This is a genomic window from Yersinia sp. IP36721 (assembly GCF_003634395.1).
Taxonomy (GTDB): Bacteria; Pseudomonadota; Gammaproteobacteria; order Enterobacterales; family Enterobacteriaceae; genus Yersinia; species Yersinia entomophaga.
Genome location: NZ_QCZL01000009.1, coordinates 1 through 57,671, shown reverse-complemented (window position 1 = coordinate 57,671; position 57,671 = coordinate 1). Strand labels below are relative to the sequence as shown.

The following is a 57,671-nucleotide window of genomic DNA, read 5'->3' as shown; positions in this document are numbered from 1 at the left end:
TGCGGGCCCCGCTGAAAATTACGCCTTTTGCTGTGCAGCGTCAGGTACTGGAACAGGTACTAAGCTGGCAGTTCCGCCAGGCGCTTGAAGAGGGCGATCTGAAGTTTCTTGCTGGTCGTTGGCTGAAGATTGAAGTGCGGGATCTCGCATTACAATGGTTTATGACAGTGGAAAACGGTAGGCTGGTGGTGAGCCAACAGGCGGACGCTGATGTCAGCTTCAGTGGTGATGCCAACGATCTTGTATTGATCGCTGCCCGTAAAGAAGATCCGGACACGCTGTTTTTCCAGCGTCGACTGCGTATTGAAGGGGATACCGAATTGGGCCTGTATGTAAAAAATTTGATGGATGCCATCGAGTTGGAATCCATGCCAACATTGCTACGAGTGGGTCTGCAACAACTGGCCGATTTTATTGAAGCAGGGCAACAAGAGGGCGCGGAGCAGACTTCCCGTGCCGTGGTATCGTGTTGATCCGTACCGAGATCCCAGTAGACGCACCGGGGATCGATAAACTGCTGCGTGAGTCTTTTCCCAGCGATGGGGAAGCAAAGCTGGTGCAACAACTGCGTGAAGACGGTTTACTGACGCTAGGTATCGTCGCGACCGATGATGAAGGTGGCGTGGTGGGCTATGCAGCATTCAGCCCGGTAGATATTGAAGGGGAAGATCGTCAGTGGGTCGGTTTGGGTCCTCTGGCCGTGAAAGAAGATTTACGCCGTCAGGGGTTGGGCGAAAAACTGGTATATGAAGGTTTGGACGCGCTGAATGAATTCGGCTATTCCGCCGTGGTGGTACTGGGCGATCCGGCATACTATCAGCGTTTTGGTTTCAAACCTGCGGCTGACGCTCAGCTATATTGCCGTTGGCCAGGTTGCGAAGCGGCATTTCAGGTTTACTCACTGGCTCCCGATGCTTTGGATGGAGTCACTGGCCAGGTAAATTACGCCGAAGCCTTTAATCAGCTGTAATTATTGCTGATTTTTCAGGTAACAGTAAATCTGCTACACAAGAAGGCTGGTCGCGTACCAGCCTTTCTTTTTGCTTTTTTGTCAGCTGTTTCAGGCGATATTCCAGTTTTAGCGCGGTGGAGCGATCGCCCGCCACGCAGTGAAAAACCAGGTTCAATTCTCCTTTTCCTCGCAAAGATTTAGCGCCTTTACCCGACTGATGCTGTGCCAGACGGCGTGAAACATCGGTAGTTATACCGGTATATAAACTGCCTGCGGCGGTACGAATCAGATAAATAGACCAGATGCTTTCCGACATAACGCTCTCTGTTGAATGAGGGGCGGGAATATTATCGTCGGAATCAGGACTGAAGCACGGTTTTTTTATCCGGTATGAAAAACCGGAGGAAACAACGCGGACGGCAAAGGGCTTGCCGCCCGTGAAGCTGCTGCTTATTTGGTTTTATCTGCCAGAGCAAAGCGAGGTGAAACCAGGCCGTAGAGCGTCCAGCCCAGGAAGGTCACAATCGCGCCCCACATCATGGCTTCCTGACCTGAGCTATACAGGGCGTAGAAGCTATACATGGCACCGATAAAGGCAATGATATTGGCTCGACGAGCCTTAGCTGCCGGTACGTTAGCGGCTTTTTGAATGATAACCAAAGCAGCCATAGACAAAATATATGGAATGATGTTGGTTACGACCGCCAGATTGACCAGCACATTGAACTGTTTATTCAGCGATGGGCTGATAGTCATCAGAGACAGGACGCTCTGAATAATGACGATGGTCAACATGCCTTTGATCGGCGCATTGGCTTTACTCACTTTAGAGAAGATTTTCGGGAAGAAACCTTCGTCCGCAGAGGATTTGAATACCTGTGCGATGGTGAACTGCCAGCCGAGTAGGGAACCTACGCAGGACATAATCATTAGCGCCATAATTATTTTACCCACGGCAGGGGTAAACATATAGGCAAATGCCAGACCGAAAGGCGCAGTGGAATTAGCCAGATCCATGTTTGGTACGATACCGGCAATCACGTTGGTCGAAATAATGTAGATAAAGGCCGCGCCTAAAGTACCGCCCAGCACGGCGATAGGAACATTACGCTCAGGATTTTCTACCGCATCGGTATTGGCACAGGCGGATTCCAGACCCAGGAAGGCCCATAGAGTCATGGAGATGGATGAACCGATAGCTTCAAAGGTTGGGAAACCGTGTGGGTTCCAGGAGGCGACATAGGCATCGGCGCTAAACCACCACCAACCGATAACTGAAATACCCAGCACAGGAATGATAACGCCCCAAATGGTTACACTACTGATTTGGCCGGTAATGCGTGCGCCGCCAAAGTTAGCGACTGTTGCTAACCAGAGGACGCCAATGGTCGCCAGACAGATCCCCAGCGGGCTGAGAGTGCTGCCCAGCAATTCAGTACCATAGCCAACGGCAGAAATAGCGATGGCGATATTGGCGATCAGCAACGATGCACCGTAGGTATAGTTCGCCATAAAGTTGCCGGATTTACCAAAGGCATATTCGGCGTAGCCGCCCATACCGCCAGATTTACGGCTGAACATGCCGCATTGGGCGAAAGCATAGGCCAGCGCCATGGAACCTACGGCGGTGACAAGCCAAGATACGATAGAAATGGTGCCGACTTCGGCGAGTTTAGTTGGTAGCATAATTATGCCAGAACCCATCATGTTAACCGCCGTCAGAATGGTTAACTGTACTACGCCCATCTTATTATTAGATTTACTCATATTATTTTCTCTTTTTATCTTTCAGAGACTGCGGAGATAAATATCCCCGCAGGTTTGAGTGTCATTTTTGGTGTTGTATAAATAAAATATTTATTATTTTTTCATCATGTAGCCGTAGGCGCGATTCCAGCCGTCTTCGTCTACTTGTAAATACACGCCTTGTAATTCTGGTGCAAAGCCAGGCAATAAATTGATGCTTTCTTCTAATGCCAGGAAATAACGTTGCGCTGCGCCACCCCAAACTTCCCCAGGAACGACACACAATACTCCCGGTGGGTAAGGAAGCGCGCCTTCTGCGGCAATACGACCTTCTGCTTTACATAATGGAACCAGCTCTACGTTGCCACGAACAAATTCAATATTGGCATCTTGCGGATTCATCATAACTTTCGGGAAATATTGTTTACGGAACATTTCTTTCTGCAATTGTTTTACGTCGTAGCTGACGTAAAGGTCGTGCATTTCCTGACACAGGCGGCCAATGGTGTAACCTTTATAACGGGCTTCATTATTGCGATAGACCGTTGGTAATACGTCGCACAACAAAGCATCTTCTTCAATGAAACGCTCGAATCGGGCGATTTGCGCAACCAGATGCTGCATTTTTGCCAGGTCTTCTGCAGGTGTTAATAAGAACAGAATTGAATTGAGGTCACATTTTTCTGGCACAATGCCATTTTCCCGCAGGAAATTAGCCAAAATAGTAGCTGGAATACCTGATTGAGTATATTCACCAGTATTGGTATCAATTCCTGGCGTGGTTAATAATAGCTTGCAAGGGTCAACAAAATATTGGGAAGCTTCATACCCTTCGAAAGCATGCCATTTCTCACCGGGAATAAAGTTAAAGAAACGCAAGTCTTGCGCCATGGTTTCAGTGTCATATTCTTGCCACGGTTTTCCGTCTACACTAACCGGAACGAAAGGCTTAATCATAGAACAGGTATTTAACAGCATTTTACGGGCTTCAATCCCGTTTTTAACACATTCCAACCACATACGGCGGCCGCTTTCCCCTTCATGCATTTTCGCATTGACATCCAGAGCGGCGAATAATGGATAGAATGGGCTGGTGGATGCATGAAGCATAAAGGCGTTATTAAAGCGTTTATGATTACAGTAACGATCCTGACCTTTAATATGTTTATCTTTTTTATGAATTTGCGACGTTTGAGAGAAGCCAGCCTGTTGTTTATGTACTGACTGGGTCACAATAATACCCGGATCGTTTTCGTTCAGCTCCAGTAATAATGGTGAACAATCCTTCATCATTGGAATAAATTGTTCGTAGCCAACCCAGGCGGAGTCGAACAGAATGTAATCGCATAAATGACCAATTTTATCGACAACCTGACGAGCGTTATAAATGGTGCCGTCGTAAGTTCCCAATTGAATAATTGCCAATCGGAAAGGACGAGGTGCATCAGCACGGTCAGGCGATACGCTACGTATTTGTTCACGCAGGTATTTTTCTTCAAAACAGTGGGCATCGATACCGCCGATAAAGCCAAACGGGTTACGAGCCGTTTCCAGATAAACTGGCGTTGCGCCAGCTTGAATTAAGGCACCGTGATGGTTAGATTTATGGTTATTACGGTCAAACAGAACCAGATCGCCACGGGCCAGAATCGCATTGGTTGCGACTTTATTAGAGGCTGAAGTCCCGTTAAGAACGAAATAGGTTTTATCGGCATTAAATACTTTTGCCGCGTGTTTCTGTGCATCGCAAGGCGCGCCTTCATGAATCAGCAAATCACCTAATTTGACATCAGCGTTACACATATCTGAACGGAAAATTGTTTCGCCATAAAAATCGAAGAATTGGCGACCTACCGGATGTTTGCGGAAGAATTGGCCGCCCTGATGACCCGGACAGGCGAAAGTAGAATTACCCATTTCAACGTATTTTGTTAGTGTGTTGAAAAATGGTGGTAATAGCTCATTTTCGTATTTTTCGGCAGCAGATTCTAATTGTTTACCGTAGAATCCGGTGTTGTCACCGCACAATTCAAATACGCCATTGAGGGAAGGCAATACATCATTATTTAGCTCTTCTTCGCAGCATACGGCAGCGAAAATAGGAATGTTAAACCCTAATTTATGAATGGAATCAATAACGCCATTATTTATATCTTGAACTGATAAAACCACCGCTGAAACATCGGTAAAATCAGTATGTAAAACATCAACAATTTCCCGCTGGGTTTCAAAACAAGAGATTGCTGAAGCACTTGCCGCAATATTTAATTTTTTCATTTTTGCTCTCTTTTATTTAGGGTGTATCAACCCGTCCAACTTGTAGGTGCGTTGGATTTCGTTTCATTAATTTTTTTGTATAGCAATCCACATCAATGACGTTGAGACATTAATTATTTGAAATGCTAATTTTCGCCTGCACTGTTTCTCACCTAAAAAATAGGCAAAGAATTTCTTAAGCCATTAAATCACGGCAAAAGTTCACATCACGAATTAATTGGATAAGTTAACGAACGATTTATTCCGACAGATGAAAAATGTAAATCTGTAGGTTAAGTAAATCGATAATTAAGCATCATTTTTGAAACAGACAATAGTTAACCGACGCCAAATGCATTCGCAATTTTCGCACAAGCTAAATATTGTGTTTATGACAATGACGATCCAATAAGTACGGATGTCATCGCAGGAGGGATATTATCTGTAATGGAAATAAGAGAAGTTAAAATAGCTACGATGAGCCGGCATCATAAGATGAGTTGTCCGCCTTATATGCGCCATCTTCTTGTTGTTATTTTCCATTTTCGTAACGTCTCTTTGTTTTTGAACAATGGGTTGATGCGGGCTATTCTAGCGATAACACTCATTCATTCCGTGATGTGCGTCACATTTTGTTCGGATTTTAAAATGTGTTTTGACTAAATCATGAATATATTTACTTCTTTATTCATCTATTTCGGTTTTTATGCGTTTTTATGATTATTTTCACGAGAGCGCAGTAAGTTATATTTAACATACCTGACACATAGAAATATCCTAATAGGTTTATTAATAGAATTGAGAGCGCACTCACCCGTAAATTGTTTTCTATTTGTTAATTCTGATTAATTAAATCTTAATCGAGATTTATCCCGTTTTTATGCATATAAATGCAAAATGGGTTTATATAAGAAATGATAGCTAAATCACTATTAGATACAATTTAGTTATGTCTTTCTGCTATTTCATCCACCGGATAACAGAACAATTAGTCCTGCCTGAAGGGAAATCTTGTCTGGCTCATTTCGCGTTTTGTGATCGGGTTCGGTTACACTGCAATGATAATACAGAGGAGCTCGCAGTGAATAATCCAGATGATTTACAGGTGATTAGCCAGTTTTTACTGAAGCAGCATGTGTTGACGCTGTGCGCAAGCCACGCGGGCGATATGTGGTGTGCCAACTGTTTTTATGTTTTTGAACCGCAGCAAATGGCGTTATTTCTAATGACGGAAGGCCATACTCGCCACGGTGAACTGATGCAGAAAAACCCTCAGGTGGTCGGCACTATTGCTACGCAGCCTCGCAGTGTAGCCTTGATTAAGGGAGTGCAGTACCGAGGAGAGATTAGTTTGCTAAGCGGTGATGACGATAAGTTGGCGCGTCAGCGTTACTGTCGGCGCTTTCCTATCGCAAAAGTAGCCTCTGCGCCGATCTGGCGGCTAAGTTTGCAAGATATCAAAATGACGAATAATACCTTGGGATTTGGCAAAAAGTTGTACTGGGTACGCGACTCCGCGTGAACCACCAAACATCTTGCTGGCTTTTGCCATAGTGCCATTTATTTCATTCGCGTATTGTCTTCACGGGAGCGTTGTCTCCATCCAAATATTATCTTTATCCGAATCGTGTTTTCATTTGGGTATTGTGGTGGAAAAGTATCCCCGTTGTTCTGGCACGATGTTTTCCCTGCGCGGTTTCTTCGATCCGGCTATTCTTATCTTATTCATGGGGTTAAGGAGATTTAATCGTGAAGGTTTTATTATTGGGCGCGAGCGGTCTGGTCGGTGGGGAACTATTAAGATTATTGCGGCTAGATGCCAGAATTAGCCACATCATTGCTCCTACGCGTAAGCCTTTGTCGGTAATGAATAAATTGACTAATCCACAGGCTGACGATATGAGTACTTTGCTGAAAACCTTAAGCGCTCCGGTAGATGCAGTTTTTTGCTGTCTGGGTACTACCCGTAAGCAGGCGGGGACTCAGGCGGCGTTTCGCGCAATAGATTATCGTTTAGTGGTAGAAACGGGGGAAACCGGCCTGCGACTGGGTGCGCGCCATTTGTTGGTGGTAAGCGCCATGGGGGCCAATCCGCATTCCTGGCTGCTTTACAGCAGAACCAAAGGTGAAGCGGAACGAGCGTTGAGTCAGCAAGGCTGGCCGCAACTCAGCATATTCCGGCCTTCTATGCTGACCGGTAAACGCCCGGTACCGCGTCTGACCGAACGTTTGACCGCGCCGCTGTTTGCAGTGCTACCGAAGAAATGGCGTTCAATTTCCGCAAAAAATGTGGCGCAGGCGATGTTGCAGCAGGCTTTTACGGTTGCTCACAGCGGCACCGTGATTATCGAATCGGATGCCATGCAGCCGGCGGGAAAAATTTCGGATAACCGATCTGCTTCCTAGAGTATGATCACCTGATTATCGTAGGCTGCGGCAACGCCGGCGGGCAGCAAGTTATTCATCAGCCAGCAATCCAACTGGTGGCTGACATGGGTGAGCAGGGTGTTTACCGGGCGTAATTGCCGGTGGATCTCCAAGGCCATGCTCACATCATTATGGTTGCGTGGAGCATTGGTTTGCGGCGGATGACTGCAATCCATCACCAGAAGATCTAACGGCAGCCGAGCCAGAAAAGCGGTGGTAGACTCTGGCAGACCGGCGGTATCGGTCAGATAGGCCAGCGTTCGGCGCGGACTTTGGTAGAGATAACCAAAGGTTGGTTTTGAGTGGTTGAGCGGCAGGGGCGTTATCTGTAAACCGGCGATGTCCAGCGGTTGAAAAGGAGTTAACGGCGGTTGGAAATCCAGTATTCCAGAGTGTTTGAACAGGTCGTCGCAGCCGTCGGCATCCGGCGGGCCGTAGACGGGAATTGGGCTGGAATAGCCCCAACGTAACGGAAATAACCCCTGAACGTGATCCATGTGATAATGTGTAAGCCAAAAACGCTGAATTTCGTCCGCAGAAAAACGCTCTCCTAACGTCGGTAAACCGGCATCAATAAAATGCGATTCTCCCTGATAACGCAGCATGGCGCTGCATGGACCACGCCGAAATCTGGGCTGCTGACAGGCGCGCTGGCAGGCTGGGCAATCGCAGCCGAATGCCGGAACCTGCTGTGCTCCGCCGGTTCCCAGAAGGGTTAGCTGCATTTTATTTTCCACTCATAAGCTCCTGCGAATGCGTATTTACCACCAGTTGAATCAGATTTTTCAGCCGGTGTAAGGTATCGGTTAGCGAACCATCATTATCTAGCCGTACACAATGGGCGGGTAAACGTTGCTGATAATGCGCAGCTCTTGCCAGACGTTGAGCGATTTGAGCCTCATCTTCGCGCCCACGCTGTAGTAAACGCTGCCGCAGAATTGCCGGAGACACCGCCAGGCAGACCGGCAGCAGTCGGTGCCCATAGCGTCGCTGAGCGTGGGAAAGATGCGCCCTTGAGCCATTGGCTACCACATCCAGCCCTTTTTCCAGCCACAGGTCTATTTCCGCGCCTAAGGCATAATGATGCTGATGTGCCTGCCAGCTTAAAGCAAACAGCCCCTGCGCCTGGCGCTGCAAGAATTCCTCCTCGCTCAGTGCAATATGATTTTCAGCACCGGCATCTGCTGGGCGAGTGATATAGCGGTGCGCTACCAGAATTTTATGTTGCTGGTCTTTGCGTAGCGCGGAAAGCAGGCAATCCTTGCCAGCGCCGGATGGCCCCATCAGATAGATTAAGTGCGCCATCAGAACACCCGAATGCCTTGACGCCAGACGTTTTGCACGTAGACGTGTTCGCCCTGATTTCTCGCCAAAACCAGATCCGCTCGCTTACCTTCTTCAATGACGCCGCGATCGGTTAATCCTAATGCGCGAGCCGGATTGCAGGTCACCAACGCTACCGCCTGTGGCAGAGAGAAATCGTTGCTTGCATCCTGAGCAATACGGAAAGCGGCATCCAGCAAACTGGCCGGATAGTAATCGGAAGAGAGTATATCCAACACGCCTAATGAGGCCAGCTTATGGGCGGCAACATTGCCGGAATGCGAGCCGCCGCGCACGATATTGGGCGCGCCCATCAGAACTTGCATACCGTGCTGATGAGAGGCTCGCGCCGCCGCTTCCGTTGTGGGAAATTCGGCAATAACGCTGCCTAGCGCCTGAGATTCAGCAACGTGCTCGGCGGTGGCATCATCGTGGCTGGCGAGAGAAATATTGCGCTGGCGGCAATGGGCTGCAATGGCACTGCGGTTTGGCGCCGCCCAGCGAGCAGATAGATTGATTTGTTCTTCTTCAAACTGCGCCATTTTTTCATCATTAAGATGATATTTGCCCTGATAGTATTCCCGATATTTTTCACGGGAGGCGAATTGACGCTGACCCGGCGAATGATTCATCAGGGAAACTAAAGATAGCTCGGGTTGATCCATCAGTTTTTCAAATAATGGCAGCGTGGTGTGGTGAGGCAATTCACAGCGTAAATGAATGCGATGTTCTGCCCGATTTAAACCAGCACGCTGACTATTCACCACCGCATTAATCATTTTCTGTAAATTCTCCAGCCGATGACCGCCGTCGCGCACATCGCCCACGGCCACCGCATCCAGCACCGTGGTCATACCGCTGGCAACCATGAGCGCATCGTGGCTGCTCATGGCAGAATGTGCGGGCCAGTCTACGTTGGGGCGCGGGGTGAAGAATTTGTCCAGATTATCGGTATGTAGCTCGATCAACCCAGGTAATAGCCAGCCATTGTCACCGTCAATGGCTTGAGGCAGTTGGCTGGGGCGATCGGTAAAACTGCGAATCATTCCGTCCTGGATCTCCAGCGATCCGGCTATCGTGCGATCTTGCAGAACCAGTTTCACATTATTGAGGATCATGCTGGGATCTCCTGAAGGGTGTCGAACTGGGGCGGCGTCATGATCTGCAAGCGATCGCTGACGTGCTGGCGTACGGCCTCATCATGGAAAATACCAACGATAGCCGCGCCTCGCTGTTTGGCTTCATCGATCAGGCTGACCACCGCAGCGCTGTTGACGTTATCCAGTGAAGCCGTTGGTTCATCCAGCAGCAAAATGGGGTAATCGACGATAAAACCGCGGGCAATATTCACACGCTGTTGTTCACCGCCGGAAAAGGTCGAAGGAGCCAGATGCCACAGACGTTCCGGCACATTTAAGCGAGTAAGTAATGATGCCGCCCGTTCCTGACAAATGTGGCGTTCAACGCCTAATTCCAGCAGCGGCTGCATCACGACATTCAGCGCACTGATACGCGGAATCACACGTAAAAACTGGCTGACCCAGCCCAGGGTGTGACGGCGAACCGCTAAAATCTGACGGGCTTCGGCATGCACCATATCGATCCATTCGCCCTGGTGTTTTATCCAAATATGGCCGCTGTCTGGCAAATAGTTGGCGTAAAGAGAGCGAAGCAACGTTGATTTTCCGCTGCCTGAATGGCCGTGCAGTACGACGCATTCACCGCTGTTTACCGCCAGTTCTGCCCGATGGAGTACCGGTAAGCGAATGCCCTGTTGCTGATGTAATACAAAGGTTTTACTGAGGTTTTCAACCCGTAATTGCTGATTCATTTTCTATTCCCGCAAAGGCCGAAGGGTGTCGCGTCAAGGTGTGCATCAGTTTTGCAGCACCGATGACACTAACAGTTGGGTATAGGCGTGATGCGGGTCGTCCAGCACCCGATCGGTTAAGCCACTCTCAATGACTTTCCCTTCTTTCATCACCAGCAGACGATGTGCCAGCAGGCGCGCGACGCCCAAATCATGGGTCACAATAACCACCGCCAACTGCATTTCCACGACCAGACTGCGCAGTAAATCCAGCAATCGCGCCTGAACTGAAACGTCCAACCCGCCAGTCGGTTCATCCATAAACACCAATTTTGGATGAGTCACTAAATTTCGGGCGATTTGCAGCCGTTGTTGCATGCCACCGGAAAACGTCGTCGGTAGATCGTCGAGGCGAGAAATCGGAATTTCGACGTCTTCCAGCCAGCGTCCGGCCTGTTGGCGAATCTCGCCGTAATGACGCTGGCCAATAGCCATTAAACGCTCGCCAATGTTGCCGCCCGCGGATACCTGCGGGCGCAGACCGTCGAGAGGATGCTGGTGAACCACGCCCCAATCGGTACGTAACAGGCGGCGACGCTGGCTTTCTGCCATCGCGTACAGATCTTGTTCTTGCTGCCCGTCGGGTCGATAAATGATTTGTCCCTGTTGGGGAGCCAGTCGCGCGGAAATGGATTTTAGCAGCGTGGTTTTCCCCGATCCGGATTCACCGACAATCCCCAGAACCTCACCGGGATAGAGCTGAAAAGACACATCGCTAAAACCTTTGCCCGGCGCATATAAATGGGTCAGATTTTCCACTGAAAGTAACGGAGTCGCGGCCAGTTGTGCAGGTTTCATCAGGCATTCACCTCGGATTGGCTGGCCGCAGCGGTATCGCTAAGCTGTTGTTGGCAATAATCGGTATCGGAACATACAAACATACGATTGCCGAGATCATCCAACACCACTTCATCCAGATAACTGTGGTGAGAGCCGCATAGGGCACAGGGTTCGTCCCATTGCTGAACGGTAAAGGGATGATCGTCAAAATCGAGGCTTTCCACTTTGGTAAACGGCGGAAGGGCATAAATACGCTTTTCCCTGCCTGCGCCAAATAGCTGTAATGCTGGCATCATATGCATCTTCGGATTATCAAATTTGGGAATAGGAGATGGGTCCATAACGTAGCGATCGTTCACCTTCACCGGATAGGCGTAGGTAGTGGCAATATGGCCGTAACGGGCGATATCTTCATACAATTTCACCTGCATCACGCCGTATTCTTCCAGCGCATGCATTTTGCGGGTTTCGGTTTCCCGCGGCTCGATAAAGCGCAGTGGTTCAGGAATGGGAACCTGAAAGATCAGAATTTGATCCTCCGCCAGCAAGGTTTCCGGAATGCGGTGGCGAGTCTGGATCAAAGTGGCATCGGTAGTTTTTTCCGTGGTGGCTACGCCGCTGACCCGCTGGAAGAAGTGGCGGATAGAAACCGCGTTTGTGGTGTCATCGGCTCCCTGATCGATCACTTTCAGGACGTCGCAGCGGCCAATCACGCTGGCGGTGAGCTGAATACCGCCGGTGCCCCAGCCATAAGGCATCGGCATTTCTCTGCCGCCGAACGGCACTTGATAACCGGGAATGGCTACGGCTTTCAGAATGGCTCTGCGAATCATGCGCTTGGTTTGTTCGTCCAGATAACCCAGATTGTAACCGGTGAGAACCTCAGTCATGGTGCGGCTCCTGATGTTCGGCCCGATACTCGCTGCGCAGGCGTTTCAGCAGTTCAAGTTCGGCCTGAAAATCAACGTAATGAGGTAATTTAAGATGGGAAACAAAGCCAGCGGCTTCGACGTTATCAGCGTGAGACAGTACAAATTCTTCGTCCTGCGCCGGGCTGGCGATGCTTTCCCCGTATTGCTGGGTTTGCAGGGCGCGATCCACCAAGGCCATCGACATGGCTTTCCGCTCCGCTCGACCAAACACCAGGCCGTAACCGCGGGTAAAATGCGGTGGACGATCTTCGGGATCGACAAACCCGTTAACCATTTCGCACTCGGTCAGCAGGATTTCGCCAATATCAATGGTAAACCCCAGCTCCTCTGGCGCGATCGACACCGTCAAATAACCGCTGCGGATCTCGCCGGCAAAGGGATGCGTACGGCCATAGCCGCGCTGGGTGGAATAGCTCAGCGCCAGCAAAAAACCTTCGTCGCCGCGTACCAATTGCTGCAAACGCGCAGAGCGATTGCAAGGGAAAACCGGCGGATTGCGGGTGATATCGTCGGGCTGTTGCCCGTCGTCTTGTTCCATTAATGCAAGCTGTTCCTGTACTAATAAATCAGACACATGGGCGCAGTTCTCCGGTAGCGCTTCTCCACCTTTGGGCGCAGCAGGCACATCGCCTGAGGCCAGCAGGGCGAAATCCAGCAGGCGATGGGTGTAATCGTAAGTCGGGCCAAGAACTTGTCCGCCGGGCAGATCTTTGTAAATTGCCGAGATCCGCCGCTCCAGACGCATATTGGCAGTATTCAGCGGCTGGCTGACGGCAAGGCGAGGCAACGTCGTACGGTAGGCGCGCAGCAGGAAGATCGCTTCCACCAGATCGCCTCCGGCCTGTTTGATCGCCAGCGCGGCCAGTTCAGGATCGTAAATTCCGCCTTCTGTCATTACCCGATCCACCGCCAGACCCAGTTGTTGCTCGATCTGCTCGCAGTCGATCGCCGGGATTTTTGGATCACCGCGTCGCTGGTGAGCCAAGAGTTGATGGGCGGCCTCGATGGCTTTTTCGCCCCCTTTTACGGCTACGTACATCAGCGCACCTCTACTTGGGTTGTTCGGGGAATGGCCATCAGATCTTCTCCACAGGCCAATAGGACATCCATTCCGGTGGGGAAAGTATTTGGCCGATTAATCAGATAGTTCAGTATCGCCGCAGGTAGGTGAGGAGCGATTTGACGCTGTTCTTCAATGCCGGGCCCACGCAGGTGTAATGGCGTGCCTTGTTGCAGGTTATCGACCTGAATAATCAGCGTAACGGAAAGCTCCGGCGACACTTCATCGCCCGTCGGGCAGATCTCCAACTGCTCAGCGGCTATGTGGTGACGAAATACCGCGAAAACCGCCTGCTGAGTGGCGATAGCTTCCGGCGCGCCGGTATGAAAACGTAGGTTTTGCCGAATCAAATCGTTATTTAAATCGCCATCCAGATAAACGGCGGTTTCCTGATCTGCCAGCGTCAGCAACACGCTGGTTGCCGCTGGGTTAAGTTCTTTCCAGCCCTGACGATGCGGCAGAGTGACCTGTATACCCGGTTCGCTGAGCGCTTTGAGGATTTGGCGAAAGGCGCGTTGGGAATCGTCAATGGGTTGATCAAAATGATTAAGCAGTGTCATCAGTCTTCTCCTCGCACTAAAGTGAAGAAGTCCACCCGGCTGGTGGCAATGGCGCGAGCCCGCTGCTGGTGGCGCTCTTGCTGCAATGCTGCCAGTGGGGTAATCACCGTTTTTTGCAGCAATTCGTGCAGCGCAGTTTGCTGTAGCAGGGCATCCAACAGCGCGCAGCGTTCGGCATGGGGTTTATTGCGTCCGGCAATGTAGCTATAACCATAAATTTCATCGTTTTCTTCCAGCCTGACTACCGCGCGAGTGATGGTCATGTCTCCGAGAATAAAGCGTTTCCCGGTAGCGCCCATTCTGGCCTGTAGCTGGTTTAGGCCGATTTCTGGCGCGCGGATAACCTGATAGCGCGGGCTGAGATTCAGCGTCTGCCAGTGAGCGAGCAGATCTTCCGGTTGGCTGTGAGCCAATACTGACATCCAGCCCTGCCGGGTAGAGTTACTTTCCATTTAATGCTCCATGGTCAGTTCGATCATGTCGGCACGGGTCAGGCTGACGGAGTACTCCGCAACCTTATTGCTACCGGCATGAATATTCAGAGTACGCACACACAGCAGAGGCGCGTGGGTGGCTATTTCCAGCAGACGGCTTTCTTTCGCCTGCGCGCGACGAGCGCTGATACGGGTCTGACTTCGGTTGAGGGATTGGCCCAATTGCTGGCTAATGAACTGATGCAAAGAGCCGGAGGAAAACTGCTGTAGCACTGGCCACCAGGTGAGATCGGGCAGATAGTGATCGATTACGCACACCGGCACGCCGTTAACCCGACGCAAAGTGCGTAGGTGAATCACATGTTCCCCTTCGAGCAGCGACAGCGCTTTGGCGATGTGATCGGTGCAAGGACGTAGCACCGCCAGCAACCGCTCGCTGGTGGGATCGCTGCCCTGTTGTAGCAGGTTTTGGCTGAATCTGGCCTGAGCGTGCAGCGGGTAATCGTAAGGGCGCATGAGCACCAAAATGCCAATACCCTGACGGCGCTGTAGCCAGCCGCGCTGCACCAGCTCATCTACCGCCCGACGCAGAGTATGGCGGTTAACCTGATAGCGATCCGCTAACTGTTGCTCAGAGGGCAGATAATCGCCGCAGCGATAGTTACCGCGCAGTTCTTGCTCCAACTGGGCGGCAATTTGCTGATAGCGGGTGGGAAAACTGGTCGGTTGTCTAGATAACTGCATGGCGGGTATAACCTCCATCAATGTAATAAGCCCAATCCCCTTTGCTGAACAATGTAGTGGAAGATGGGTAAGCGAAATCATGGGTTGGCTTCATGGAATTTACTCATCAACGATCTGCCAACTATGCTGGCAAGCTTTAATGACAGTTCGGTTATGCTCAGATGGCATAACGATGAATCTTTTTAGTTACGGGAAGAAGGAAGGAGACAAAAGAGGAAGTTTGTCAACGCTGAGAGGAAGATGAGTGATTTCATACGCATACTTTTTCTGTATGAAAAAACATCAAATAGATTAAAAATAAACACTCTGTTAACTGGAATGAAATATAAGTGCCTCTTACAATTAATTAGCGCCGCCTTGGCGTTATCAACGTAGGGGGTTGCATTATGTGCCCTAAAAATCTCGGCCGTTTGAGCAAAATAAGCCTGGCGATCCTCCTGGCTTGCTCATTGGCGGCATGTAGTGGGAGCGGTGGTGGCTCCAGCAACACCGCGAAAGGTAGTAGTGGTCAGACAACGGGTAGTACCGCCAGCGGTACGGCAACTAACGGCGGATTACTCGGCGGCGTCACTAATACGCTAACGGGTAACGCAGGGGCAAGCACTAACACCGCCACAAACGGTGGGTTATTAGGAACAACAATACTTAATAAATAACAGAACCTATTACGCTCCCCTGAAGCATTGGGGAGCGCTTCTTTTGCTCCATAATAAATTTATGCGCAAATGCAAATAAGGAAATGGACGATGAAGAACAGAATTTGGCTGTTTTTTTTATTCATTGCCGTGGCAGAAAATACCTTAGCAAATACCGTCCCGATGTTAATCGATCAAAATAACCCTTCAAGACTCGCGCGTGAAATACCCAAACCCCAACCGGCCAGACCGCAGCCTCCCGCGTTAAACACGCCAGCCCCTTCTCATGCGTTAACGCTAGATACACTCATAGACGTTCGCCATTTGGATTTCATTGGCGGCACTCGCTACGATGCTAAAACATTGCTGGCCCCTTTTGCTCCTTATATTGGGAAGAAGGTGCCGCTAAAGAATTTGATGGTTGCTACTCAGGCTATTACCAAATTATATCAACAGGATGGTTATGTATTATCCTACGCCTATTTACCGGCAGATAATTTTAATAACGGTACATTAAAAATAGGATTGGTTGAGGGATATATTGGCAATACGCTAATTAAAAGTGATAACGCCGCATTGGGGCGTTGGCTAACCAAATTATCCAAGCGCATTATGGCTGATAAGCCTCTCACCAAAGAGGTTTTCGAACGCTATACCATTTTAATGAGCAGAACGCCGGACGCGAAGGTTACCGCCACGGCGAAAAATCCTAACAATATCTACGGCGCTACGGTTTTGGAAGTTAAGGCCGATCATCCGCGTAGCTGGAATGTCAGCACCGCGCTGGATAGTCGTAAAGGCGTATATACCGGTGTACTCAATGCCACTTTTAGCGGTTTTACCGGTTATGGCGAACAGTTGGGCGTCGCGACACTATTGCCTATCAATAATAAAGATAACGATCGTTATCTAGGGCTGAACTACCAACAATATTTGGGTGATAACGGCCTGCTGATGCAGTTGAAAGGCAGTTACTATAAACAGAATCCTAAAGACTACACCGATGTTCTGACTTTGCAGCCGGACAATATTACCCTGTCAGCGCGCGCGGAGCAGACCCAATATAACGGCGGGGTAGTTTTCAGTTATCCACTGTATCTAACGCAGAAGAAACAATGGACGGTTAGCGGCGGTCTGGATTATGTGGATAAAAGCTACGATCTGAAATCCCGCGCCCGATTCAATAACTTCAATAATCAATTACGGGATTTGCCGGATCAAAATCAGAGTATGCATTACCCGGCGGCAGAAGTGGCGTTGTTGGGCTATCGGGAATATACCCAGGCTTATTGGAGTACCCGCTTTAGCGTTCGACAAGGGATTAACGGCGCGCTGGCAAGCAGCTCTACGCCTTGGGGGGATTTAGGATTCACTCGCTGGAAAGTGAATGGAGATACCGCCTATTTGTTCGCGGAGAAATGGCGTTTAAGCGCGTCGGCAGAAGGGGATTGGTCGGATAATGTGTTACCGGAAGCGGAACAGGCAACTTTTGGCGGGCTGCGTTATGGCCGCGGTTATCCTGATAGTGAGGCCACCGGTGACTATGGCTACGGCGGGCAGGTGGAAATGCGCTATATCCATAATCGGGAGGGGCAATGGCTGAAAACCATTCAGCCTTATATGCTGGTGGATACGGCCAGAACCTTCTTCAATACGCCGCAGCTACCGGCGAAGAAATTGGCGTCTTATGCCGTGGGCGTCACTTTTGGCGATAACAAACATTATTCTTTCTCACTGGAAGGCGCGCGGCCAATCGGCGATGTCCCAAGCGATAGTACTCGCCGTGACTGGCGTTTTAACGCCACCTTCACCTATAACTTTGCTAACTGATTTTTACATTATGATGGTGTGAGGAATGCTTCCGCGTAGTGTCAGCGGAGGCACAGTTTTATCGAGGTTTAACGCAGTTTATGCACGATTTGATTACTGCTGCCACGCCAAATTAGCGAGGGATCTTTGAGACCCTGCACAAATTTCCCGTCGATCAATACATTTATCAAATCCACCACTTCGCGCTGTTCATTGCTTAACTCAGCCAATTCGTAGCCAGTCCATAACCAGATATCTTTATTATCGCATTCGGCATGCACACGCTTAACCAGTGACAAAATAGCGGAGAGATTTTCTGGATGCAGCGGATCGCCTCCGGACAGGGATAACCCTTGGCGGCGGATGCGGGTGTCATTCAGATCCGCAATGATCTGGTCTTCCATCTGTATTGTGAATGGCTTGCCGGAATTGAGCCGCCAGGTGCTCTTGTTATAGCAGCCGGGGCATTGGTGTACACAGCCGGAAACAAACAGCGTACAGCGGGTTCCGGGGCCATTAATCACATCGACAGGATAGTATTGATGATAATTGATGATCTTTGTCCGACGTTAGTTGGTTAGATTTTCAGGGCGACCTATTGGCCGCCCGAATACTCTTAAATACTGACTGGATTAACCCAACTGGCCATTGGCCAGATGTTTAACCCGGCGCTTCACTTCTTCCTGCTTCCCGGCGTTGAACGGACGCGCATCCGGACTTCCCAAATAGCCACACACCCGGCGCGTCACCGAGACTTTGGACGGCTCGTGATTACCGCATTTCGGGCAGGTAAAACCTTTGCTGGTGCAGGAAAACTCACCGGTAAAACCGCATTCGTAGCATTCATCAATAGGTGTGTTGGTGCCGTAATAAGGCACGCGGTGATAGCTGTAATCCCATACGTCTTCTAGCGCTTTCAGGTTGTGCTGTAGGTTTGGATATTCGCCGTAGCAAATAAAACCGCCGTTCGCCAACGGTGGATAAGGGGCTTCAAAATCCAGTTTATCGTAAGGATTAACCTTCTTTTCCACGTCCAGATGGAAGCTGTTGGTGTAATAACCTTTGTCAGTAACGCCTGGAACAATGCCGAATTCGGCAGTATCCAAACGGCAGAAGCGGTCACACAGGTTTTCACTCGGCGTACTGTAAAGGCTAAAGGCGTAGCCGGTTTCATCTTTCCAGCTATCGGTTGCATCTTTCAGATGGGAAACGATGGCGATAGCTTTGTCACGCAGTTGCTGATCGTCAAAGACGTGGGTTTGATTGCCAAATAGCGCGTTAACCGTTTCGTGAATACCTATATAGCCCAAAGAAATGGAAGCTCGGCCATTTTTAAATATTTCTGCAATATTATCATCGGCTTGTAGTCTAACGCCGCAGGCTCCTTCCATATATAAAATAGGCGCAACCCGAGCTTTGATACCTTCCAGACGAGCAATACGTGTCATCAGGGCTTTTTTCGCCAGCGACAGACGCTCATCCAGTAACTGCCAGAAGCGAGCTTCATCGCCTCGGGATTCCAGCGCGATACGCGGCAGGTTCAGGCTGATAACGCCCAAATTGTTGCGGCCATCGTGGATTTCTTTGCCATTCTCTTCATAAACGCCGAGGAAGCTGCGGCAACCCATTGGCGTCTTAAATGAACCTGTAACTTTAACTACCTGATCGTAATTAAGAATGTCTGGGTACATACGTTTGGTCGCGCATTCCAAAGCCAGTTGTTTAATATCGTAATTTGGATCGCCAAACTTATAGTTCAGGCCGTCGCGGATGGCAAACACCAGTTTAGGGAACACGGCGGTTTTCCGGTTTTTACCCAGGCCGGCAATGCGATTACGCAAGATTGCCTGCTGGATCATTCGGGATTCCCAACTGGTTCCCAGACCAAAACCGAAGGTCACAAACGGGGTTTGTCCGTTGGCGGTATGCAGAGTATTCACTTCGTATTCCAGTGATTGGAAAGCGTCGTGACACTCTTTTTCGGTACGCGCCATGGCGTAGCCTTTCGCATCTGGAATTGCCCATTCTTCGGCTATACGCTGGTGTTTGTTGTAACTGGCGGTCACAAAGGGAGCCAGAATTTCATCAATTCGGTTGATGGTTGTACCGCCATAAATATGGCTGGCAACCTGAGCGATGATTTGGGCGGTCACCGCCGTCGCGGTAGAAATTGATTTTGGTGGCTCGATTTCAGCGTTACCCATTTTAAAGCCTTGGGTCAGCATGCCGTCCAAATCGATCAACATACAGTTGAACATTGGGAAGAAAGGCGAGTAATCCAGATCGTGATAATGAATTTCGCCGCGTTCGTGAGCCAGCACCACATCTCGCGGTAAAATATGCTGTTTAGCGTAGTGTTTCGCCACAATACCGGCGAGCAGATCCCGCTGAGTCGGAATCACTTTACTGTCTTTATTGGCGTTTTCGTTAAGCAGCGCCATATTGCTTTGCTCTACTAAACCACGAATTTCCTGATTCAGGCGACCGCGTAATTCTCGTGACACATCGCGATCGTGGCGGTATTCAATATAGGCGCGCGCCAGCTGTTTATAATCACCGGCCATCAGCTGATTTTCGACCGCGTTTTGAATTTCGCGGATATCGACCTGCGTTTGGTTTTCCATTTTTTGAGCGACCACGCGGGCGACGGTGGCACAATAATCCGCGTCTACCACGCCGACAGCCAGAGCTGCACGCTCCACGGCTTCTTTAATGCGCACCTCGTCAAAAGGTACCTGACAACCGTCCCGCTTAATCACTACTGGTTTCACGATGTGACTCCTGTTTCCCGTTATGCAGGGTTATCCACAAGGCAATCCCACAGCTGGAAAGGGCTGCGGAGGAATGTGGATGACACTGTGGATAACTACTATATATAGGTGTTTTGCTTTTGATAGACACTATATATGGGTTTAATCGGAAGTGACAGCCAACTTATTTGACTTAGGACAAGGAAATATTCTTTAGGTTTATTCCCTGTACAGTCGATCACAAATTTGAAATTTTTAGTGGATTTTTTGTCGAATCGCGAAAATGCTCTAGCAGAAAATCGACCCAAACCCGCACACGGGGAGGCAGATTTGCCGAAGCATAATACAGCCATAGCGGAACGGAGGCTGGCCAGTGTTTCTCCAATACCGGTTGTAAACGACCAGCAGAGAAATGGGCGGCAGTGTGCCACTTTGCCAGATAGGCAATACCCATATTCGCCAGAGTGGCATCCAGCATCATGGCGGGCTGAGAAACGATCAAACGTCCGGCGGGTTCAACGAATTTGACGCGGTGATCTTGTTGTAATTGCCATTTTACTACGCGGCCGGTTGCTGGATTGCGATGCAACAGCGCCTGATGCTGATATAAATCTTCTATGGTTTGCGGCGTTCCATTCTCGGCAAGATAATCGGGAGAGGCGGCCAGCACCATTTGCACCGGAGAGAACTCGCGGGCAATCAAGCGGCTGTCGGGATCGTTACGATTACCAATGGCCACATCAAACCCTTCCCCCACCAGGTTAACCACTCTGGCATCCAGCGAAATATCTAAATCGATTTGCGGATAACGGGCTAAAAAAGTCGGAATCAGCGGCATAAGCAGCTGGTGGGCAAATCCGGGGATCACGCTAATACGTACGGTGCCGCTGGGCTGCTGTTCCTGACTTTGGACACTTTCCAGCGCGGTGGATAATGCTTGCCACAGTGGCGCTACGCGGGCGAGCATCGCTTCGCCTTCATCGGTTAGTACTACGTTATGGGTATTGCGTTGAAACAGCCTGACGCCAAGTTTTGCTTCCAGTACGCGAACGTTTTTACTGATAGCCGCAGGCGTGACCCCTAGCTTGCGGGCTGCGGCGGAGAAATTATCGCTTTGAGCGGCGCTGAGAAAGGCGGGGAGTAAACGATGGAGATCCGAAGGCAGCGACATAATGGTTGATACCTTTAGTTTAAATTGATGTTGCCGATTACAGACTACACCAACATCGGGAGAAATGAAAAAATGACGTAATAAAACCGCAGAAGGAATCATTATGTCTCGTATTTTAGTATTAGCGGCACACCGTAATCCGGATGAGTCTCGTATCAACCGTCAGTTGATTGACGCTTTGCGTCCGCTGCCGAATGTCACCGTTCACGAGCTGATTCGTGCTTATCCAGATTTTAAGATTGATGTCGCTCGTGAGCAGGCGTTATTGGATGCGCACGATGTTGTGGTGATGATGTTTCCATTTTACTGGTACAGCTCGCCGGCGATTTTAAGCGAATGGCAGGATGCGGTATTAACTTACGGTTTCGCCTATGGCAGTGAGGGCACGCGGCTGCAAGGTAAACCGCTGAAATTGGTGGTTTCGACCGGTAGCCGAGCTCAGGATTATAGCGCTAATGGATACAATCGCTATCCGATTGAAAACCTATTGTTACCTTTCCACGCTACGGCCAATCTGACCGGGATGGATTTCCTGCCACCGTTTTTGATTCAGGGCACGAGCAATATAAGTGATGAAAAGTTGGTGATGAAAATCGAAGAAGCGGTGAAGGTCATAAAGGGGATGGAGTAGGGTTGGGTTGTTTGTAAGGAAGGGTTTTTGATTGTTTTTTAATCTCAGAATCAGCGCTGAGTTTTCCAAAGTCAAAATTGGATCAGGTTTCGCAAGCCGAATAGTTCGGTTTCTCCTCACTCGCCGTGGAGGCTTCCGAGCAGGGTTGGCCGTCGCCGCAACCCTGCACCCGCGTTTGGCGCGAAAACGGGGTTCTGCGAACGTCCCCTCGTGCACTCTTTGTCCGGCGAGCCAGTGCTAGATTGGCTTGCGGGCGTTATCAGGATGCCATCCCTCCTGTCGCTGCGGCTCAAGGTGCACTTTGAACCGCTGACGACCGTTCACTCTTGGCCTCATCCCAGCGCGGCCCACTTCCTGATTGCGTCTTAGTAAAATCAAAACCATTTTTTCTGAATCACAATTCGCCTTTTGCTTTGGATATCGCTTTTGGTCCAGATCTTGACTTGGACCTTTAAGAGCATATCTTGGCCGGCGTGATGAACGAGGTGTCCTGCGAAGCGGGTAGACAATGCAGGCAGACAATGTTGTGCGGAGGTGCGGATTGTTGAGGCTCGCGCCTATGAGCCTTAACTCGGTTGAGGCTGTGGAGGTGAAAAATTTACCAAGCGAATATCAACCGAAACCCGATCCGATTTCAGATTTGAACTGATTTTGACTTTAAAGCACATATTTCAGTGACCGAAGTTTGGAATTGGATCGGGTTTCCATTCAGAGAGTAACCAATAACACCTCAACCAAATGAATGCTCCGCAAGCTCCAAATCTCGGCGTGAATACTCTCGTACAATGTGACCTTTTTCCATCAGCGCGGCTCGTTCGGACATATGCGCTACTACGTCGTTGTCGTGGCTCACTAACAGGTAAGTCATGCCGTGTTCCCGTTTCAGCTTATTGAGCAGATTTAAAATCTCCGCCTGTACCGACATATCCAACGCGGAAGTGGGTTCATCCAATAGCAACAATTTAGGCCGTAACAGTAATGCGCGGGCGATGGCGATTCTCTGGCGTTGGCCGCCGGAGAACTGATGTGGGTAGCGATGCACCGCAGAGGCGGGCAATCCCACTTGCTCCAACGCTTCGCCGATGCGTTGCTGAATGTTCTTCTCGCCGTGAACTTTCAGCGGCTCCCCTAAAGTACGCTGGATACTGTGCTGCGGGTGCAGCGAAGCGTAGGGATCCTGAAACACCATCTGTACATCTTTACGTAACTGACCGGTAAAACGCTGGCTGGGGCGTAACGGTTGACCAAGCAAAGAAATCTCGCCCTGCCACTCGCGTTGCAAACCCGCCAACGTACGCAAAACCGTAGATTTTCCGCAGCCGGATGCGCCGATTAGGCTGAAAGTCTCGCCGGCTTCAACCTGAAAACTTACGGACTCTACGGCGGTTTTTACCTGATTCCCCTGCGGGAAACGGACCCGTAGCTGGCTAACTTCAATCAGTGCCATTCTGACCTCCGAACATATCCGCCTGACGATCCAACACTGGTAAATCAGTGCCGAAAGTGCTGGCATTTGGGCGACAGGCCCACAGCGTATGAGTATAGGGATGAGTGGAATAAGGCAAATCTGCCGCCAGACCTTGATCGACCAGCTTGCCCTGATACATCACCAACACGCGATCGCAATGCTCAGTGACCAAAGGCAAATCATGGCTGATTAGCAGCAGGCTCATGTTGCGCTGCTCGGTTTGCTCGACGATAAGCTCCAGAATCTGGTTGCGTAGTTTGGCATCTAGCGCAGAAGTTGGCTCATCGGCAATCAATACTCGCGGATTATTCACTAACGCGATGGCAAGCATTGCCCGTTGGCCCATCCCACCGGAAAGCTGAGCAGGATAGTGATGATAGTGGTCTTCAGTTAATCCCACCGATGCCAACGCATTCAGTACACGCTCATGGGTGTCTGCGCGGGTCAGGCTGTTATGTAACAGCAAGGATTCTTCAACCTGTTTGCCAATGGTTCGCACCGGATTTAATGCGTAACGCGGGTCCTGCAATACCATCGCAATATCATTCCCGCGTAGTTTGCTCCATCGACGTGGTTTTAACGTCAGCAAATTCTGTTGGATCGGATTCTGCGCATCCTCTGGATTTTCAGCGTAATAACACAACCGATCGGCGCTCACTTTGCCCGGCTGGCGCACTAATCCCATCAGAGAACGCGCGGTAATCGATTTACCGGAGCCGGATTCCCCTACCAGCGCCACGCGCTCGCGGCCAAGCTGGAAGGAGATTTTATCCACGACCCGCTGCTGGTGGAAATCAATGCTGAGGTTTTTCACCTCCAAACGCAGATCAGTCATGATGAGGGTCCAGTAAGTCTCGCAGGCCATCGCCTAACAGGTTGAAAGCCATGCTGCTGAGCAAAATCGCGCAGCCCGGAATGGCGGCAATCCACCATTGGTCGAATATCACCTGCATACCTTCGGCCACCATCGAACCCCATTCAGCCATCGGAGGACGAGCCCCCAGACCTAGGAACCCCAAACCTGCGGCTGCGAGGATAATTCCGGCCAGATCCAGCGCCAGTCGAACCACCGCCGAGGGCAGGCACATAGGTAAAATGTGTCCCCAAAGCAGACGTATGCCCTTGATACCCATCATTTCCGCTGCTGCCAGATAGTCACTTTTACGCAGTAGCTGAATCTCTGCCCGTGCCTGACGAGCGTAGGCTGGCCAGGTCGTCAGAGCCAGTGCCAATGCGCCATTCAGCAAACCGGGGCCAAGCATGGCGACAAAGGCAAAGGCCAAAATCAGACGTGGCATCGACATCACGACGTCAGTGATGCGCATTAAAACCTTCTCCAACCAGCCGCCGTGATAACCGGAAAGCACGCCGACTAACAATCCCAGCGGCAAAGTGATCACCGTGACTAAAAGCACTAAGCCCAGCGTTGGGCGCGTACCATAAATCACGCGCGACAGCATATCGCGACCGTAGCTGTCAGTACCTAACCAGTGGCCGGGTTCCGGTGGCAGCAACCGTTCGGCGGCGTTTTGCCAATTCGGGTTATGCGGTGCAAGCCAAGGAGCAAAAATGGCAATCAGCACTAACAGGGAGAGAATAAACAGCCCAATGCTGGCGGAAGGAGAGCTTTTCAGCGCACGAAAAAATTTCATTATCGACATATCAGCGCGATCTCGGATCTAACAGCTGAACCAGCAGGTCCGTCAGATTATTAATCAGAATAAAGCACATCCCCAGTAGCAGCGTGCCGCCCATAATCGCAGTGGTATCTCCGGCAAATAGCGCACTGGTGAGATAGCGCCCAATGCCCGGCCAGGCAAAGACCGTTTCTGTCAGCACTGCGCCTTCCAGCATGCCGGTGTACACGAGTGCGATGACGGTAAGCAGCGTGCCGCGAATATTCGGTAAGACGTGCATCAGCAGGATACGTATTTCGCCAGCGCCTTTGGCTCGCGCAAGGGTGACGTATTCTTTATTCAGCTCGCTCAGGCAGGCAGAGCGCGTCAGCCGGGTAATACTGGCCAGCGCATAGTAAGACAACAACGCCACCGGCAGAACCAAATGGGCTGCGGCATTAGCGAAAGCGCCGCTGTCGCCGGAACGCCAGGTATCAATCAGTGCGAAACCGGTTTTGGCTTCTACCGTGTATTGGTAAATATCATCCAGACGACCGGGGCCGGGGCTCCACTGTAGCTTGGCGTAAAACAGCAATAGCATCAGCAACCCTAGCCAAAAGATTGGTACTGAGTTGCCCAGCAGGGTGAAGAAACGAATGAGGGAATCGACTTTACTCCCGGCCCAGCGCGCGCAGATTAATCCCAGCAATACGCCGAGAGACGCCCCGATAATCAGTGATAACGTCGCTAACTCCAGCGTAGCGGGAAATGCGGTCAGTAAATCCTGCAATACCGGCTGCCCGCTGGAACTGGCAACGCCCAGACAGCCATGAGCCAGTTGGACCAGATAATGCCAAAACTGCACCGGCAGCGGTTGATCCAGTCCAAGCTGCTGCCTAACCTGTTGATAAGTCGCCTGACTGGCATGATCGCCGACGATTTGCAGCACGCGATCCACCGGCGACAGCGCTGACAACAGGAAAGTAATCAGCAACAGGCCGAATAGGGTCAGGGCGAGGCTGAAGATCCCTTTGATCAGCGCCCAAAAACGACGCCGGGGCAAGGCTCCCGGCGTATTATTTAAAGCTACGGACATGTGGCTATCTGCTCGCTTGTATTAAAAGTTATCCCAACCGGGTACGCGGGTACCTATTTGCTGACAAGGTCGTAATAAACCATATCGGCATTCAACCCTTGTTGATAGCCTTTCACATTATCCCGTAACACAATTTGCGTTTTGGCCTGATCGATAAAGATATAAGGCGAATTTTGCAGAAGTTCCTGCTGTAGCTTGGTATAAAGCTGGATGCGCTTGGCGGGGTCGGCTTCGGCAACGGCGGCAAGCGTTTGTTTATTCAACCCAGGAATTGCCCAACCGTTTAAACCGGCGACGGTGCTGCTTTTGCCATCGTTATAGGCAAAAGCGCTAGCGTTGGAATGAGCGTCAAAATAGTCTGGAATCCACAGGCGAATCGCAGACTGATGCTGTTTGGCGCGAACCCGGCCATAAACCTGACTACCGGCGGCTGGCAGCAGTACTAATTTAACGCCGCCCTGAGCGAAGCTGGCCTGTAAAGATTGGGCTATGGTGATAAACGGCGGTTTATTTTCCACATCCAGCGTCAGAGTCGCGTTTTTAATACCGGCTTTCTGTAGCAAGGCTTTGGCTTTGGCAGGATCGAAAGTAAACGGCGTTTCTTCCAGCGCACCCGGCAAACCGACCGGCAGGAAGCTTTGATGCACAAAATACTGTCCCTTCAGCAAATCTTTGGTAATGCCTTGGTAATCCACCAGATAGCGAGCTGCTTGCCAGAATTCTGGCTTGCTTAACATTGGGTTAGCTGGATTAGCGGTGTTAAAGACTAGATAGTTTTGTTCGGCCGACGGGATTTCGACCACTTTAACGCCAGCCTGAGTTTTCAGCGCGGCGGTCTGATCCGGCCCCAGTTCCCGAGCGATATCGGCATCGCCCTGTTGAATCAGGAGGCGGCGAGCGCTTGGATCGGGAACGTTCTTGATAATAATGTTTTTTATCAGCGGCTTATTGCCCGGCGAGGTTGGGTTGGCGTCTAACACAATGGCCTGATGAGGTTGGTAAACCCGCATTTTGAACGGGCCGCTGCCGGCAGAATGCATTTTCAGCCAGGCGTTACCGAAATCACCGTCTTTTTCATGGGGAGCCACCGCCACTTTATCCACGATAGAGGCAATAGGCGTGGACAGAATATTCAGCGCTACCGCTGGGCTGACATCGGCGCTCCAGCTTAGTTGTAGGGTATTGTTATCAACTTTCTTCAAATGCTTATCGATACTGTCCGGCTCCCAGCCGAGAACGTTCAGGATAAAGGCCGGTGAACGGTTCATTTTAACCGCGCGAGTAAAGGAATAAATAACATCGTCGGCGCGCACAGGATTACCGGAGGCAAAAGTTGCGGCGGGGCGCAGTTTTACCGTCAGGGTTTTATTGGCGGCGTCACCTTGCCAGCTTTCCGCCAAAACAGGGATCACTTTGGCCGGATTTTCCCGATCGGCCTGCATCAGGCGCTGATACAAACTTGGGACGGTCTGAATGCTGGATAATTCGTTACTTTCTGCGGGGTCGAGGCTGACAATATCATCCAGTGACTGGACCACCACCAAGGTATCCGGCGGTGTCGCGGCCTGAACGCTGGCAGACAAAGTTGCCGCAACCAGCAACGACAGAATTCTTGCTTTCATTAAAACACTCCCCGAATAGACAGATAGTCTCAGCCAGACAGAACGATGAGGTAAATAAATTATTTTTAAATTATTTAATCGCATCGCACGATAGAAGCTTTGCTGTCTGTGGGCAAAGTCTCAAGGGTTATTTCATATAACTATCTAGACTATAGACGGAGTTTCGGATCTATAAACCGATGTATTTATCGTCGGTGGACGTTAAATAACCCTGAAATCTTGATGTGTGTTAGCTTTCGAGAATCATGATTTGATTATAATGAAACAATATTTCACTATAATTCGAGTATCTAAAAAATGATTACTGGGAATATCCATCATCTCGATTTACTCCCTTATTTTCCCCAACCGTTGCGTGCTGCCATTGAATATGTAAAGCAGCATATCAACGCAGAAACTCCGCTGGGTAAGCATGATATTGATGGCAACAATCTGTTTGTACTGGTTTCCAACGACTGTACCGATTGGCAGGAAAATCGTCGGGCGGAATATCACGCTAAATATCTGGATATACAGATTGTTCTGGCGGGTCAGGAAGGTATGGCTTTTAGCAACCTCCCAGCGGGAGAAACGGAAACCGATTGGCTGGCCGATAAAGATATTGCTTTTTTACCGGTAGGAATAAGTGCACAAAATGAAAAAATGATCTTGATGCAGCCCAGTGATTTTATCGTGTTCTATCCGGGAGAAGTACATAAGCCGTTGTGCGCGGTGGGGGAAAAGGCACATGTAAGAAAGGCGGTGGTGAAGATGAACGCAAGTTTGTTGCTTTAGTCTGGTTGGGTGTTTGATAGGGGCGATTTATTTCAGTGGTGAATTGAGCCGTAGCCACTTCAATCTAATTAAAGCACCTTCTGGACGGGTTTTAATAATCCGCCGTCCTTGGCGGATTATGCTGAATAGCGTAAATACTTAATCCGCGGAGAGTGTTGCTACCATCACGGCTTTAATCGTATGTAACCGGTTTTCCGCCTGATCAAACACAATACTGTGTGCAGATTCGAACACTTCTTCGGTCACTTCCATACCTCCTGGCATAGTGTATTGCTCGGCTAATTGCTTGCCCAGTGTGGTTTGGTCATCATGGAAAGCCGGCAGACAGTGCAGGAATTTGACCTGCGGATTGCCGGTCAGCTTAACCACGTTCATATTGACCTGATAAGGCTTGAGCAAAGCAACTCGCTCGTTCCATACCTCCTTTGGCTCGCCCATGGAGACCCAGACATCGGTATAGAGGAAATCAGCGCCTTTCACGCCTTCGGCTATATCTTCAGTCAGAGTGATTTTTCCGCCGGTTTTCTGCGCCTGCGCCTGACAGGCCGCGACCAGTTTAGCATCCGGCCAGCAGGCTTTTGGTGCCACCAGCCGTAAATCCATTCCAACCAACGCAGCGGCTTCCAACATGGAGTTGCCCATATTGTTACGAGCATCACCCAAATAGGCGAAAGTCATTTCTTGCAGACTCTTTTTTGGCAAATGTTCCTGCATAGTCAGTAAATCAGCCAGCAATTGAGTCGGATGGAATTCGTCGGTTAAGCCATTCCATACCGGGACGCCGGCAAACTCAGCTAGCGTCTCAACGACCTGCTGCCCGAAACCACGATACTGAATACCGTCATACAACCGGCCTAACACCCGAGCTGTATCTTTAATTGATTCTTTATGCCCAATCTGGCTACCGCCAGGCCCGAGGTAAGTGACGCGAGCACCTTGGTCATATGCGGCAACTTCGAAAGAGCATCGGGTACGAGTTGAGTCTTTTTCGAAGATGAGCGCGATATTCTTACCTGCCAGTTTTTGTTTCTCTGTGCCTGATTTTTTTGCCTTTTTCAATTCTGCAGCCAAATCAAGCAGTGTGGTAATCTCGGCGGGGGTAAAATCCAGTAACCTCAAAAAGTGACGTTTGTAGAACTGACTCATAGCGCTCATCTCCATGCATTCCGAATAGTCTAATTGAATTTAAATTCAACTTATACGTATAAATATTCAATTGCAACTACAAAAGATAAATCTTTCTCGTTTATAGTGGAGGCATTGGCGGCGGTGTGGGAAAATAGGGCTATATAACGCCCATTGACTGAGGATAAAGGCATGGCAAACCGCGAAAAACTGGATGAGCAACGTGATGAGACCCGCCTGATCATCGAAGAATTACTGGAAGATGGCAGCGATCCTGACGCGCTGTACACCATTGAACACCATCTTTCTTCTGAAAAGTTTGAAGTGCTGGAGAAAGCGGCGGTTGAAGCTTTCAAACTGGGTTACGAAGTGACTGATGCAGAAGAGCTGGAAGTTGAAGATGGCTCCGTTGTGATGTGCTGTGATGTGATCAGTGAAGTGGCTTTAAACGCCGAACTGATTGATTCTCAGGTAGAACAGTTGGTTGCATTGGCTGAAAGCTGTGGCGTGAACTACGACGGTTGGGGAACTTATTATGAAGACCCGAACGGTGAAGATGACGAAGACGGCGAGTACGATGACGAAGAACTGATTGATGAAGATGACGACGGTAAACGTCATTAATCTGCCGCTTTGAGTTTTATCTAATAAACCCGCGCTGTTGATAGCGCGGGTTTTTTTATTCTATGAATAAGTGACTTAATTACATTAAATCGAGAGACTACAACATTTTCAACATAGTCACTTCGCAATCCACATGACCAGTCGCACCCATTGGCCCGTCGATGTGTTCGAAGCCTAATTTTTCATATAAGGCGACGGCGCTGGTCAGGCTGGCGGTTGTTTCCAGATAACAGCGGCTAAAATCATGCTGACGAGCAAATTCCAGCGCCTGTAATGCCAGTTGTTTCGCCAGACCTTTCCCACGTAGAACCGGCAAGAAATACATTTTTTGCAATTCGCAAACATCGGCTTCGCCACATGACAAAGGCGCTACGCCACCGCCACCGGCAATACGGCCATCGACCTCGATAACCCAATAAGCGCTACGTGGTTGGCTATATAGCTCATGCAAATGCTCCAGATTTGGATCGGAGACGGTATAACCTTTATCCGCCGTCAGGCCGAATTCGGCAGAAACATCGCGGATAACGTTGGCAATGGCAAGGTTGTCTTCTGCCACGATAGGACGAACCAGAAGTCGCAAGGGAGTGGCTGTGGTCATGGCATAGTTACTCAGCAAAAATAGGTGGAAAGGCGTGCTCTGAGGACAGGTGCCCAGCAGTGTGTACTGACCAGCGAGTCTGTAGTGCTCTGTAATACCATCGAATACCGCAGTAATGCAACTATGCCCTTCGTACTTGGCGCTGCAGGGGTGTTGGCTGCGTCCACTCACCCGAATCACTTACTGATGTAAGCTCATCGGGATTCGTTCACTGGCCGCCTACCTGCAACCCCAATTACTTGGGTATAAACGTTATATATTGGGCGCTGAAGGGGTGTTGGCTGCGTCCACTCACCCGAATCACTTACTGATGTAAGCTCATCGGGATTCGTTCACTGGCCGCCTACCTGCAACCCCAATTACTCGGGCATAAACGTTATATATTGGGCATAGAGATTTATAACGAATGGCATAGAAGTATTCGCTGTTTTCACTATAAAACTAAAGCCGCAGGGATGAGCTGCGGCTTCAGATTTTTGGGATATAAATATCCCGCAGTTCAAGCTGGGTGAAGCTCAGACTACTTTACAGCGCCGCGATAGTGGCCTGCTGCTCAATCAGTTTTACTTTCGCTTCGGCACAGGCAGCCAGTCTCTCACGCTCTTTAGCAACAACGGCTTCTGGCGCTCGTGCCACAAAACCTTCGTTACCCAGTTTGCTTTCGATACGCTCGATTTCAACATCAAGCTTGGCCACTTCTTTTGCCAGACGGTCCAGCTCTACGGCTTTGTCGATCAGACCGGCCATTGGAATCAGCACTTCTGCGCCTTCAACCAGCTTAGTCACGGACAATGGCCCTTTATCCCCTTCAGGTAACAGGGTGATAGAGGAAAGACGCGCCAACGACTGGATAAAGCTCTGGTTTTCCAGCACTCGGCGCTGAGCTTCAGCGCTGGCGCCGCGTAGCAACACTTCCAGTGGTTTACCCGGAGAAATATTCATTTCTGCACGAATATTACGCACCGCAATAATGGTCTGCTTGATCCATTCCAAATCGCTCAGGGCTTTTTCATCAACCTGGCTGGCGTCATATTCTGGGAAAGGTTGCAGCATAATGGTGTCTGCGGTAATGCCCTTCAGCGTTTTCACTCGTTGCCAGATGGTTTCCGTGATGTAAGGAATGATTGGATGCGCCAGACGCAGCAGAGCTTCCAGCACGTTAATTAGCGTGTTACGCGTGCCGCGCAGCTCCGCCTCAGAACCGTTGCTCATTACCGGTTTGGTCAGTTCCAGATACCAGTCGCAGAATTGGTTCCAGGTGAATTCATACAGAATACCCGCAGCCAAATCGAAACGATAAGTATCCATCGCTTCACGGTAGGCTTTCACCGTCTGGTTGAATTCAGCCAGAATCCAGCGGTCAGCCAGTGACAGCACCATTTCGCCGCCGTGTTGGCCGCAATCCTGATCTTCGGTGTTCATCAACACGAAGCGGCTAGCGTTCCACAGCTTGTTACAGAAGTTACGATAACCTTCCAGACGCTTCATATCCCAGTTAATGTCGCGACCGGTTGAGGCCAGCGCCGCCAGGGTGAAACGCAGGGCGTCGGTACCGTGCGGCTCAATGCCGTTCGGGAATTGTTTTTCGGTACGCTTGCGGATTTTCTCAGCCAACTGCGGCTGCATCATGTTACCGGTGCGTTTTTCCAGTAATTCTTCCAGCGAGATACCGTCAACCATATCCAATGGATCGATAACGTTACCTTTGGACTTGGACATTTTCTGCCCTTCGTCATCGCGGATCAAACCTGTCATGTAGACGGTTTTGAACGGTACCTGCGGCTTGCCGTTTTCATCTTTCATAAAGTGCATGGTCAGCATGATCATGCGGGCAATCCAGAAGAAAATAATGTCGAAGCCGCTGACGATAACGCTGGTCGGATGGAAGGTTTTCAGCGCATCGGTCTGCTCTGGCCAACCCAGAGTAGAGAAGGTCCACAGACCGGAGGAGAACCAGGTATCCAGTACGTCTTCGTCCTGACGCAGAGCAACGTCTGCACCCAGATTGTTCTCGCGACGCACTTCCGCTTCATCGCGGCCTACGTACACTTTGCCAGCTTCGTCGTACCAGGCTGGAATGCGGTGACCCCACCACAGCTGACGGGAAATACACCAGTCCTGAATGTCACGCATCCAAGAGTAGTACATGTTTTCATACTGCTTAGGTACGAACTGGATATCGCCGTTTTCAACCGCTTCAATCGCGACTTTCGCCAGCGGAGCAGTACGGACATACCATTGGTCGGTCAGCATTGGCTCGATAACCACGCCGCCACGGTCGCCGTAAGGAACGGTCAGATCGTGAGGTTTGATTTCTTCCAGCAGACCCAGTTTGTCGAACTCGGCAACGACGGCTTTACGAGCGGCAAAGCGCTCCATGCCTTGGAACGGTTCTGGAATCGCACCGCTGTATACATCGGTGACTTCACCGTTGGTGTCGAATACTTCGGCTTCGCTACGGATATCACCGTCGAAAGTTAGAATATTGATCATCGGCAGGGCGTGACGTTTACCGACTTCATAGTCATTAAAGTCATGGGCTGGGGTGATTTTCACACAGCCGGTGCCTTTTTCCATATCGGCGTGTTCATCGCCGAGGATCGGAATGCGACGACCTACCAGCGGCAGGATCACTTCTTTACCAATCAGATCCTTGTAGCGCGGATCTTCTGGGTTAACGGCGATGCCGGTATCACCAAACATGGTTTCCGGACGGGTCGTGGCAACAACCAGATAGTCTTTGCCTTCTGCGGTTTTCGCGCCGTCGGCCAGCGGGTAACGCAGGTGCCACATGGAACCTTTGGATTCGCGGTTTTCCACTTCCAGATCGGAGATCGCGGTGCGCAGTTTTGGATCCCAGTTCACCAGGCGTTTACCGCGGTAGATTAGATCTTCTTTGTGCAGACGGACGAACACTTCTTTGACCGCGTTGGACAGGCCATCGTCCATGGTGAAGCGCTCGCGCTCCCAATCCACGGAGTTGCCCAAACGGCGCATCTGACGAGTGATGGTGCCGCCTGATTCGCCTTTCCACTGCCAGATTTTGTCGATGAAGGCGTCGCGACCGTAATCGTGGCGAGTTTTGCCTTCTTCAGCAGCAATTTTGCGTTCTACAACCATCTGGGTCGCGATACCTGCGTGGTCAGTGCCGGCCTGCCACAGGGTATTTTTCCCCTGCATGCGCTGGTAGCGGATCAGCGTATCCATAATGGTTTGCTGGAAAGCATGACCCATATGCAGGCTGCCGGTTACGTTCGGCGGCGGGATCATGATGCAGTAGCTTTCTTTGCTGGTATCGCCGTTCGGCTTAAAGTAACCCTGCTTTTCCCAGTGTTCGTAGAGCGGTTGCTCAATCTCGTGCGGACTGTACGTCTTGTCGAGGGAGTTGTTTGTTTTTTCCATTTTATTTATTTGTTCAGTGAGTTGGCGGCGTTGCCGTGGTCAAATGGAAGCCGACGCTGCGATATGACTTATATCGGTCGCGCGCCAACTGTTTCAAAGTTTCTTCGTAAGGAACGAAGTCTATCACTTCATGGAAAGCGGTGGCAAAACCTGCGAACTCCGGTAGCAGGCTAATCAGCAGGTCGCGCGGTGAATTTCCACGTCTCTCCGGCCAGGCCAGCTCCACCGGTGCGCCGTACTTTGGCCCTTCGCCCGCTAAATTATGCGGAACAAATTGCTCCGGCGCTCGTTGCCACAGGGCCTCGTCAAGACGTTGAGCCTGTTCCTGACTTTCACATGCGATCAGCACCCGTTTGCCCGCCCGCCAGCGTTCAGCCGCCAGATCGCATGCCAGCGCCTCATGGGCTCGCAGCTCGCCGGAAGGTTGATCGTGATCGAGAAGATAGAAGGTTGCGTTTTTCATAGGCTCTCTACGACGTTAAGGGCACGAAGTGTGCCCTTAAGATAACTCGGTGTATACCCTTGTCTCTGAAGTAACAGGGGGATTCTCTGTTACTTCAATGAGTTCGGGTAGATATCAAACGATTAATCGTCGCCGTTCAGACCTGCGCGATTCAACAGGAACTGCGACAACATGGCAACCGGACGACCGGTAGCGCCTTTGTTTTTTCCTGAACGCCATGCGGTACCCGCAATATCCAGGTGAGCCCAAGTATATTTACGAGTAAAGCGCGACAGGAAGCAGCCCGCAGTGATAGCTCCGCCAGCGCGTCCGCCAATGTTCGCCATATCGGCAAAATTGGAGTCCAACTGTTCGTAGTACTCATCGCTTAGCGGCAAGCGCCACGCGCGGTCACCGGCTTGTTCTGAGGCGCCAATCAGCTCGTGAGCTAATGGATTATGGTTCGACATCAAACCGGTAATGTGGTGACCCAAAGCCACCACGCATGCGCCGGTCAGGGTGGCAATATCAATCACCAGCTCTGGTTCGAAGCGTTCAACGTAGGTCAGAGTATCACACAGTACTAAACGGCCTTCCGCATCGGTATTCAGCACTTCTACCGTCTGGCCGGACATAGTCGTTAACACGTCCCCCGGGCGATAAGCCTGCCCGCCCGGCATGTTTTCACAGCCCGCCAGCACGCCGATAACGTTCAGTGGCAATTGCAGCTCTGCCACTACGCGCATCACGCCATACACGGTGGCGGCGCCACACATGTCGTATTTCATTTCGTCCATGCCTTCGGCTGGCTTGATAGAAATACCACCGGAATCGAAGGTCAGCCCTTTGCCAACCAGCACAATTGGCTTAGCGTCAGCATTCGGATTACCTTTATATTCAATCACCGACATCAGGGATTCGTTCTTAGAACCTTGCCCCACGGCCAGATAGGAATGCATGCCCAGTTCTTTCATCTGTTGCTCACCGATAACGCGGGTGATGATGTTAGTGCTGAACGCATCGGCTAACTGACGAGCCTGAGAGGCCAGGTAAGCGGCGTTACAGATATTTGGCGGCATATTGCCCAGGTCTTTTGCCGCTTTGATACCGGAAGCCACAGCCAAACCGTGCTGAATTGCGCGCTCTCCGCTGGTCAGTTCGCGGCGGGTTGGCACGTTGAATACCATTTTACGCAGCGGACGGCGCGGCTCGACTTTATTGCTTTTGAGCTGATCGAAGGTGTAAAGGGTTTCTTTTGCCGTTTCTACCGCCTGACGTACTTTCCAGTAGGTATTACGGCCTTTGACGTGCAGTTCCGTCAGGAAGCAAACGGCTTCCATCGAACCGGTATCGTTAAGGGTATTGATGGTGTTTTGAATCACTTGCTTATATTGGCGTTCATCGAGCTCACGCTCTTTACCACAGCCAATTAACAGGATCCGCTCGGAGAGAATATTAGGCACATGGTGCAGCAGTAATGTCTGACCCACTTTGCCTTCAAGCTCACCGCGGCGCAACAAAGCGCTGATGTAGCCATCACTAATTTTGTCGAGTTGTTCGGCGATCGGGGATAGACGGCGAGGTTCAAAAACGCCGACTACAATACAGGCACTGCGCTGTTTTTCCGGGCTGCCGCTCTTTACACTGAACTCCATGCACTCTCCTGAATCTTAAAGACAAAGGCGGGAGCTACCGCTAGAATGTAGCGCTCCGCAACGATCTCTCTCCGTTGTGTTAACGACGTGTGTTAACCTGAACGGCATAAGTTGTTTTGTTTTGGCGACTATAAGCATGTTCCTATAGGACACCTAAACGCTAGATGCTGTAATACAATTTTAGCTGTGAAGGTTGCCATATGATGAGAATAAATGGCGGATTAGCGATGAAACTATCGATTTTCCTGCAAAAAGACAAGTTTTCACAGGCGTATTAGCGTGATCATCATTAGATATCTGGTACGGGAAACACTCAAAAGTCAAATTGCGATTCTATTCATCCTGCTACTGATCTTCTTCAGTCAGAAGTTAGTACGGGTATTAGGTGCCGCAGTTGACGGTGAGATTCCGACAAATTTGGTTTTATCCCTCCTTGGACTCGGCGTGCCGGAAATGGCGCAGCTTATTCTGCCGTTGAGCCTATTCCTCGGCCTGTTGATGACCTACGGCAAACTGTATACGGACAGCGAAATCACCGTTATGCACGCCTGTGGGTTAGGCAAACGGTCTTTGATTGCCGCCGCATTAATCTTATCGATGCTAACTTGTGGTCTGGCTGCGATTAACGCCATTTGGCTCGGGCCGTGGTCGTCAAAGCATCAGGATGAAGTCTTGAATGATGCTCGGGCAAACCCAAGCCTGGCAGCGCTGGTTGAAGGCCAGTTCCAATCCTCGCAGGATGGTAACGCGGTGCTGTTCGTCAGCAGAGTTAGCGGTAAAGAATTCCAGCGCGTGTTCCTCGCGCAGCTACGCCCAACTGGCAATCAGCGTCCATCCGTAGTGGTGGCCGACAGTGGCCACATGATGGAGCGCCCTGACGGTTCGCAGATGGTATTGCTGAATAAAGGTACTCGCTACGAAGGCACCGCGCTGCTGCGTGATTTCCGGATTACCGACTTTAATGATTATCAGGCGGTCATTGGCCATCAAACCGCTCAGCAGAACAATAATATTGCGGAACAGATGTCAATGAGCGCCCTGTGGCATTCTACCGATCCTGACGCGCGCGCCGAGTTCCACTGGCGGCTAACGCTGATTGTTTCCGTGGTTATCATGGCATTGCTGGTTGTTCCGCTCAGCGTTGTCAATCCACGGCAGGGGCGTGTGCTCAGTATGCTGCCGGCTATGTTGTTGTATCTGATTTTCTTCCTGCTGCAAAGCTCTCTGCGCTCCAATGCGGGTAAAGGAAAACTGGATCCGTTGATTTGGCTATGGGCAGTGAACTTCGCTTATCTGGCGCTCGCGCTGATCCTTAATGTGTGGGATAGCTTGCCAGCTCGTAAATTACGAGCGCGTTTGAGAGGGGCTGCCTGATGTTTGGCGTATTAGACCGTTATATCGGACGAACCATCCTCAACACCATCCTGATGACGCTATTTATGCTGGTGTCGCTATCGGGCATCATCAAGTTTGTCGATCAGCTGCGCAAAGTTGGGCAGGGGGAGTATTCGGCGGCTGCGGCGGGGATGTATACCTTGCTCAGCGTGCCTAAAGATATTGAAATCTTCTTCCCGATGGCGGCGTTACTTGGCGCTTTGCTCGGTCTGGGAACTTTGGCTACGCGCAGTGAACTGGTGGTTATGCAGGCTTCCGGTTTCACCCGTATGCAAATTGCCGCTGCGGTGATGAAAACCGCGATTCCGCTGGTATTGCTGACCATGGCAATCGGTGAGTGGGTTGCGCCGCAGGGTGAGCAAATGGCGCGTAACTATCGGGCGCAGATGATGTTTGGCGGTTCATTGCTCTCGACTAAAACCGGGCTATGGGCCAAAGACGGTTCGGACTTTATTTACATTCAGCGCGTTGTGGGCGAAAAAGAGCTGGCCGGTGTGAATATCTATCATTTTGATGATGCCGATCGCCTGCAATCCGTGCGCTATGCCGCAACGGCGACTTTTGAGGATAAAATCTGGAAGCTGTCGCAGGTGGATGAATCCAATCTGAGCGACCCGAAACAAATCACCGGTGCTCAAACGCTGACAGGGGAATGGAGAACCAACCTGACGCCAGACAAGCTGGGTGTGGTTGCCATGAGTCCAGATTCGCTCTCTATTAGTGGATTACATAATTACATCAAGTACCTGAAACAGAGTGGGCAAGAATCCAGCCGTTACCAGCTTAATATGTGGAGCAAAATTTTTGCGCCTATATCCGTAGCGGTAATGATGTTGATGGCCTTATCGTTCATATTTGGCCCGCTACGCAGCGTACCAATGGGGGTGCGAGTGGTCACTGGTATTTGCTTCGGCTTTATTTTTTACGTGCTGGATCAAATCTTCGGGCCGCTTAGCCTGGTTTACAAGATTCCTCCGGTGCTGGGTGCTTTGTTGCCGAGTATGCTTTTCCTGCTGATCAGCGTTTATATGCTGTTAAAACGTCGATAGCGGCGTTTTTTTCAACACTTGAACTAAAGGCAGTGTAATAACAGTTGCATGCGGATCACAGGTAAGTATAATTCACCTCGTTCTCCGCATACTACTTCAGTGCCGAAGTGGCGAAATCGGTAGACGCAGTTGATTCAAAATCAACCGCCGCGAGGCATGCCGGTTCGATTCCGGCCTTCGGCACCATTAGTATGAAAATCAAGTCACCGCAAGGTGGCTTTTTTTTTTGCCTAAAATCCAGTTCCCGCATAGCTTTCCCTCTCTTTTCAGTCAACCTGATTCAATCTACATCAAGTTACTGATGTGGGAACATTTGCGAGTAATCCCGCTTAGATAATGTTTGTCCCCACACAGAGCCCTTGAAAGGATACTCATCATGGCTTTGAGTGATGTGAAGGTTCGTACGGCTAAGCCGGAAGCTAAAGCGTATAAACTCACTGATGGCGACGGCATGGTATTGCTGGTTCACTCCAACGGTTCAAAATATTGGCGGCTACGCTATCGCTTTGGTGGTAAAGAGAAGATGCTGGCGCTGGGGAAGTACCCTGAAATATCGTTGGCTGATGCCAGGGCACGGCGTGACGAAGCTCGTAAGCTGTTAGCTAACGGTGTGGACCCAAGTGAGAGCAAGAAAGCTGTTAAGGTAGAGCAGGAGCAAGAAGCGATAACTTTTGAAGTGGTAGCCAGAGAGTGGCATGCCAGTAATCGTCAATGGTCAGAAGCTCACAGTGCTCGAGTGCTCAAAAGCTTAGAGGACAATCTCTTTCAAGCCATAGGCAAACGGAATATCGCAGACCTCGGAACCCGTGATCTTTTACCTCCCATTAAAGCCGTAGAGATGTCTGGGTGTCTTGAGGTGGCTTCCCGCCTGCAACAACGAACCACAGCGATAATGCGCTATGCAGTACAAAGCGGTTTAATTGATTACAACCCCGCGCAGGAGATGGCGGGCGCTGTTGCTACCGGTAAAAGAAAGCACCGTGCTGCACTTGAGTTAAACCGCGTTTCAGAGTTGCTTCATCGCATCGACTACTACAGTGGCAGGCCACTCACTCGGCTAGCGGTAGAATTGACTTTATTGGTCTTCATCCGTTCCAGTGAATTACGTTTTGCCCGTTGGTCAGAAGTAGATTTTGAAACTGCCATGTGGACCATTCCGGGAGAACGAGAACCATTGGAAGGAGTGAAGCATTCACATCGAGGTTCAAAAATGCGCACTCCCCATCTTGTCCCCTTATCCCGCCAGGCGCTCGCCATTCTGGAAAAAATCAAAAGCATGAATGGAAACCGTGAACTGATCTTTATCGGTGATCACGACCCACGTAAACCGATGAGTGAAAACACGGTGAACAAGGCTCTACGCGTTATGGGATATGACACGAAGGTCGAGGTTTGTGGGCATGGCTTCAGGACGATGGCTTGTAGTTCATTGATTGAGTCGGGATTGTGGTCTAGGGATGCAGTAGAACGACAGATGAGCCATCAGGAGCATAACTCTGTGCGTGCGGCTTATATTCATAAGGCCGAGCACTTAGATGAGCGCAGATTGATGATTCAGTGGTGGGCAGACTATCTGGATGCGAATCGGGAGAAGGGGGTAAGTCCGTTTGATTTTGCTAAGTTGAGCACGGGCTGATTAAAAGGGATTCTGGAAGGCATGCATCTGGCATGCCTTATTTTTTTGCTAATTTTGATATTTGCAGGCGCATAACTCAGCCCAGACAATTCTATTAATTGCTTGAGTAATCTGTGAGGGCTAAGATACTTTCATCATTGTTTTCTAACAGATTGACTTAACTGCTTTGCTTCCCGTGAGACTGAGCAGAACATGGAAGGCGCATGAATAAATCCAACTTCGATTTCCTGAAAGGCGTTAATGACTTTATTTACGCTATTGCCTGCGCAGCAGAAAATAACTACCCAGATGACCCCAACACCACTCTTATAAAAATGCGCATGTTCGGCGAAGCTACAGCCAAACATCTGGGTATGTTATTGGATATTCCTCCTTGCGAGAACCAGCATGATCTACTGCGTGAGCTGGGTAAGATTCCTTTCGTTGATGACAGCATACTCTCAATTTTCCATAAGCTACGCCGCATCGGTAACCAAGCAGTCCATGAATACCATAATGATCTGGATGATGCTCAGATGTGCTTGCGGCTTGGTTTTCGTTTGAGCGTTTGGTACTACCGCCTGGTAACTAAAGATTATGACTTCGCGCTGCCAATATTTGTTCTGCCTGAAAGGGGTGAGAGCCTCTATCATCAGGAGGTTTTAGCACTCAAGCAGCAACTGGAACAACAGGCAAAAGAAAAAGTACAAAGCCAGGCCGAGATAGATGCTCAGCAGCAAAAAATGATCGCGCTGAACGGTTATATTGCCATTCTGGAAGGCAAACAGCATGAAACAGAAGAGCAGTCGAAAGCGCGTGTTTCTGCCCTGGAGGCACAGCTAGCAGCAAAAGATGCAGAGCTGGCGAAACAGACTGAGCAGGAGCGGAAGGCCTATCATAAAGAGATCACCAACCAGGCAACAAAACGCACACTGGATCTGAGTGAAGAAGAAAGCCGTTTCCTGATCGACGCTCAACTGCGCAAAGCTAAATGGCAGGCTGACAGTAAGACATTACGCTTTTCTAAAGGTGCTCGTCCCCAGCCAGGTGTTAACAAAGCGATTGCTGAATGGCCTACCGGTAAAGATGAAAATGGTAATCCAGGTTTTGCAGATTATGTCTTGTTTGTAGGTCTCAAACCCATTGCCGTCATTGAAGCCAAACGTAAAAATACAGATGTTTCTGGCAAACTTCCTGAGTCATATCGCTACAGTAAATACTTTGATAATGCCTACCTGCGTGAAGTGCTGCTTGAGGACAATTCACCTGATGAGGTGCAAGAAGCCTTTCCTGAGTATGAGGTCAGCTGGAAGGACACCAGCGGCAGTCAGCAATTCAAAATTCCCTTCTGTTATTCGACTAATGGGCGTGAATATAGGGCGGCGATAAAAACAAAAAGTGGTATTTGGTATCGTGATGTTCGTCACACTGCGAATATGCCAAAAGCTCTGCCAGAGTGGCATCAGCCGGAAGAGCTCGTGGCTATGTTAGGCTGCGATCCGCAGAAGCAAAATCAATGGTTTGCTGATAATCCGAGTATGAGCGAATTGGGGCTTCGCTACTATCAGGAGGATGCCGTTCGCGCAGTAGAGAACGCGATTGTTGCAGGCAAGCAAGAAATTTTACTGGCCATGGCGACCGGTACCGGGAAAACCCGTACTGCTATCGCATTAATGTTTCGCCTGATCCAGTCCCAGCGCTTTAATCGTGTGTTGTTCCTTGTTGACCGTCGCTCACTTGGTGAACAGGCTCTGGGGGCGTTTGAAGATACACGTATCAACGGGGATACTTTTAACAGTATTTTCGACATAAAAGGTCTGACGGATAAATTCCCGGAAGATAGCACCAAAATTCACGTTGCTACAGTCCAGTCACTGGTTAAACGTACCCTACAGTCAGATGAACCAATGCCGGTGGGCCGTTATGATTGCATTGTGGTGGACGAAGCGCATCGTGGCTACATTCTCGATAAAGAGCAGACTGAAGGTGAACTACAGTTCCGCAGCCAGCTGGATTATGTTTCGGCATACCGTCGTATTCTCGATCATTTCGATGCGGTAAAAATTGCCCTTACCGCCACTCCTGCCATACATACAATCGATATCTTCGGCGAACCGATTTATCGCTATACCTACCGTACTGCAGTGATCGACGGTTATCTCATCGATCAGGATCCACCGATTAAAATCACTACCCGCAATGCTCAGGATGGCGTGTATTTGGCGAAAGGTGAACAAGTGGAACGTCTGAACCCGCAAGGTGAAGTGATCAACGACACACTGGCAGACGATCAGGATTTTGAAGTTGCAGATTTTAACCGGGGTCTGGTTATCCCTGCTTTTAACCGTGCAGTTTGCGGTGAGTTGGCTAAATACCTGGACCCGACGGGTCAACAAAAAACACTGGTCTTCTGTGTCACCAACAGCCACGCAGATATGGTTGTAGAAGAGCTACGTGCAGCATTTAAAGAACAGCACCCACAGCTGGAACATGACGCAATCATCAAGATCACGGGCGACGCCGACAAGGACGCGAAGAAAGTACAGACGATGATCACACGCTTCAATAAAGAGCGGTTGCCGAATATTGTAGTCACAGTTGATCTGCTGAGCACCGGCGTAGATATCCCGTCTATCTGCAATATCGTGTTTCTGCGCAAGGTAAAAAGCCGCATCCTTTACGAGCAAATGAAAGGCCGTGCTACTCGTCTTTGCCCGGCGGTGGGTAAAACCAGCTTCAAGATTTTCGACTGCGTGGACATCTACAGTACTCTGGAAAGAGTAGATACTATGCGCCCGGTGGTGATTCGTCCGAAGGTGGAACTGAAAACGCTGGTCAACGAAATCACCGACTCTGAAACGTACAAAATCACCGAAGCGGACGGTCGCAGCTACGCCGAGCACAGCCATGAGCAGTTGGTTGCCAAACTGCAGCGTATTATCAGCCTGGCAATGTATAACCGTGACCGCAGCGAAGCAGTAGATAAGCAGGTACGCCGCCTGGATGAACTCTGTCAGGATGCCGCTGGTGTCGGTTTCGGTAGTCTGGCAATGCGTTTGCGTGAAAAGGGACCGCATTGGAGTGCAGAAGTATTTAATAAGCTGCCGGGATTTATTGCCCGGCTGGAAAAATTGAAGGCTGATATTAATGCCCTGCGCGATGCTCCCATCTTCCTCGATATTGATGACGAGGTGATCGGCGTGAACCCGGTGTACGGTGATTACGACACGCCGCAGGATTTCCTGGAGGCCTTTGACGAACTGGTAAAACGAGCCCCTAATGCTCAGCCAGCGCTCCAGGCAGTCATCAATCACCCGCGGGATCTCACCCGCAAAGGGCTTGTTGAACTACAAGAATGGTTTGACCGCCAGCACTTCGAAGAATCGTCTTTGCGCAGTGCGTGGAAAGAGACACGCAACGAGGACATCGCCGCAAGACTTATCGGCCACATCCGTCGTGCAGCTGTCGGTGATGTGTTAAAGCCGTTTGATGAACGGGTCGATCATGCTCTGGAGCGGATTAAAGGCGAAAACGACTGGAATAGCGAGCAGGAGGCCTGGCTCGACCGCTTAGCTACTGCACTGAAAGAAAAAGTCGTGCTTGATGACGATGTGTTTAAAACCGGTAATTTCCACCGTCGCGGCGGTAAGCCGATGCTGCAACGCACCTTTGATGATGGTCTGGACAGCGTGCTGGATAAATTCAGTGATTACATTTGGGACCAACTGGCCTGACGCGTTATCATTCGCGGCAATTGTATCTTCTGCGGCCCTAAATGAGGGCCGCTGCTTTTCAGGAAATCAGAAATGAACAATAACGATCTGGTCGCTAAGTTATGGAAACTTTGTGACAACCTGCGCGATGGCGGCGTCTCTTATCAAAACTACGTCAATGAACTCGCCTCGCTGCTGTTTTTGAAAATGTGCAAAGAAACCGGGCAGGAAGCAGAATATCTGCCGGATGGCTACCGCTGGGACGACCTGAAATCCCGTATCGGTCAGGAGCAATTACAGTTCTACCGCAACTTGTTGGTGCATTTGGGGGCGGACGAACAGAAGCTAGTGCAAGCGGTGTTCCAGAACGTCAACACTACGATCACACAACCTAAACAGTTGACCGAGTTGGTGAGTAATATGGACTCGCTTGACTGGTACAACGGAAGTGATGGCAAATCTCGCGATGACTTCGGCGATATGTACGAAGGGCTGTTGCAAAAAAACGCCAATGAAACCAAATCCGGGGCAGGTCAGTACTTCACCCCACGCCCATTGATTAAAACTATCGTTCATCTGCTGAAGCCACAACCGCGTGAAATTGTCCAGGATCCGGCGGCGGGCACGGCAGGCTTTTTGATTGAAGCTGACCGTTATGTAAAATCGCAAACCAACGATCTGGACGATCTTGACGGTGACACTCAGGATTTCCAGATCCACCGCGCTTTTATCGGCCTCGAACTGGTACCAGGCACCCGTCGTCTGGCATTGATGAACTGCCTGTTACACGATATTGAAGGCAATCTTGATCATGGTGGTGCCATCCGTTTGGGTAACACGCTGGGTAGCGACGGTGAAAACCTGCCGCAGGCGCATGTGGTGATGACCAACCCGCCGTTCGGTAGCGCCGCAGGTACTAACATTACCCGTACCTTTGTTCACCCAACCAGCAACAAACAGCTGTGCTTTATGCAGCACATTATCGAGACGCTGCGTCCTGGTGGCCGTGCAGCAGTGGTTGTGCCGGATAACGTGTTGTTCGAAGGCGGGAAGGGAACTGATATCCGTCGCGACCTGATGGATAAGTGCCATCTACACACTATTCTGCGTCTACCGACCGGCATCTTTTATGCTCAGGGCGTAAAAACCAATGTACTGTTCTTTACTAAAGGCACGGTGGCAAATCCTAACCAGGATAAGAACTGCACCGACGATGTCTGGGTGTATGACCTGCGTACCAATATGCCAAGCTTTGGCAAGCGCACACCGTTTACCGAACAGCATCTTCAGCCGTTTGAAAAAGTCTACGGAAAAGATCCGCACGGCCTTAGCCAACGCCCCCAAGGTGAGTGGAGCTTTAACGCCGAGGAAGCTGAAGTTGCTGATAGCGAAGAGAACAAAAACGTCGACCAACACCAGGCTACGAGCCGCTGGCGTAAATTCAGCCGTGAATGGATCCGTACCGCCAAGTCTGATTCGCTGGATATCTCATGGTTGAAGGACAAAGACAGCATCGACGCCGACAGCCTACCGGAGCCGGATGTTTTAGCGGCAGAAGCGATGGCCGAGCTGGTACAGGCGATGGGAGAGCTGGATGCCCTGATGCGCGAGTTAGGTGCAGGTGATGAGGCAGATGCGCAGCGCCAGCTGCTCAATGAAGCATTTGGTGAGGTGAAGGAATGAGTGCGGGGAAATTGCCGGAAGGGTGGAAAAAGATTGAAATAGGTGACGTTGCCGATGTCATCTCTGGTGGGACACCAAAATCGGGAATCGCTGAAAATTTTGCCCCTCCAGGTGAAGGTATCGCTTGGCTTACACCTGCCGATTTAAGTGGTTATCGTGGGAAATATATTTCACATGGTGCAAGAGATTTAACTACTCTCGGCTATTCCTCTTGTTCAGCAAAACTAATGCCCAAAGGCACCATACTTTTTAGTAGCCGGGCACCGATTGGATATGTGGCTATTGCTGCTAATGAGATTGCGACTAACCAAGGTTTTAAAAGTTTTGCTTTTACTTCAGACATTTTTCCTGATTATGCATATTACTTTCTCCGCAACATCAGACATGTTGCGGAAGAAATGGGTACGGGAACAACGTTTAAAGAAATTTCTGGTAGTTCTGCGAAAACCTTACCGTTTGTTCTTGCACCACTTGCGGAACAAAAAATCATCGCTGAAAAACTCGAAACACTGCTGGCGCAGGTAGACACTACCAAAGCACGTCTTGAGCAAATCCCAAAAATGCTGAAACGTTTTCGTCAGGCTGTGTTGGCGGCGGCGGTTAAAGGGAAATTAACTGAAAGCTGGAGAATTGAAAACAAAAGCAATCCAATTAGCACGTTATTACATGAAATAATAAAGCAAAGGGATGAAGCAAAAAAAAACAAATTATTAAAACAAAGCTTTGGGAGATTTAAAGATGTTTCTCCATTATTCGATGCGCCTAACGATTCTTGGAAATGGGTGTGCTTTGAGCAAATCTGTGAAAATGATAATAATGCACTTAAAGCTGGACCATTTGGGTCGGCTCTAAAGAAATCAGACTGTGCAGAGGATGGCTATAAAGTATATGGTCAAGAGCAAGTCATTTCTGGTCAAGAATCACTTGAAACATATAGAGTTACAGAAAGCAAATATCATCAGCTCAAATCATGTTCTACCAAGTCTGGAGATATGTTAATTAGCTTGGTGGGTACTATTGGGAAAATATTAATACTATCCAAGCATGCTGAAGTCGGGATTATAAATCCACGCTTGGTTAAAATAACTCTGCATGAAGATATTGTTCGTCAGTATATTAAATTTTACTTGGACGGACCATTTGCCCATGATTTTTTCAAAGGTTTTAGTCATGGGGGAACAATGGAAATACTGAATCTTAGTATTCTAAAAGAACTACCTATACCTCTTCCCCCACTCTCCGAACAACACGAAATCGTCCGCCGAGTAGAGCAGCTCTTCGCCTATGCTGACACCATCGAAAAACAAGTCAACAACGCCTTAACCCGCGTCAACAACCTCACCCAGTCAATCCTGGCAAAAGCATTTCGCGGTGAGTTGACCGCCCAGTGGCGAGCAGAAAACACGGATCTGATCAGTGGCGAAAATAGCGCGGCTGCCTTACTGGAGAAAATTAAGGCCGAACGCGCTGCTACCGCTAGTAAAAAAGGCTCGTGTAAAAAGACATAAAAGGCAATCGCTCCCGACAACGCGCCGGGAGCGATAATCCCTTAAGGTTCCATCACTTCAACTACCACATCCGTTGACCAGTTTTCCTCTCCGTTAATCACTTTTCCTTCCATACAAGCTTTCGCCATTTTGTGGAGCTGAGAAGTAACATCATCATTGAAGTCAAAGCTGCGCCAGACATATGGGAAGTCGATACGCCATTAGCCCATCCCCTGATCAAAGCGGATCTTCAGCACCTGGCCATTATCAAAGTTCACTGTCAACTTACGGTGATGTGGAATATCTCGTGAGTAGTCGAACACAGTTATGTCAGCCGCCTTACCTATTGATGCAGCAAACCACTGGTCAGCAAAATCCTGAAAATCAGCTTCACTCATCCAATCGTGGGAAGGTCGATTTCCTGGGCGATCTTTGTTTTTGAATAAGGTATCAATCACCACTTCCGCATCTTTGGTCATTAAGGTTTTCAGCGGCTTAAGTAAAGCACTCAGCAGCGCCAGCGCAACCGGGTTTTGCAGATAGCGATCGGTATAGTGAATATGGGTAATCCGATTTGTCTTCATCAGGTTTTGTGCTTTTTCATGGCCGTTAGAAAGTACATCCCAGAAGCGTTGACCAAACTGTGAAAACGGGCCATTCAACTCTTTATGGATTTGAATGTCTTTCACCAGCTCACTATAGTTCACTGTCGTGGCTGGCAGTTCAAACCCACGCAGAGCAACAGGGCGATAGCATTGGCTGCGAACCACCAGCTCGTCATTCTGATGCCAGTGCGGCCCAGGCACCGTGGCTTGCTGGCTGCGTGATACCAGCGTTATGACACGATCGGCGAAAGCGATCTGCGCCACAATAGGGAATGACACTTCCTGTTCGGCATGGCACAACCTTACGCCAATAGCTGCAAAATGCGCCAGTTCGTGCAATACCTCCGGATCGTCAACACCTGCGGGAATGACAATCTCAACCACGACACTGTCTTTAAGTCGGTAGTTCTGGATTGCCGCGCGGAACTGTCGGGCATATAAATCCCATTCGTTGAGCGGCCCATTCATCCACAGCGTAAGTTTATCGGCCCCTTCGTTAATTGCGCGACGGACTGCATCCTCAATTGTACCAGGGCAATACTGCGCATCGGGCAGCGAGAACTTCTCCTCGTCTGGCAAACCAATATAGTGGCTGAAATCATCCCCCAGCCAGGCCAGTGCAGCTTTGCGATCCAGATGGTCATGATCGTGACGCGTTTGCGAATCGAGTAAACAATCGCTACAGGCGGTATCGCAGTGGGTGCACCCTAGCTGTTTGACCATTCCCTGCAGTATCGCTTCGATATGCAATGGTGCACTGGAAGCAAACCCCGCACCGCCGCTTATGATGTCGTAAAGCTGAACTGCCAGTACTGATTCCTTGCTCTCCAACCTGACCGGACGCACGGCATAGCCCAACTCAGCAGCAGAAACACCCAGTACACCCGCAAGCGCCCGACGCAGCGCAACAGCCAACGTCATAGCAACAATACGACCTTCTTCCGAGCTATCTGGAATATACTCACCGTCCTTTGGACGACGTAAAATCAGTTCAAATACATCGGTACGCGCTAACGCTCCAAGGGTGACTTTGGTATTTAACGCGGTAGAGCCTGGGCAAATAATTCGCTGATTCTGGCTGTCACGGTCGGCTTTTCCTGGACGTGGCGGATAATGCGCCTCCATTGATTTTGGCGCGTCTTTTTCGCTTATCATCGACTCCGCGCGACCGCAGCTCAGGCACAGTGCATAACCATGTCCACCTTCGCCCATACTCTGTTGGAATACATGCCCATTAGCGCCTGAAGCCATAAAGCCCATCTCTGGGTTTGGCAGTGGCAAACGCTCCGCCTTAACAAATACCCATGCCGGAACTACCGGGATAAACTTCATCGTTTCAATGTTATTCGTTACCGGGTCATAAGCATCTGTGACAAACCCGGCTGGCTGCAGCACTTGACGAGTGTTGTCACGAGTAATTCGCTCACCACAGTCGCTGTTGGTACAGAATAATTCTACAGAGCTACCAATACCTTCTTCATAGCCTAACGTACCGCATTTCTGGCAACGCCAGGCGCGGTCCAACCGTTGGGCTTCATTGGTATCAGCATTGAGATTGTGCCAGTGCAGTGATACGCCAGCTGAACGGAACACACGTCCGTCCAGAATGATCTCAGCTCCTGGGGCATATTCACGAATGGCAACAGACAGGTTGCGTGAAGGCAGTCCTTTATAACGTGAAACGTTATCTTCACGGTCGCTCTTATTACGGCTTTTATGCGTTTTCTCGCGGACATAGTCTTCCATGGTGAAGTTATCAAAGTTCACAACATCCGTCGGGAAACCATAGCCAGGCAGGAACGTTCGCGCTGCAAGGTCGCGCAATAGGTATTCATCACAATGCCGTTTTTTCTCCAGTTGCAGGCGCTTACGATACGGAGTATTTGGCTGTGATTCATGTTCTTGTTTCACGAGATCGTGGAAAATCCCCTGCCAACGTTTTTGTAAGCCAGTAATCGCATGGAAAGTCTTTTCCCGCAAAAATTCCGGTCTTGCAGCATTTAACGCGGTACCCTTTACCAGACGCTCAAGCGCGTCATCAATTATCAGGGCGGGGCGTTCAAGCCAAATCTTAAAGCTGTTACATACAGACTGCCCAAACTCTTCACCAAAGAACCACGCGCTATTCAGATTGGTTTTCTCTTTCTTAGTTTCTCCCACCACATGGCACAAGTATTCTGAAAGTAGTAGCGAATTAACGTGGCGTTGTACCAATCGTTCTGAGTTCATTGCCACCATCGGTGCTGGAATCACGGTCTCAAATGGCCAGAGAGGATTGGCGAAAACCTGCTGATCGTGCGGGTTCCCTTTACACAGCGTGTAGGAGATTGCGCGGGATTCTTTACTACGTCCGGCCCGCCCCGCACGCTGTAAATAGTTTGCAGGATGAGGAGGGACGTTATTCATTATTACGGCGGAAATACCGCCAATGTCCACGCCCATTTCCATGGTGGTGGAACAGTTAAGGACGTTAAGCTGCCCGTTTTTAAACATCTTTTCGTAGCTTTGCAGACGATCCGCTGATTGCTGTGCTGAATGCTCAGCAGTACGATAGTAAAAGCCTCCCTCCACTACGCGGTCGTTAATATCCGTCCAGACGTTTTGCGAGCGTAAATGAGCTACTAGCGGATCTTGTGATACCCATTCCCGGGTTTGTGCCAACCCTTCGACATAATCCAACTGTGAATGATCGTGTTCCCAGACTTCAGGTAGTGTTACTTCCTGTGCCATATAGGCGCTATATTGCGTATTTGTCAGGCGTTCAAACTGTATATGTCTGGGTAAGTAAGGAGTGAGTCCTTTGAAAGTGGTATCCAATAATTTATTGGTAACAGGGCAAATACCCGCCTTTTGAATCAAGGAGAATGTCAGATGTTCTTTCGGCAAGTAAAAACGGTTACCGTCTGGTTTTAACACAGCCAGAGGGCCGGTTAATTCGAGCCAGGCTTCTTTCAACCATGCGTTAACTATATCGATGGTAACAGTGTTTACGGTGCTGAATTTTGCCCCGAGTATTAGTAGCTTAACCAAGCGATGGGTAACATTGCCATGACGAATTTGGGGCCAACGTTTGACTTGGTTATCGTCAGGGTCTTTTGATTCAGGGTTGCGTACAAATTTCGAAGAGAAACGGCTGCCAATCCAGTTCTTCAGTTCTAAATCCAGTTGAATGAAGTTGTTTTCTCTGACATAAAAATCCAGTGTGACTTTTAGAAAATCACGCCAATCATCCAGAGTAAGCCCTTGTTCATGCCAGTGAACAGGGGTTTTATGTAGCTTCTCCAACCCTTGGTAGCCAACCTGTACCAGTCCTTGTGTTTCAAGGCTGTTGGTTCGTTTCGGTCGACGCATAAATTCACGAAATAGAAGCATCTCTGAAAGCTTCAGAGGTCCACTGTTCTCAGTAAAAATCTCAGGTTTAAGATAGTGGTTGTACTGCAGAATCGAGCCTTTGATATCTGCCTTATCTTTAAGCTCATTAATCATCTCCTGCCAGGTCAGCGAAGTTAAAACGATATTAATTTTTCCACCTGTTGCTTTTTGTATAGCCTGTTCAATACGTTCTGCTTTTTCTTCTGAGAGAATTGCCTCTTCCGGCATACCCCAGTCACGCAGGTTTTTCGCCTCATCTCTGGCTTGTTTAGCCATCTCAACCAGTTTCGTTACATCGGCCAGTGCATTAGGAGTATTTACAGCCTGTTTTCTCTGATGCCAGGAAAGTAACTCCACCACACTACCGCGCAAACGACTACGTTCAGCTTCTTGCTGCATCCTTACTGCCATCCGTGCCGTTCCCTGGCGGCTATCGGTAAAGGTAATTAGTCGTCGTCCTCGCCCCGGCAATGATAGTGGGCCTACGCCCTCTTTACCTTCATCATTGGCGAAATCCTGGCAGTATTCCAACACCGTGGGCACAATATTCGTGACATAAAAAGGACCTCCCAGCAAAGCGCGTCTAAAGGGGGACTGACCTTTCCCGCCTTTATAGCCACAATTGCTGGCGCTGCAAATCTGTTCGTTTTCGTTAATTGCCAGAGGGATGGCGTCTTTATGAACAACGCCAATGCTGCGGGTATTACGATCGAGCCGCTGGATTATATATCCGGCCTCAGTATTGCATTCCGGCGCAATAATTTGCGGAACCTGGAATACATGTTCTTTTTGAACTTTCTCCCCCGATGTTTCAAAGTCATCTGGGATGTCATCATGCAGCGAGAATTCATCCCCACCTTTATTGTCCCACTGTACGAGCTTACCTTTTTTATCCTTCGCCAACAGGTGCGGTTCGTTGCACTCATTACAGAACGCAAGCTCAAAAACAGGGCTACCACAATGGCAATTTTGTCGCTGATTCACATACACGTAACCAAAAGGCCAGTTTTTTTCCAGTGCCGTGTTGTGCTTCGCTGAACAATGCTTATCTGCGCAGGCCCATATCCCTTGGGTATTACGTTGGAAAATATGCGCTCTTACTTTAAGGAAAGCCGGATCTTGTGCGTTTGAACTTGTGCCTGTACAGAGATCTATCCAGCGTAAAATTTCTTGTTGCGTGTAATGATTCTTTGTCAGCTCGTTTAAGCGTTTCGTCATTACATCAAGTTTCACTGGGCGTGGTTGGCTAACCAGCATCTCTCGTAAATAGCGTGCTTCCGGTGAGTGTGTTAATGCACTATAACGCTCAAAGCTAATTCCTTCGTTACCGGAGTCTGGTATATGCTCAAGCTCATCAAGTGTGACGGGATAATTTTTGCATGCATCAAGTTCTGGAATAACACGATTGCCTCCCAAAACATCAATACGTTCCTGTGGTACTCCTGACAGTTCCGATAAGAATTTTTTTAGCTGCTTTTCTGAGTCACTTCCTGCAATGGTTGCTGACGTTGCAACAAAACGAACATCATCAGGCGTGACACCGAAAGCAGTCATTACACGACGAAGTTGTAGGGCAAGCTCGGCTGCTTGAGACCCTACATAGGTATGCGCTTCATCCAGAACTATCCAGCGTAATGATTTTTCTGCTTTCGATTGCTGAATTATTGGAGCATCAACCTGACGAACCATCATGTATTCCAGCATGGTACCGTTCGTCACTAGTATTGGTGCTGGCTCTTCTCGCATTTTCTCACGTGATAAAACTTCATTAGGCTTGTTTGCCTGCTCGCTTTTTACCGAGGCATGCAATTCTTCTGTGTTGCCGTTATATAGGCAGTACCGAATCCCTGAACTAAATCCACGAGTCCATGCATCCAGGCGTTCACGCTGCGAATTAATCAGAGCATTAAGTGGGTAGAGGAATAATGCTCTTACTCCCACTAGCGGTTGATTGCCGCTATCGCGTAATTCGCGATAAAGATCCTCGAGTACTGGCACCATGAAGCATTCTGTTTTACCTGAACCTGTCCCGCTGGTAACAACAACCGAATGTTTTTTCTCGAGTAATGATTCCCAGCTAGCCAACTGGTGGGTAAATGGTTTCCAGTTAGCGCCAAAGCGATAGCGGCCATTTTGTTCACTATCCAGAGAGTCAATTACCTTTTTGCTAAGCAATGTTTTCTCCGTTGCCAGCATTTTCATGGTGTATTTTGATTCTTCCCAGCCAAATGTCTGTTCAAATACTGGAGACGCAAGGAAAGAACCTGCTTTGCCACAATCTGCCCTCATTTGAAGGGCAAGATGTTCTCTGAGCTGAGGATTCGTAACACCCATGATGCTAAGCGTTGCTTCTGTTGAGCGAGAGAGTGATTGTTCAATGAGTGAAGAAAAGTAGCGTGTAGTCATTCTTGTCCCTTTTTATTTTTCGGCAACATTACGCAATAAGCTGTACTGGAAAATCGAATTAAACCAACGTGAATCAAAATCTCTGACTTGTCTTAAGAAAAATAAGGTGCCTGGCTCATGGCCAAAAATACTTTCAAATGTTGTTTTGCCGCTGGCAACCGCTGCAGCAAATACGGGTAACCAAGCAACGGAGTAGCGATCTCTTGTTTCAGGAGAAACATCAACTACAGAATCTTGTTGTGACAAAATCCAGTGATAAAGCTGAGAGCCACCATATTCAGGCCAGCTTGATTCACTATGCTCACGCAGAAGATCCTGATACCAATTCTGTATAATTTCTCTCATCATCGAATGAGATATTGGGCGTGGTTGTAAATCTAAACTTAACCACTCTTGGACTTCATTGGCATAGGTCGGAAAAATAGTTCCCAATTGCTGATACATTTTATTCAGCAATCTTTTCTGCATTTCTTCTGGTGCACCTTTATGGGTTAGGAAAGTACAAAACCTATTCGCTGCCCCTTTTATTTCAAAAATTGGTAAAAACTCCCAGAAAATAGGAAATTCATTTTCAATGCGGCTGAGATATTCAACAGACATTTCAAATTTAAACAATGACATTGCCAACGCTTGCGGATGTTGAACAAGTGCTCGCCATACTTCGAAAGTGGCCAGAGGTAAATATCCGTATTGCTCGTACAAGCTTCGCAAGAACTGCCAGCCTGAATGCGAGGGGCTACTTGCCATTTGATCGAGAACCAAGGTGATTGTATTCACATCTGACCGAGGGTTAAAAAGCTGTGTCGCTTTTTGCATTGATTGGATGGCGTGAACTTCAGTTGGTAATGGTGGTTCACCGCGAATAAAACATGGCCTAAAAGCGGCTTCTTCACCTTTTCCAGGAACTACCAGCCAGGGGCCATTCTTCTGTATTACAGAGCTCAGCTCAAATTCACCAACTGGTACACCTTCGCTCATTCGCGAAGTGATAGAAACAGGCTTTCTTTCAGGTTCGCTTAGCAACATGATTACTGGCGAAGGAATCTGCCCGGAGTGAGTATTCACTGAGTTGCTAAAAAGAACCTGCCTTTCATAGTCGTAGTTAAGGCTGTATTTGTATCGTCGAATTTGCCAGGTAAGTACGCTCCCTGCGCCATCTATACGCATTTCCACAATCTGGTCAATGCCGGTCTCCAGAGAGAGCAAGTTCTCAATATGTTCTCTTAGACTATACAAATTGAGTTCAACTGGACGTTCGCCTGCGGTATAACGCCATTCATACCACACCTGCAGTCTCGCTCTGGACATTAGGCGCAGTTCAAGGCGGAATCTGGCTGGCTCGCCATTTTTTCCAAAGAGAAATGCTCTGGTCCCCAACAGATCATTAATTGTTATATTCTTGCGTAGGTGTTGGCCATTAACATCAAGTACCAAACAACCCTTTGTTGGGAAAGGCAGAATAATATCGATGGGATTACCAGCAAGATTAGGGGTTACCTGCAATACAACGGAAGTAGGTGGCACTCCCTCCGCTTTAATCATTATTTCCGTTTTATTTGCTGATTTGCTACGTCCAACTTCGAGCGTTTTATCCTTTAATCTATATAAACAAGGATGTTGAGTGGAAATAATTATCACCCCCTCGTTTGCTTGTTCTCTGTTTTTAATTTCTAGCTGAAAATCCGAAGGTAGAATCCCTACTTTTCGGCGTAATAATGTTTCATTATCTTCATTTCGAATCGAAATGTAATGTGCCCCCATTGTTTCATGTAAATCACATTTATCAATACTTTTGCCGCTTAGGAAACGTTCGTATTCAATTCTCTGTGCTGTGGCAAACTTGTGAATGACTCTGGGTATTCCAGCAAATGTTTCATAGGGGCTGCATAACCAAGCTAACTGATTTCCCTGTAAAGCTAAATCAGGATATTTTACCTGCTCACGACCTGTTCGAATTCTATACGTTTCGTTACCTTCAAAAATGACGTCCTGTCGCCCTTTTATAGACAAAACAGGGTGTTCCAGCGCCCGAATATCAGAAGAACAATCTTCATGTTTCGAAGCCAGACGGCCTTCCGTAGGAAGAATGATGAGTACATCACTGCTATGCACGCTACAGGAAGCCTGGCCTTGTAATAACCAGCGATCCTCGTCACGCACAAACGTCAAAGGAACATCTCCAACTGCAATTTCTCCTCTATCTAGCTTGATAGAACCGACAATGATGCCACCCGCTCGAGCGACCAACGATAGGCTTGCAGTTGTTTGTTGTCTTACAAATCTCACTTCACTTTTACGGAGCCTGACGATCGCCTGCGTTTTATCAAGCCTGGCATACGCGGGCCCCAGACTGGCGACTTCTTCACCATCTTCATAAACAGCAAGTTCGAAACGAGTCGTTGATGGCTCACTGGAAATAGTAAACGTTAATTCATTTGTAAGGAAAATATGTGCTTGAATCTCATCAGGATATTGTTCTGACCAATAGAAATTACAGCCAGTTGTTTTACTTTTTTTTTGTAATCGAGGTTTAGTTTCAACAGTGGCTGTGCGCAAAAGGCCATTAAGGAAACTGGTGCCAGTTTCATCATCTAAGGGCATTGGGAAACTATCCCGCCATTTAGGATGAACACGGTCAAGTTCGTTGACGGGTTCTGAATGATTACTGAGGTCGTAAGTCTGAACAAGTGAAATAAGCTGATCAGCCATACGACCAATAAGCTCAACTGATGTGTCTTCCTTAAACACAGTTGGAAGCTGCGACTTTTCGACAACCGCTTGTACTAAAGCTAAAACTGAATAACCTAACGATAGAGATTGGTCGTATTGATTAAGAATTCTAGAAAAAACAGACTGAAAACGGCTATCCGATTCTTTCAATAGCTTGAATGGCAGGCCGCCTTCACTGAACAAAGATCCTAAAAAGTTGCGTCGTTCTGAGTCGTAAAAGCGAACTGGGCGTCTCCAGTAATCTTCAAGACCTTTCGGCACAATAAGACTCAGTTCCGGGGCGGATAGAGATATATCCAGAGTTTTATAGATAGGCTCCCAACTCCAGCCATGAATTCGCTCATAATCCCTTCGGTACCATTCGGCGCTAAATAACGTAAAACACGCTGCGTAACCTTTATCGTTTTTAAGTCCTTCAGCCTGCCCTACATCGCGGAGTAACCGTTTTAGTTCTTCATACTCATCACTGGTTGCATGGTACTCAAATAACGGTCGGCTATCTGTAACCTTCAATCCACGGTGGGTTAGAAATTTAGTTAGCCAAGAAGTACACTTAATTAGATAAATGTATTCTGATCGACTCACAACAAACCTCTCGTTAATTAGAATTTTGTATAAAGTTTAGAAGCGCAACTATATGTAATTTATAATAAAAATTAAGTCGTAATAAATTAACACAACAAGTAAAGGGTGCAGTGGAATAAATCAGATTTTTGCTCATTATCAGGGTCAGATCACCATGTCTGTGGTGAAGGGTTGCGTTTGGCGAGATTACCTACCTGATAATTTGTTCACTAGCTCAAAAATCCTGGCGGGAGGCGGGGAGAAGTTTCTGCTCGTAGAGCACATCACTCGCCCACATCATCCTTGCGCCGGGCTTTGCTGTTATCTGGTATGGCACAACCCATAATTTTAGGGTTTCTGAAAAAGCAAAGTGCTGCGGTATCGGTTGGTTAAAGTCATCGTGTGCAGGGTAAATCAGATACATTTCACCTTTTCCATCAAGGTATTTTTGGCCGTAGGCAAACATCTGATTGAATAGACCCCAGTTTCCTAGACGGTAGCGTGCCTCATGAACCAGGCACTTTCATAAACTGCAGGGGGTTGATCT

The 57,671-nt window shown here is 49.2% G+C and carries 43 protein-coding genes, 1 tRNA gene and 2 pseudogenes (1 of these 46 running past the window's edge); 16 read left to right on the top strand and 30 right to left on the bottom strand.

The genetic code is table 11. The annotated features are described in order from the left end of the window. On the top strand, window positions 1-473 hold the 3' portion of the coding sequence (locus tag DBA33_RS09630) for an SCP2 domain-containing protein (protein ID WP_064516149.1). 49 nt of this gene lie to the left of the window's left edge; the window shows 473 of its 522 coding nt (coding positions 50-522); its start codon lies beyond the left edge, outside the window; its stop codon occupies window positions 471-473. Beyond that, the gene (locus DBA33_RS09625) at window positions 467-970 is read left to right on the top strand and encodes an N-acetyltransferase (protein WP_120806335.1); all 504 of its coding nucleotides are present in this window, start codon (window positions 467-469) and stop codon (window positions 968-970) included. The genes DBA33_RS09630 and DBA33_RS09625 overlap by 7 nt, the downstream gene beginning before the upstream one ends. Here the strand turns inward: DBA33_RS09625 and DBA33_RS09620 are convergent. The 4 genes from DBA33_RS09620 to speFL form a co-directional block, all read right to left on the bottom strand. Continuing rightward, window positions 957-1,268, bottom strand: coding sequence for a GIY-YIG nuclease family protein (locus tag DBA33_RS09620; RefSeq protein WP_064516153.1), 312 nt, complete (start codon window positions 1,266-1,268; stop codon window positions 957-959). The genes DBA33_RS09625 and DBA33_RS09620 overlap by 14 nt on opposite strands. 134 nt (window positions 1,269-1,402) lie before the next feature. Continuing rightward, window positions 1,403-2,719, bottom strand: coding sequence for a putrescine-ornithine antiporter (gene potE / locus DBA33_RS09615; RefSeq protein ID WP_064516155.1), 1,317 nt, complete (start codon window positions 2,717-2,719; stop codon window positions 1,403-1,405). 93 nt (window positions 2,720-2,812) lie between these two features. After that, window positions 2,813-4,975, bottom strand: coding sequence for an ornithine decarboxylase SpeF (speF, locus tag DBA33_RS09610; RefSeq protein WP_064516158.1), 2,163 nt, complete (start codon window positions 4,973-4,975; stop codon window positions 2,813-2,815). Window positions 4,976-5,392: 417 nt separating this feature from the next. Further along, window positions 5,393-5,497 (bottom strand): leader peptide SpeFL, encoded by a 105-nt coding sequence (gene speFL / locus DBA33_RS09605; RefSeq protein WP_115175270.1) that lies wholly within the window; start codon window positions 5,495-5,497, stop codon window positions 5,393-5,395. Window positions 5,498-6,035: 538 nt separating this feature from the next. Between speFL and DBA33_RS09600 the strand changes: the two genes are divergently transcribed. Beyond that, a complete protein-coding gene (locus DBA33_RS09600; protein ID WP_064516160.1) occupies window positions 6,036-6,476 on the top strand; it encodes a YhbP family protein in 441 nt (146 codons plus the stop codon). Window positions 6,477-6,700: 224 nt separating this feature from the next. Beyond that, on the top strand, window positions 6,701-7,360 hold the full coding sequence (locus tag DBA33_RS09595; protein ID WP_064516162.1) for an NAD(P)H-binding protein: 660 nt from the start codon (window positions 6,701-6,703) through the stop codon (window positions 7,358-7,360). Here the strand turns inward: DBA33_RS09595 and phnP are convergent. The 10 genes from phnP to phnF are packed head-to-tail and all read right to left on the bottom strand — an operon-like array spanning window position 7,357 to window position 15,084. Then, window positions 7,357-8,106 carry a phosphonate metabolism protein PhnP gene (phnP, locus tag DBA33_RS09590; RefSeq protein ID WP_120806365.1) on the bottom strand — a complete coding sequence of 250 codons (750 nt, stop codon included), beginning with the start codon at window positions 8,104-8,106 and terminating at the stop codon, window positions 7,357-7,359. The two genes, DBA33_RS09595 and phnP, sit on opposite strands and share 4 nt — an antisense overlap. Before the next feature lies 1 nt (window position 8,107). Beyond that, complete coding sequence (phnN, locus tag DBA33_RS09585) at window positions 8,108-8,686, bottom strand: ribose 1,5-bisphosphokinase (RefSeq protein WP_064516164.1); 579 nt, start codon at window positions 8,684-8,686, stop codon at window positions 8,108-8,110. Next, window positions 8,686-9,822, bottom strand: coding sequence for an alpha-D-ribose 1-methylphosphonate 5-triphosphate diphosphatase (phnM, locus tag DBA33_RS09580; protein ID WP_120806333.1), 1,137 nt, complete (start codon window positions 9,820-9,822; stop codon window positions 8,686-8,688). Before phnM ends, phnN begins: the two co-directional genes overlap by 1 nt. Then, window positions 9,819-10,535, bottom strand: coding sequence for a phosphonate C-P lyase system protein PhnL (phnL, locus tag DBA33_RS09575; protein ID WP_064516168.1), 717 nt, complete (start codon window positions 10,533-10,535; stop codon window positions 9,819-9,821). Before phnL ends, phnM begins: the two co-directional genes overlap by 4 nt. Before the next feature lie 45 nt (window positions 10,536-10,580). After that, window positions 10,581-11,372 carry a phosphonate C-P lyase system protein PhnK gene (phnK, locus tag DBA33_RS09570; protein WP_064516170.1) on the bottom strand — a complete coding sequence of 264 codons (792 nt, stop codon included), beginning with the start codon at window positions 11,370-11,372 and terminating at the stop codon, window positions 10,581-10,583. Then, window positions 11,372-12,244 (bottom strand): alpha-D-ribose 1-methylphosphonate 5-phosphate C-P-lyase PhnJ, encoded by an 873-nt coding sequence (locus DBA33_RS09565; RefSeq protein ID WP_064516172.1) that lies wholly within the window; start codon window positions 12,242-12,244, stop codon window positions 11,372-11,374. The genes phnK and DBA33_RS09565 overlap by 1 nt, the downstream gene beginning before the upstream one ends. Next, window positions 12,237-13,325, bottom strand: a complete 1,089-nt coding sequence (locus DBA33_RS09560; RefSeq protein ID WP_120806332.1) for a carbon-phosphorus lyase complex subunit PhnI — start codon at window positions 13,323-13,325, stop codon at window positions 12,237-12,239. The genes DBA33_RS09565 and DBA33_RS09560 overlap by 8 nt, the downstream gene beginning before the upstream one ends. Next, on the bottom strand, window positions 13,325-13,906 hold the full coding sequence (gene phnH / locus DBA33_RS09555) for a phosphonate C-P lyase system protein PhnH (protein ID WP_064516176.1): 582 nt from the start codon (window positions 13,904-13,906) through the stop codon (window positions 13,325-13,327). Before phnH ends, DBA33_RS09560 begins: the two co-directional genes overlap by 1 nt. Further along, window positions 13,906-14,358, bottom strand: coding sequence for a phosphonate C-P lyase system protein PhnG (phnG, locus tag DBA33_RS09550; protein ID WP_064516178.1), 453 nt, complete (start codon window positions 14,356-14,358; stop codon window positions 13,906-13,908). The genes phnH and phnG overlap by 1 nt, the downstream gene beginning before the upstream one ends. After that, the gene (gene phnF / locus DBA33_RS09545; RefSeq protein ID WP_064516180.1) at window positions 14,359-15,084 is read right to left on the bottom strand and encodes a phosphonate metabolism transcriptional regulator PhnF; all 726 of its coding nucleotides are present in this window, start codon (window positions 15,082-15,084) and stop codon (window positions 14,359-14,361) included. Window positions 15,085-15,470: 386 nt separating this feature from the next. Here phnF and DBA33_RS09540 point away from each other — a divergent pair, with 386 nt between their 5' ends. Then, complete coding sequence (locus DBA33_RS09540; protein WP_162975193.1) at window positions 15,471-15,740, top strand: hypothetical protein; 270 nt, start codon at window positions 15,471-15,473, stop codon at window positions 15,738-15,740. A 90-nt stretch (window positions 15,741-15,830) separates the two neighbouring features. Then, window positions 15,831-17,549 carry a POTRA domain-containing protein gene (locus tag DBA33_RS09535; protein WP_064516184.1) on the top strand — a complete coding sequence of 573 codons (1,719 nt, stop codon included), beginning with the start codon at window positions 15,831-15,833 and terminating at the stop codon, window positions 17,547-17,549. A gap of 68 nt (window positions 17,550-17,617) precedes the next feature. Here DBA33_RS09535 and nrdG read toward each other — a convergent pair whose 3' ends face one another. The 3 genes from nrdG to DBA33_RS09520 form a co-directional block, all read right to left on the bottom strand. Continuing rightward, the gene (gene nrdG, locus DBA33_RS09530; RefSeq protein ID WP_064516186.1) at window positions 17,618-18,082 is read right to left on the bottom strand and encodes an anaerobic ribonucleoside-triphosphate reductase-activating protein; all 465 of its coding nucleotides are present in this window, start codon (window positions 18,080-18,082) and stop codon (window positions 17,618-17,620) included. A 78-nt stretch (window positions 18,083-18,160) separates the two neighbouring features. Beyond that, window positions 18,161-20,299 (bottom strand): anaerobic ribonucleoside-triphosphate reductase, encoded by a 2,139-nt coding sequence (gene nrdD / locus DBA33_RS09525; RefSeq protein WP_064516189.1) that lies wholly within the window; start codon window positions 20,297-20,299, stop codon window positions 18,161-18,163. 217 nt (window positions 20,300-20,516) lie between these two features. After that, entirely contained in the window at window positions 20,517-21,449 is a 933-nt protein-coding gene (locus DBA33_RS09520; RefSeq protein ID WP_120806364.1) for a LysR family transcriptional regulator, read from the bottom strand. 103 nt (window positions 21,450-21,552) lie between these two features. Between DBA33_RS09520 and DBA33_RS09515 the strand changes: the two genes are divergently transcribed. Continuing rightward, complete coding sequence (locus DBA33_RS09515; RefSeq protein ID WP_064516191.1) at window positions 21,553-22,080, top strand: NAD(P)H-dependent oxidoreductase; 528 nt, start codon at window positions 21,553-21,555, stop codon at window positions 22,078-22,080. 730 nt (window positions 22,081-22,810) lie between these two features. Here DBA33_RS09515 and DBA33_RS09510 read toward each other — a convergent pair. Genes DBA33_RS09510 through DBA33_RS09490 form a run of 5 tightly spaced genes read right to left on the bottom strand, consistent with a single transcriptional unit; the run spans window position 22,811 to window position 27,882 of the window. Next, window positions 22,811-23,527, bottom strand: coding sequence for an ABC transporter ATP-binding protein (locus tag DBA33_RS09510; protein WP_064516193.1), 717 nt, complete (start codon window positions 23,525-23,527; stop codon window positions 22,811-22,813). Next, window positions 23,514-24,383 carry an ABC transporter ATP-binding protein gene (locus DBA33_RS09505; protein WP_064516195.1) on the bottom strand — a complete coding sequence of 290 codons (870 nt, stop codon included), beginning with the start codon at window positions 24,381-24,383 and terminating at the stop codon, window positions 23,514-23,516. The genes DBA33_RS09510 and DBA33_RS09505 overlap by 14 nt, the downstream gene beginning before the upstream one ends. Continuing rightward, entirely contained in the window at window positions 24,376-25,209 is an 834-nt protein-coding gene (locus DBA33_RS09500; protein ID WP_064516197.1) for an ABC transporter permease, read from the bottom strand. The genes DBA33_RS09505 and DBA33_RS09500 overlap by 8 nt, the downstream gene beginning before the upstream one ends. Before the next feature lies 1 nt (window position 25,210). After that, window positions 25,211-26,260, bottom strand: coding sequence for an ABC transporter permease (locus DBA33_RS09495; protein WP_064516199.1), 1,050 nt, complete (start codon window positions 26,258-26,260; stop codon window positions 25,211-25,213). A 53-nt stretch (window positions 26,261-26,313) separates the two neighbouring features. Further along, window positions 26,314-27,882, bottom strand: coding sequence for an ABC transporter substrate-binding protein (locus DBA33_RS09490; protein ID WP_120806330.1), 1,569 nt, complete (start codon window positions 27,880-27,882; stop codon window positions 26,314-26,316). 297 nt (window positions 27,883-28,179) lie between these two features. On the opposite strand from DBA33_RS09490, the gene DBA33_RS09485 reads away from it, so the two are divergent. Then, window positions 28,180-28,656 carry a YhcH/YjgK/YiaL family protein gene (locus DBA33_RS09485; RefSeq protein ID WP_064516204.1) on the top strand — a complete coding sequence of 159 codons (477 nt, stop codon included), beginning with the start codon at window positions 28,180-28,182 and terminating at the stop codon, window positions 28,654-28,656. 138 nt (window positions 28,657-28,794) lie between these two features. Here the strand turns inward: DBA33_RS09485 and argF are convergent, their stop codons facing one another. Then, complete coding sequence (argF, locus tag DBA33_RS09480; RefSeq protein ID WP_120806328.1) at window positions 28,795-29,802, bottom strand: ornithine carbamoyltransferase; 1,008 nt, start codon at window positions 29,800-29,802, stop codon at window positions 28,795-28,797. A 171-nt stretch (window positions 29,803-29,973) separates the two neighbouring features. Between argF and rraB the strand changes: the two genes are divergently transcribed. Continuing rightward, on the top strand, window positions 29,974-30,405 hold the full coding sequence (gene rraB / locus DBA33_RS09475) for a ribonuclease E inhibitor RraB (protein WP_049599537.1): 432 nt from the start codon (window positions 29,974-29,976) through the stop codon (window positions 30,403-30,405). Window positions 30,406-30,502: 97 nt separating this feature from the next. Here rraB and DBA33_RS09470 read toward each other — a convergent pair whose 3' ends face one another. The 4 genes from DBA33_RS09470 to pepA all read right to left on the bottom strand — a co-directional run bounded on the left by DBA33_RS09470 (window position 30,503) and on the right by pepA (window position 36,505). Then, the gene (locus tag DBA33_RS09470) at window positions 30,503-31,006 is read right to left on the bottom strand and encodes a GNAT family N-acetyltransferase (RefSeq protein ID WP_064516208.1); all 504 of its coding nucleotides are present in this window, start codon (window positions 31,004-31,006) and stop codon (window positions 30,503-30,505) included. Window positions 31,007-31,531: 525 nt separating this feature from the next. Next, on the bottom strand, window positions 31,532-34,408 hold the full coding sequence (locus DBA33_RS09465; protein ID WP_064516210.1) for a valine--tRNA ligase: 2,877 nt from the start codon (window positions 34,406-34,408) through the stop codon (window positions 31,532-31,534). A gap of 13 nt (window positions 34,409-34,421) precedes the next feature. Further along, window positions 34,422-34,871, bottom strand: a complete 450-nt coding sequence (locus DBA33_RS09460) for a DNA polymerase III subunit chi (protein WP_064516212.1) — start codon at window positions 34,869-34,871, stop codon at window positions 34,422-34,424. A gap of 122 nt (window positions 34,872-34,993) precedes the next feature. Next, on the bottom strand, window positions 34,994-36,505 hold the full coding sequence (gene pepA / locus DBA33_RS09455; RefSeq protein ID WP_049599547.1) for a leucyl aminopeptidase: 1,512 nt from the start codon (window positions 36,503-36,505) through the stop codon (window positions 34,994-34,996). 279 nt (window positions 36,506-36,784) lie between these two features. Here pepA and lptF point away from each other — a divergent pair, with 279 nt between their 5' ends. From lptF to DBA33_RS09420, 7 genes are all read left to right on the top strand, one after another. Then, entirely contained in the window at window positions 36,785-37,879 is a 1,095-nt protein-coding gene (gene lptF, locus DBA33_RS09450; RefSeq protein ID WP_064516214.1) for an LPS export ABC transporter permease LptF, read from the top strand. Beyond that, the gene (gene lptG / locus DBA33_RS09445; protein WP_064516216.1) at window positions 37,879-38,949 is read left to right on the top strand and encodes an LPS export ABC transporter permease LptG; all 1,071 of its coding nucleotides are present in this window, start codon (window positions 37,879-37,881) and stop codon (window positions 38,947-38,949) included. The genes lptF and lptG overlap by 1 nt, the downstream gene beginning before the upstream one ends. 101 nt (window positions 38,950-39,050) lie before the next feature. Then, window positions 39,051-39,135: transfer RNA gene (locus DBA33_RS09440), tRNA-Leu, on the top strand. Between the two features lie 190 nt (window positions 39,136-39,325). Next, window positions 39,326-40,585: an integrase arm-type DNA-binding domain-containing protein gene (locus DBA33_RS09435; RefSeq protein WP_120806327.1), complete on the top strand. Its 1,260-nt coding sequence runs from the start codon at window positions 39,326-39,328 to the stop codon at window positions 40,583-40,585. Between the two features lie 203 nt (window positions 40,586-40,788). After that, window positions 40,789-44,298, top strand: a complete 3,510-nt coding sequence (gene hsdR, locus DBA33_RS09430; protein ID WP_120806325.1) for a type I restriction-modification system endonuclease — start codon at window positions 40,789-40,791, stop codon at window positions 44,296-44,298. A gap of 72 nt (window positions 44,299-44,370) precedes the next feature. After that, entirely contained in the window at window positions 44,371-45,960 is a 1,590-nt protein-coding gene (locus DBA33_RS09425; RefSeq protein ID WP_050882368.1) for an N-6 DNA methylase, read from the top strand. Beyond that, a complete protein-coding gene (locus tag DBA33_RS09420) occupies window positions 45,957-47,468 on the top strand; it encodes a restriction endonuclease subunit S (protein WP_120806323.1) in 1,512 nt (503 codons plus the stop codon). Before DBA33_RS09425 ends, DBA33_RS09420 begins: the two co-directional genes overlap by 4 nt. A 41-nt stretch (window positions 47,469-47,509) precedes the next feature. Here DBA33_RS09420 and DBA33_RS09415 read toward each other — a convergent pair. The 3 genes and pseudogenes from DBA33_RS09415 to DBA33_RS09405 form a co-directional block, all read right to left on the bottom strand. Continuing rightward, a pseudogene (locus DBA33_RS09415) lies at window positions 47,510-53,830 on the bottom strand (DEAD/DEAH box helicase). Window positions 53,831-53,842: 12 nt separating this feature from the next. Next, window positions 53,843-57,145, bottom strand: a complete 3,303-nt coding sequence (locus DBA33_RS09410) for an STY4851/ECs_5259 family protein (RefSeq protein WP_120806321.1) — start codon at window positions 57,143-57,145, stop codon at window positions 53,843-53,845. Window positions 57,146-57,359: 214 nt separating this feature from the next. Continuing rightward, window positions 57,360-57,593, bottom strand: a pseudogene (locus DBA33_RS09405) (restriction endonuclease); the annotation flags it as partial. Window positions 57,594-57,671: the final 78 nt, after the last annotated feature.

Excerpts from the sequence above, each read along its gene's own strand:
- DBA33_RS09620 (WP_064516153.1), bottom strand. The coding sequence starts at position 1,268 with ATGTCGGAAAGCATCTGGTCTATTTATCTGATTCGTACCGCCGCAGGC.
- potE (WP_064516155.1), bottom strand. The coding sequence starts at position 2,719 with ATGAGTAAATCTAATAATAAGATGGGCGTAGTACAGTTAACCATTCTG.
- speF (WP_064516158.1), bottom strand. The coding sequence starts at position 4,975 with ATGAAAAAATTAAATATTGCGGCAAGTGCTTCAGCAATCTCTTGTTTT.
- speFL (WP_115175270.1), bottom strand. The coding sequence starts at position 5,497 with ATGGAAAATAACAACAAGAAGATGGCGCATATAAGGCGGACAACTCAT.
- phnP (WP_120806365.1), bottom strand. The coding sequence starts at position 8,106 with ATGCAGCTAACCCTTCTGGGAACCGGCGGAGCACAGCAGGTTCCGGCA.
- phnN (WP_064516164.1), bottom strand. The coding sequence starts at position 8,686 with ATGGCGCACTTAATCTATCTGATGGGGCCATCCGGCGCTGGCAAGGAT.
- phnM (WP_120806333.1), bottom strand. The coding sequence starts at position 9,822 with ATGATCCTCAATAATGTGAAACTGGTTCTGCAAGATCGCACGATAGCC.
- phnL (WP_064516168.1), bottom strand. The coding sequence starts at position 10,535 with ATGAATCAGCAATTACGGGTTGAAAACCTCAGTAAAACCTTTGTATTA.
- phnK (WP_064516170.1), bottom strand. The coding sequence starts at position 11,372 with ATGAAACCTGCACAACTGGCCGCGACTCCGTTACTTTCAGTGGAAAAT.
- DBA33_RS09565 (WP_064516172.1), bottom strand. The coding sequence starts at position 12,244 with ATGACTGAGGTTCTCACCGGTTACAATCTGGGTTATCTGGACGAACAA.
- DBA33_RS09560 (WP_120806332.1), bottom strand. The coding sequence starts at position 13,325 with ATGTACGTAGCCGTAAAAGGGGGCGAAAAAGCCATCGAGGCCGCCCAT.
- phnH (WP_064516176.1), bottom strand. The coding sequence starts at position 13,906 with ATGACACTGCTTAATCATTTTGATCAACCCATTGACGATTCCCAACGC.
- phnG (WP_064516178.1), bottom strand. The coding sequence starts at position 14,358 with ATGGAAAGTAACTCTACCCGGCAGGGCTGGATGTCAGTATTGGCTCAC.
- phnF (WP_064516180.1), bottom strand. The coding sequence starts at position 15,084 with ATGCAGTTATCTAGACAACCGACCAGTTTTCCCACCCGCTATCAGCAA.
- DBA33_RS09540 (WP_162975193.1), top strand. The coding sequence starts at position 15,471 with ATGTGCCCTAAAAATCTCGGCCGTTTGAGCAAAATAAGCCTGGCGATC.
- DBA33_RS09535 (WP_064516184.1), top strand. The coding sequence starts at position 15,831 with ATGAAGAACAGAATTTGGCTGTTTTTTTTATTCATTGCCGTGGCAGAA.
- DBA33_RS09520 (WP_120806364.1), bottom strand. The coding sequence starts at position 21,449 with ATGTCGCTGCCTTCGGATCTCCATCGTTTACTCCCCGCCTTTCTCAGC.
- DBA33_RS09515 (WP_064516191.1), top strand. The coding sequence starts at position 21,553 with ATGTCTCGTATTTTAGTATTAGCGGCACACCGTAATCCGGATGAGTCT.
- DBA33_RS09510 (WP_064516193.1), bottom strand. The coding sequence starts at position 23,527 with ATGGCACTGATTGAAGTTAGCCAGCTACGGGTCCGTTTCCCGCAGGGG.
- DBA33_RS09505 (WP_064516195.1), bottom strand. The coding sequence starts at position 24,383 with ATGACTGATCTGCGTTTGGAGGTGAAAAACCTCAGCATTGATTTCCAC.
- DBA33_RS09500 (WP_064516197.1), bottom strand. The coding sequence starts at position 25,209 with ATGTCGATAATGAAATTTTTTCGTGCGCTGAAAAGCTCTCCTTCCGCC.
- DBA33_RS09495 (WP_064516199.1), bottom strand. The coding sequence starts at position 26,260 with ATGTCCGTAGCTTTAAATAATACGCCGGGAGCCTTGCCCCGGCGTCGT.
- DBA33_RS09490 (WP_120806330.1), bottom strand. The coding sequence starts at position 27,882 with ATGAAAGCAAGAATTCTGTCGTTGCTGGTTGCGGCAACTTTGTCTGCC.
- DBA33_RS09485 (WP_064516204.1), top strand. The coding sequence starts at position 28,180 with ATGATTACTGGGAATATCCATCATCTCGATTTACTCCCTTATTTTCCC.
- argF (WP_120806328.1), bottom strand. The coding sequence starts at position 29,802 with ATGAGTCAGTTCTACAAACGTCACTTTTTGAGGTTACTGGATTTTACC.
- rraB (WP_049599537.1), top strand. The coding sequence starts at position 29,974 with ATGGCAAACCGCGAAAAACTGGATGAGCAACGTGATGAGACCCGCCTG.
- DBA33_RS09470 (WP_064516208.1), bottom strand. The coding sequence starts at position 31,006 with ATGACCACAGCCACTCCCTTGCGACTTCTGGTTCGTCCTATCGTGGCA.
- DBA33_RS09465 (WP_064516210.1), bottom strand. The coding sequence starts at position 34,408 with ATGGAAAAAACAAACAACTCCCTCGACAAGACGTACAGTCCGCACGAG.
- DBA33_RS09460 (WP_064516212.1), bottom strand. The coding sequence starts at position 34,871 with ATGAAAAACGCAACCTTCTATCTTCTCGATCACGATCAACCTTCCGGC.
- pepA (WP_049599547.1), bottom strand. The coding sequence starts at position 36,505 with ATGGAGTTCAGTGTAAAGAGCGGCAGCCCGGAAAAACAGCGCAGTGCC.
- lptG (WP_064516216.1), top strand. The coding sequence starts at position 37,879 with ATGTTTGGCGTATTAGACCGTTATATCGGACGAACCATCCTCAACACC.
- DBA33_RS09435 (WP_120806327.1), top strand. The coding sequence starts at position 39,326 with ATGGCTTTGAGTGATGTGAAGGTTCGTACGGCTAAGCCGGAAGCTAAA.
- hsdR (WP_120806325.1), top strand. The coding sequence starts at position 40,789 with ATGAATAAATCCAACTTCGATTTCCTGAAAGGCGTTAATGACTTTATT.
- DBA33_RS09425 (WP_050882368.1), top strand. The coding sequence starts at position 44,371 with ATGAACAATAACGATCTGGTCGCTAAGTTATGGAAACTTTGTGACAAC.
- DBA33_RS09420 (WP_120806323.1), top strand. The coding sequence starts at position 45,957 with ATGAGTGCGGGGAAATTGCCGGAAGGGTGGAAAAAGATTGAAATAGGT.